56 protein-coding genes (2 of these 56 only partly in view) are annotated in these 56,692 nt (G+C 68.7%); 42 read left to right on the forward strand and 14 right to left on the reverse strand.

Annotation, left to right across the window (positions count from 1 at the left end):
• Positions 1-1,546, reverse strand: the 5' portion of a protein-coding gene (locus DBV35_RS04415; RefSeq protein WP_108659005.1) for an acetyl-CoA carboxylase biotin carboxylase subunit. The gene continues 437 nt to the left of window position 1, outside the view; the window shows 1,546 of its 1,983 coding nt (coding positions 1-1,546); its start codon is at positions 1,544-1,546; its stop codon lies off the left edge, out of view.
• A gap of 78 nt (positions 1,547-1,624) precedes the next feature.
• Between DBV35_RS04415 and DBV35_RS04420 the strand changes: the two genes are divergently transcribed.
• Together DBV35_RS04420 and DBV35_RS04425 are read left to right on the forward strand one after the other, a co-directional pair.
• Positions 1,625-1,963, forward strand: coding sequence for a CidA/LrgA family protein (locus tag DBV35_RS04420; protein WP_108659006.1), 339 nt, complete (start codon positions 1,625-1,627; stop codon positions 1,961-1,963).
• Complete coding sequence (locus DBV35_RS04425) at positions 1,960-2,676, forward strand: LrgB family protein (protein ID WP_108659007.1); 717 nt, start codon at positions 1,960-1,962, stop codon at positions 2,674-2,676. Before DBV35_RS04420 ends, DBV35_RS04425 begins: the two co-directional genes overlap by 4 nt.
• Positions 2,677-2,715: 39 nt before the next feature.
• Here the strand turns inward: DBV35_RS04425 and DBV35_RS04430 are convergent, their stop codons facing one another.
• The 4 genes from DBV35_RS04430 to DBV35_RS04445 all read right to left on the reverse strand — a co-directional run bounded on the left by DBV35_RS04430 (position 2,716) and on the right by DBV35_RS04445 (position 7,586).
• Positions 2,716-4,356, reverse strand: a complete 1,641-nt coding sequence (locus DBV35_RS04430; protein WP_170134871.1) for a GGDEF domain-containing protein — start codon at positions 4,354-4,356, stop codon at positions 2,716-2,718.
• A 189-nt stretch (positions 4,357-4,545) separates the two neighbouring features.
• Positions 4,546-6,078, reverse strand: coding sequence for an acyl-CoA carboxylase subunit beta (locus DBV35_RS04435; protein WP_108659009.1), 1,533 nt, complete (start codon positions 6,076-6,078; stop codon positions 4,546-4,548).
• A 112-nt stretch (positions 6,079-6,190) separates the two neighbouring features.
• Positions 6,191-6,919, reverse strand: coding sequence for an ATP12 family protein (locus DBV35_RS04440; RefSeq protein ID WP_108659010.1), 729 nt, complete (start codon positions 6,917-6,919; stop codon positions 6,191-6,193).
• Positions 6,912-7,586: an HAD-IA family hydrolase gene (locus DBV35_RS04445; protein WP_108659011.1), complete on the reverse strand. Its 675-nt coding sequence runs from the start codon at positions 7,584-7,586 to the stop codon at positions 6,912-6,914. Before DBV35_RS04445 ends, DBV35_RS04440 begins: the two co-directional genes overlap by 8 nt.
• Before the next feature lie 289 nt (positions 7,587-7,875).
• On the opposite strand from DBV35_RS04445, the gene DBV35_RS04450 reads away from it, so the two are divergent.
• The 3 genes from DBV35_RS04450 to DBV35_RS04460 all read left to right on the forward strand — a co-directional run bounded on the left by DBV35_RS04450 (position 7,876) and on the right by DBV35_RS04460 (position 9,581).
• A complete protein-coding gene (locus DBV35_RS04450) occupies positions 7,876-8,235 on the forward strand; it encodes a hypothetical protein (RefSeq protein ID WP_108659012.1) in 360 nt (119 codons plus the stop codon).
• A 320-nt stretch (positions 8,236-8,555) separates the two neighbouring features.
• Positions 8,556-8,912, forward strand: a complete 357-nt coding sequence (locus tag DBV35_RS04455) for a hypothetical protein (RefSeq protein ID WP_108659013.1) — start codon at positions 8,556-8,558, stop codon at positions 8,910-8,912.
• Positions 8,913-9,224: 312 nt separating this feature from the next.
• A complete protein-coding gene (locus DBV35_RS04460) occupies positions 9,225-9,581 on the forward strand; it encodes a hypothetical protein (RefSeq protein ID WP_108659014.1) in 357 nt (118 codons plus the stop codon).
• Positions 9,582-10,007: 426 nt separating this feature from the next.
• On the opposite strand, the gene paaK is transcribed toward DBV35_RS04460, so the two are convergent.
• From paaK to paaG, 3 genes are read right to left on the reverse strand one after another with little or no spacing between them, the layout of a single operon-like run.
• Entirely contained in the window at positions 10,008-11,318 is a 1,311-nt protein-coding gene (gene paaK, locus DBV35_RS04465) for a phenylacetate--CoA ligase PaaK (protein WP_108659015.1), read from the reverse strand.
• Positions 11,319-11,323: 5 nt separating this feature from the next.
• Complete coding sequence (paaI, locus tag DBV35_RS04470; protein ID WP_205648464.1) at positions 11,324-11,764, reverse strand: hydroxyphenylacetyl-CoA thioesterase PaaI; 441 nt, start codon at positions 11,762-11,764, stop codon at positions 11,324-11,326.
• Between the two features lie 4 nt (positions 11,765-11,768).
• The gene (gene paaG, locus DBV35_RS04475; protein ID WP_108659016.1) at positions 11,769-12,557 is read right to left on the reverse strand and encodes a 2-(1,2-epoxy-1,2-dihydrophenyl)acetyl-CoA isomerase PaaG; all 789 of its coding nucleotides are present in this window, start codon (positions 12,555-12,557) and stop codon (positions 11,769-11,771) included.
• 220 nt (positions 12,558-12,777) lie between these two features.
• Here paaG and paaN point away from each other — a divergent pair, with 220 nt between their 5' ends.
• The 13 genes from paaN to DBV35_RS04540 all read left to right on the forward strand — a co-directional run bounded on the left by paaN (position 12,778) and on the right by DBV35_RS04540 (position 26,774).
• A complete protein-coding gene (gene paaN, locus DBV35_RS04480; protein ID WP_108659017.1) occupies positions 12,778-14,439 on the forward strand; it encodes a phenylacetic acid degradation protein PaaN in 1,662 nt (553 codons plus the stop codon).
• 67 nt (positions 14,440-14,506) lie between these two features.
• Positions 14,507-15,649, forward strand: a complete 1,143-nt coding sequence (locus DBV35_RS04485) for an ABC transporter substrate-binding protein (protein ID WP_108659018.1) — start codon at positions 14,507-14,509, stop codon at positions 15,647-15,649.
• A 27-nt stretch (positions 15,650-15,676) separates the two neighbouring features.
• Positions 15,677-16,603 (forward strand): ketopantoate reductase family protein, encoded by a 927-nt coding sequence (locus DBV35_RS04490; protein ID WP_108659019.1) that lies wholly within the window; start codon positions 15,677-15,679, stop codon positions 16,601-16,603.
• The gene (locus DBV35_RS04495; RefSeq protein WP_108659020.1) at positions 16,603-17,475 is read left to right on the forward strand and encodes a branched-chain amino acid ABC transporter permease; all 873 of its coding nucleotides are present in this window, start codon (positions 16,603-16,605) and stop codon (positions 17,473-17,475) included. The genes DBV35_RS04490 and DBV35_RS04495 overlap by 1 nt, the downstream gene beginning before the upstream one ends.
• A 2-nt stretch (positions 17,476-17,477) precedes the next feature.
• Entirely contained in the window at positions 17,478-18,419 is a 942-nt protein-coding gene (locus DBV35_RS04500) for a branched-chain amino acid ABC transporter permease (protein ID WP_108659021.1), read from the forward strand.
• Positions 18,416-19,177, forward strand: a complete 762-nt coding sequence (locus DBV35_RS04505) for an ABC transporter ATP-binding protein (protein WP_108659022.1) — start codon at positions 18,416-18,418, stop codon at positions 19,175-19,177. Before DBV35_RS04500 ends, DBV35_RS04505 begins: the two co-directional genes overlap by 4 nt.
• Complete coding sequence (locus tag DBV35_RS04510; RefSeq protein WP_108659023.1) at positions 19,177-19,878, forward strand: ABC transporter ATP-binding protein; 702 nt, start codon at positions 19,177-19,179, stop codon at positions 19,876-19,878. The genes DBV35_RS04505 and DBV35_RS04510 overlap by 1 nt, the downstream gene beginning before the upstream one ends.
• Before the next feature lie 90 nt (positions 19,879-19,968).
• Positions 19,969-20,826, forward strand: a complete 858-nt coding sequence (locus tag DBV35_RS04515) for an ATP-binding cassette domain-containing protein (RefSeq protein WP_108659024.1) — start codon at positions 19,969-19,971, stop codon at positions 20,824-20,826.
• Positions 20,827-20,832: 6 nt separating this feature from the next.
• On the forward strand, positions 20,833-22,167 hold the full coding sequence (locus tag DBV35_RS04520) for a KpsE/RkpR family capsule polysaccharide export protein (protein WP_170134872.1): 1,335 nt from the start codon (positions 20,833-20,835) through the stop codon (positions 22,165-22,167).
• A 592-nt stretch (positions 22,168-22,759) separates the two neighbouring features.
• Positions 22,760-23,764 (forward strand): polysaccharide biosynthesis/export family protein, encoded by a 1,005-nt coding sequence (locus DBV35_RS04525; protein ID WP_157961581.1) that lies wholly within the window; start codon positions 22,760-22,762, stop codon positions 23,762-23,764.
• 130 nt (positions 23,765-23,894) lie between these two features.
• Positions 23,895-24,848 (forward strand): MBL fold metallo-hydrolase, encoded by a 954-nt coding sequence (locus DBV35_RS04530; RefSeq protein WP_108659027.1) that lies wholly within the window; start codon positions 23,895-23,897, stop codon positions 24,846-24,848.
• Positions 24,849-24,912: 64 nt separating this feature from the next.
• Positions 24,913-26,565 carry an FAD-dependent oxidoreductase gene (locus DBV35_RS04535; RefSeq protein ID WP_108659028.1) on the forward strand — a complete coding sequence of 551 codons (1,653 nt, stop codon included), beginning with the start codon at positions 24,913-24,915 and terminating at the stop codon, positions 26,563-26,565.
• The gene (locus DBV35_RS04540) at positions 26,562-26,774 is read left to right on the forward strand and encodes a DUF2783 domain-containing protein (RefSeq protein WP_108659029.1); all 213 of its coding nucleotides are present in this window, start codon (positions 26,562-26,564) and stop codon (positions 26,772-26,774) included. Before DBV35_RS04535 ends, DBV35_RS04540 begins: the two co-directional genes overlap by 4 nt.
• On the opposite strand, the gene DBV35_RS04545 is transcribed toward DBV35_RS04540, so the two are convergent.
• Positions 26,766-27,413 (reverse strand): uracil-DNA glycosylase, encoded by a 648-nt coding sequence (locus tag DBV35_RS04545; protein ID WP_108659030.1) that lies wholly within the window; start codon positions 27,411-27,413, stop codon positions 26,766-26,768. The two genes, DBV35_RS04540 and DBV35_RS04545, sit on opposite strands and share 9 nt — an antisense overlap.
• Positions 27,414-27,532: 119 nt before the next feature.
• On the reverse strand, positions 27,533-28,126 hold the full coding sequence (locus tag DBV35_RS04550) for a LabA-like NYN domain-containing protein (protein WP_108659031.1): 594 nt from the start codon (positions 28,124-28,126) through the stop codon (positions 27,533-27,535).
• Positions 28,127-28,333: 207 nt separating this feature from the next.
• Here DBV35_RS04550 and rpoZ point away from each other — a divergent pair, with 207 nt between their 5' ends.
• From rpoZ to parC, 9 genes are all read left to right on the forward strand, one after another.
• Positions 28,334-28,711 carry a DNA-directed RNA polymerase subunit omega gene (gene rpoZ / locus DBV35_RS04555; RefSeq protein WP_108660548.1) on the forward strand — a complete coding sequence of 126 codons (378 nt, stop codon included), beginning with the start codon at positions 28,334-28,336 and terminating at the stop codon, positions 28,709-28,711.
• A 26-nt stretch (positions 28,712-28,737) separates the two neighbouring features.
• Entirely contained in the window at positions 28,738-30,990 is a 2,253-nt protein-coding gene (locus DBV35_RS04560) for a RelA/SpoT family protein (RefSeq protein WP_245943835.1), read from the forward strand.
• A 96-nt stretch (positions 30,991-31,086) separates the two neighbouring features.
• Positions 31,087-31,677: a DUF2062 domain-containing protein gene (locus DBV35_RS04565; protein ID WP_108659032.1), complete on the forward strand. Its 591-nt coding sequence runs from the start codon at positions 31,087-31,089 to the stop codon at positions 31,675-31,677.
• Positions 31,678-31,682: 5 nt separating this feature from the next.
• Positions 31,683-32,120, forward strand: coding sequence for a holo-ACP synthase (gene acpS / locus DBV35_RS04570; RefSeq protein ID WP_108659033.1), 438 nt, complete (start codon positions 31,683-31,685; stop codon positions 32,118-32,120).
• Between the two features lie 84 nt (positions 32,121-32,204).
• Positions 32,205-32,960 carry a signal peptidase I gene (gene lepB, locus DBV35_RS04575; RefSeq protein ID WP_108660550.1) on the forward strand — a complete coding sequence of 252 codons (756 nt, stop codon included), beginning with the start codon at positions 32,205-32,207 and terminating at the stop codon, positions 32,958-32,960.
• Positions 32,961-32,994: 34 nt separating this feature from the next.
• Complete coding sequence (gene rnc / locus DBV35_RS04580; RefSeq protein WP_342752347.1) at positions 32,995-33,657, forward strand: ribonuclease III; 663 nt, start codon at positions 32,995-32,997, stop codon at positions 33,655-33,657.
• Positions 33,658-33,718: 61 nt separating this feature from the next.
• Positions 33,719-34,612, forward strand: coding sequence for a GTPase Era (gene era / locus DBV35_RS04585; RefSeq protein ID WP_108660551.1), 894 nt, complete (start codon positions 33,719-33,721; stop codon positions 34,610-34,612).
• A 3-nt stretch (positions 34,613-34,615) separates the two neighbouring features.
• A complete protein-coding gene (gene recO, locus DBV35_RS04590; protein WP_108659035.1) occupies positions 34,616-35,392 on the forward strand; it encodes a DNA repair protein RecO in 777 nt (258 codons plus the stop codon).
• A gap of 71 nt (positions 35,393-35,463) precedes the next feature.
• Complete coding sequence (gene parC / locus DBV35_RS04595; RefSeq protein WP_108659036.1) at positions 35,464-37,722, forward strand: DNA topoisomerase IV subunit A; 2,259 nt, start codon at positions 35,464-35,466, stop codon at positions 37,720-37,722.
• A gap of 49 nt (positions 37,723-37,771) precedes the next feature.
• Here parC and DBV35_RS04600 read toward each other — a convergent pair whose 3' ends face one another.
• The 4 genes from DBV35_RS04600 to hemB all read right to left on the reverse strand — a co-directional run bounded on the left by DBV35_RS04600 (position 37,772) and on the right by hemB (position 42,887).
• The gene (locus DBV35_RS04600) at positions 37,772-38,632 is read right to left on the reverse strand and encodes an arginyltransferase (protein WP_108659037.1); all 861 of its coding nucleotides are present in this window, start codon (positions 38,630-38,632) and stop codon (positions 37,772-37,774) included.
• Positions 38,633-38,710: 78 nt separating this feature from the next.
• A complete protein-coding gene (locus DBV35_RS04605) occupies positions 38,711-40,516 on the reverse strand; it encodes an SLC13 family permease (RefSeq protein ID WP_245943836.1) in 1,806 nt (601 codons plus the stop codon).
• Between the two features lie 75 nt (positions 40,517-40,591).
• Entirely contained in the window at positions 40,592-41,839 is a 1,248-nt protein-coding gene (locus DBV35_RS04610) for a threonine ammonia-lyase (protein WP_108659038.1), read from the reverse strand.
• A 19-nt stretch (positions 41,840-41,858) separates the two neighbouring features.
• Positions 41,859-42,887, reverse strand: coding sequence for a porphobilinogen synthase (gene hemB / locus DBV35_RS04615; RefSeq protein WP_245943837.1), 1,029 nt, complete (start codon positions 42,885-42,887; stop codon positions 41,859-41,861).
• A 180-nt stretch (positions 42,888-43,067) separates the two neighbouring features.
• Here hemB and DBV35_RS04620 point away from each other — a divergent pair, with 180 nt between their 5' ends.
• The 15 genes from DBV35_RS04620 to DBV35_RS04690 form a co-directional block, all read left to right on the forward strand.
• Positions 43,068-44,018: a DMT family transporter gene (locus DBV35_RS04620; protein ID WP_108659039.1), complete on the forward strand. Its 951-nt coding sequence runs from the start codon at positions 43,068-43,070 to the stop codon at positions 44,016-44,018.
• Positions 44,019-44,066: 48 nt separating this feature from the next.
• Entirely contained in the window at positions 44,067-45,212 is a 1,146-nt protein-coding gene (locus DBV35_RS04625; protein WP_108659040.1) for an acyl-CoA dehydrogenase family protein, read from the forward strand.
• The gene (locus tag DBV35_RS04630) at positions 45,212-46,243 is read left to right on the forward strand and encodes an enoyl-CoA hydratase/isomerase family protein (protein ID WP_108659041.1); all 1,032 of its coding nucleotides are present in this window, start codon (positions 45,212-45,214) and stop codon (positions 46,241-46,243) included. The genes DBV35_RS04625 and DBV35_RS04630 overlap by 1 nt, the downstream gene beginning before the upstream one ends.
• Positions 46,240-47,406 (forward strand): DUF6163 family protein, encoded by a 1,167-nt coding sequence (locus tag DBV35_RS04635; protein WP_108659042.1) that lies wholly within the window; start codon positions 46,240-46,242, stop codon positions 47,404-47,406. The genes DBV35_RS04630 and DBV35_RS04635 overlap by 4 nt, the downstream gene beginning before the upstream one ends.
• Positions 47,407-47,451: 45 nt before the next feature.
• Entirely contained in the window at positions 47,452-48,342 is an 891-nt protein-coding gene (gene mmsB / locus DBV35_RS04640; protein WP_108659043.1) for a 3-hydroxyisobutyrate dehydrogenase, read from the forward strand.
• Between the two features lie 270 nt (positions 48,343-48,612).
• A complete protein-coding gene (locus DBV35_RS04645; RefSeq protein ID WP_245943838.1) occupies positions 48,613-48,990 on the forward strand; it encodes a winged helix DNA-binding protein in 378 nt (125 codons plus the stop codon).
• A gap of 198 nt (positions 48,991-49,188) precedes the next feature.
• Positions 49,189-50,439, forward strand: a complete 1,251-nt coding sequence (locus DBV35_RS04650) for a L,D-transpeptidase family protein (RefSeq protein ID WP_108659045.1) — start codon at positions 49,189-49,191, stop codon at positions 50,437-50,439.
• Between the two features lie 138 nt (positions 50,440-50,577).
• On the forward strand, positions 50,578-51,873 hold the full coding sequence (glyA, locus tag DBV35_RS04655) for a serine hydroxymethyltransferase (protein WP_108659046.1): 1,296 nt from the start codon (positions 50,578-50,580) through the stop codon (positions 51,871-51,873).
• Positions 51,874-51,876: 3 nt separating this feature from the next.
• Positions 51,877-52,422, forward strand: a complete 546-nt coding sequence (gene nrdR / locus DBV35_RS04660; protein ID WP_108659047.1) for a transcriptional regulator NrdR — start codon at positions 51,877-51,879, stop codon at positions 52,420-52,422.
• Positions 52,419-53,543 (forward strand): bifunctional diaminohydroxyphosphoribosylaminopyrimidine deaminase/5-amino-6-(5-phosphoribosylamino)uracil reductase RibD, encoded by a 1,125-nt coding sequence (gene ribD, locus DBV35_RS04665; protein WP_205648466.1) that lies wholly within the window; start codon positions 52,419-52,421, stop codon positions 53,541-53,543. Before nrdR ends, ribD begins: the two co-directional genes overlap by 4 nt.
• On the forward strand, positions 53,525-54,136 hold the full coding sequence (locus DBV35_RS04670; protein ID WP_108659049.1) for a riboflavin synthase: 612 nt from the start codon (positions 53,525-53,527) through the stop codon (positions 54,134-54,136). The genes ribD and DBV35_RS04670 overlap by 19 nt, the downstream gene beginning before the upstream one ends.
• A gap of 62 nt (positions 54,137-54,198) precedes the next feature.
• Entirely contained in the window at positions 54,199-54,645 is a 447-nt protein-coding gene (locus DBV35_RS04675) for a 6,7-dimethyl-8-ribityllumazine synthase (RefSeq protein WP_108659050.1), read from the forward strand.
• Between the two features lie 8 nt (positions 54,646-54,653).
• A complete protein-coding gene (gene nusB / locus DBV35_RS04680) occupies positions 54,654-55,157 on the forward strand; it encodes a transcription antitermination factor NusB (protein WP_245943839.1) in 504 nt (167 codons plus the stop codon).
• Between the two features lie 49 nt (positions 55,158-55,206).
• Positions 55,207-56,178: a thiamine-phosphate kinase gene (thiL, locus tag DBV35_RS04685; protein WP_108659052.1), complete on the forward strand. Its 972-nt coding sequence runs from the start codon at positions 55,207-55,209 to the stop codon at positions 56,176-56,178.
• A 71-nt stretch (positions 56,179-56,249) separates the two neighbouring features.
• A protein-coding gene (locus DBV35_RS04690; protein ID WP_108659053.1) for an MFS transporter crosses the window boundary here: on the forward strand, positions 56,250-56,692 show its 5' portion. It continues 775 nt past the right edge of the window; 443 of the gene's 1,218 nt are visible here — the first part of the coding sequence; it begins with the start codon at positions 56,250-56,252; its stop codon lies beyond the right edge, outside the window.

Here is a 56,692-nt window from a genome sequence, read left to right on the forward strand (position 1 = left end):
TCCAGCCCTCTTCCGACTTGGCGACATGGCCGTCGATGCGCGTCCCGTCGTCGAAGATCGCGGCGAGGGCGTGCGGGCGGGGCGAGGGGTGCTGGCCGATCCCGGTGCGGCGGGCGGCCTCGCGCGCCTCCTGCGCGAGGGCGACGGCGGCCATGATGATGCGCGCATCGTCGGAGAGCGGACGCACGGCGCTGTCGGAGAATTCCTCGGCGATGAAGCCGGTCGACAGGTTCCCCTCGCGCCAGCGCGGATGGGTCATCAGCGCCGAGAGGAAGGTCGCGTTGTGGCGGATGCCCTCGATCGAGACGCGGTCGAGCGCCTTCGCCATCTCGTCGATCGCGGCGTGGCGGTTCGGCCCGTGGGTGATCACCTTGGCGATCATCGGGTCGTAGAAGCGGGAGATCTCCGAGCCCTCGGTGACGCCGGTGTCGACGCGGACCGTCGTGTGGCCGCCGTGCTCGGCCGGCATCGCGAAGCGCTTCAGGCGGCCGATCGAGGGCAGGAATTTGCGGTCCGGATCCTCGGCATAGAGGCGGCTCTCGATCGCCCAGCCGTTCGGGACGATGTCGCTCTGCTTGTGGCGCAGCGTCTCGCCGGCGGCGACGCGGATCATCTCCTCGACGAGGTCGAGACCGGTGACGAGCTCGGTCACCGGGTGCTCCACCTGGAGGCGCGTGTTCATCTCGAGGAAGTAGAAGTCGGCGTTCTGGCTCGCGACGAACTCCACGGTGCCGGCCGAATCATAGTTCACCGCCTTCGCGAGGGCGACGGCCTGGGCGCCCATGGCCGCCCGCGTCTCCTCGTCGAGAAGCGGGGAGGGCGCCTCCTCGATGACCTTCTGGTTGCGCCGCTGGATCGAGCACTCGCGCTCCAGGAGGTGGATGACGTTGCCGTGCTTGTCGCCGAGCACCTGGATCTCGATGTGGCGCGGGTCGACGATGAATTTCTCGACGAAGACGCGCTCGTCACCGAAGGAGGAGGCCGCCTCGGAGCGGGCGCGGTCGAAGCCCTCGCGGACCTCGGCGGCGGAGTGGGCGATGCGCATGCCCTTGCCGCCGCCGCCGGCCGAGGCCTTGATCATCACCGGGAAGCCGATCTCCTCGGCGATCGCGATCGCCGCGGCGACGCTCTCCACCGCGCCGGCGCCGCCGGGCACGGTCGACACGCCCGCCGCCTCGGCGCGGCGCTTCGATTCGATCTTGTCGCCCATCGCGTTGATCGCGCCGGGATTGGGACCGATGAAGACGATCCCCGCCGCCTCGAGCGCCTCAGGGAAGGCGGCCCGCTCGGACAGGAAGCCGTAGCCGGGGTGGACCGCCTGCGCGCCCGTCTGGCGGCACGCGGCGACGATCGCCTCGATATCGAGATAGGATTGGGCCGCGGGCGGGGGGCCGATCCGCACCGCCTCGTCGGCCATTTCGACGTGCGGGGCGTGGCGGTCGGCGTCGGAATAGACCGCGACGGTGGAAATCTTCAGGCGGCGGCATGTCTTCATCACGCGGCAGGCGATCTCGCCACGGTTTGCTACCAGGATCTTCTCGAACATGTCCCGTCCTTCGGCCGTCTTGAGCCTACGCTTTTAGGGGAGCGGCCATAGCGAAGTCCAACCGAAAGAGGCTCGATCGTGATCAACGCACTCGTCGTCCTGCTCGGACTGCAACTGATGGGAGAGGTTGTCGTGAACATCACCCACCTGCCGATCCCGGGGCCCGTTCTCGGCGGCGGCGCGCTCGCGGCCTTTCTCGTGGTGCGCGGTAGGGTGGGCGCGGAGCTCTCCTCCACCGCGCACGTCATCCTGCGCAATCTGTCGCTCCTCTTCGTGCCGGCGGCGGTCGGCGTCATCGAATATCGGGACGTGTTCGTCGCCTACGGGCTGCCTTTGGTCGTCACGATCCTGCTCTCGACCATGATGTCGATGGCGGCCGCGGCGCTCGTCTTCCGCTGGGTGCGGGGGCGCGCATGACCGGCGAGGTCTCGCTTCTGTGGGTCTACCTCTCCGAGCGCCCGCTCACCTGGCTCACCGTCACCGTTGCCGCCTATGCGCTGGCGGACTGGGTGGCGCGGGGGATGAAGCGCCATCCGCTCTTCAACCCCGTCGTCCTCGCCGCCCTCATCGTGATGGCGATCCTCACCGTCACGGCAACGCCCTTCGCGGTCTATTTCGAGGGCGCGCAGTTCGTCCACTTCATGCTCGGCCCGGCGACGGTCTCGCTCGCGATCCCGCTCGCGGAGAATTGGGGCACGGTGCGGCGGGCGGCAAAACCCATCGCGGCGGCGCTGGTTGCGGCCTCGCTGACGGCGGTGGGCTCGGCGCTCGCGATCGGCTGGGCGTTCGGCCTGCCGCATGACGTCCTCGTCTCGCTCGCGCCGAAATCGGTGACGACGCCGATCGCCATGGGCATCTCGAGCGCGCTCGGCGGCATACCGGCGCTGACGGCCGTGCTCGTCATCATGACGGGTGTCATCGGCGCGATGACGGTGACGCCGCTCATGAACGCGCTCGGCATGAAGGACATGGCCGCGCGCGGCTTCGCGGCGGGCGTCGCGGCGCACGGAATAGGCACGGCGCGCGCCTTCCAGGTCGATCCGCTGGCCGGCGCGTTCGCGGGGATCGGCATGGCGCTGAACGGCGCCTTCACCGCGCTCCTCGTGCCGCTGCTGCTGATGCTGATGTAGGCGGCGCCCGGTCAGGCGCGCCGGCGCGCGCGGGAGGCCTCAGGCGGCGCGGTTGAGGGCGGCGGCCGCCTTGCAGGCGTCGCGATAATGCTCGGTGAAGACCGGGCCCTGGACGGCGGCGACGCCGATATCGAAGAGGTGGGGCGCGAAGGCGGCGTTCGACACGTTGCGGGCGTGGACCGCGATCCCCTCCTCGCGCAGCGCGGCGATGGAGGCGCGCCAGACGGTGCGCAGGCGGATGTGGCCGATCAGCGTCATCGTCGCCTCGGCGTCGATCGTGACGGTGGAGAAGGCGCCGGACTGGACGCGCTGGTGGGCGGCGATGCCCGGATCCCAATCGCCGAGCGCGACAGGCACGCCGGCGTGGCCGATCGTGTCGGCGAGGGCGCGGACGTTGGACCGGCCGAAGGCGGCGAGCGGGATCTCGAACGACACGCCGTGGCTGGGGAGGGAGGCGGCCGCCATCGCCCCGAGGACACGCGTCGCGGCCTCCGGCACCTCGGCCGTGCCATGCGGCATCCGGATGCGCACGAAGGTACCGCATTCGCGCAGCCGTGCAGCCGCCTCGCAAAGCTGGCGCAGGATGATGGTGAGGAGATCCTCGCCGAGATTGAAGCGCATCGCGGTGCCGAGCATCCGCTCGAAGCTCTGCCCGCCCGCGATGATCTCGTGCCCGATGAGCTTCAGCTTGTCGTCGATGATCGGTTCGGCCCGCAGCGGGAGCGGGCTGTCGCCGAGGAGGGCCTTCACGATGACGAGGTCGTCATGGTCGAGAAGGCTCGGCGAGGCGGAGGTGTGGACCATCGCCGAGCCGCGCGCCACCGACTTCGCGCTGTGGAGCGCCATGTCGGCCTGGCGGTAGACGCGGCCCGGATCGTCGCCCGCCTTGCCGAGCGCGATGCCCGCCGTCAGCCGGGCCTGCAGGTCGACCTCGCCGAGATCGAGGCGCGTCGTGAAGGTGTTGAGGATGCGGTTCGTCGCGTCCTGCGCGGACTGGATCGTGTCCACCCCGTAGAGGATGATGGCGAATTCGTCCCCCGCGAGGCGGCTCACGAAATCGGTCTCGCGGGTGACGCGGTGGAGCTTGTTGCCGACCGCCTTGAGCAGCCGGTCCCCGATCGCGTGACCGAGCGCGTCGTTCACGTCCTTGAAATGGTCCATATCGAGGAGGCAGAGCGCGAAGCCGCCGCTGATCGAGGCGGCCGCGAGTTCGGCGTCGAAGGCGCGCCGGTTGGGAAGGCCGGTCAACGTGTCGTTGAGGGCGAGCGCCAGCGCCTCGTCCCGCGTCACGGACTCGTTCTGTTGCAGTTCGCGAAGCTGGCGGTGGGTGCGGCGCAGCGCGTCCCGCAGCGCCTCCTCGGTCGTCGCGTCCTGCATCGCGACGGCGACGCGCGGGGTCTCGCCCTGGATGGGCATGGTGCGCAGGAGGACCTGCCGGACGCCGCCCTTGCAGGCGACCTCCACCACCTTGTCCATCCCCTCTTCCCCCTGGCGCACCGTGGCGTTGAGGAAGTCGACCGCCGTCGGCTCGATATCGTCCGCGCGGCAGGAGAGGGACGCGCAGAGGCGCTCCAGCGTGACGGGGTTTTCGCTGGCGGGCTCGACGATCCACAGATCGAGGCCCGGTGACGCGTGCTGTCTGGTGAAGCCGACCTCGCCCCTGTCCGCCCTTGAACCCAACGACGCGTCGTCACCAAACATGTGCTACCTCAGCGTGCAGTCGCGGAAGACATCCAAACGAAGCGAGGTCGGAAAATCAACTAGAAATTGTTCTTGCGCCAATTGCGGCGCAATTCAGTCCTCAATCTTACTGTGTCGAAATTATGGCGGAAGTAAACCCGAATGGTGTTCAAATTATGGCAAATTGCCTTAAAGCGGGATCGTATTGTGCTTGCGCCAAGGGTTCTCCAGCGTTTTGCCCTCGAGGAGGCGAAGCGCGCGGGCAATTCTGCGGCGAGTCGAATGAGGCAGGATGACCTCGTCGATGAACCCGCGCTCCGCCGCGACGAAGGGATTTGCAAAACGGCGTTCATATTCCGAGATGCGCTCGGCGAGGCGCGCCGGGTCGTCGCGGTCCGCGCGATAGAGGATCTCCGCCGCCCCCTTCGGGCCCATGACGGCGATCTCGGCTGTCGGCCAGGCATAGTTCACGTCGCCTCTGAGGTGCTTCGATGCCATGACATCGTAGGCGCCGCCGTAGGCCTTGCGTGTGATCAGCGTCACTTTCGGGACGGTTGCCTCGGCATAGGCGAAGAGGAGTTTCGCGCCGTGCTTGATGAGGCCGCCATATTCCTGCGCCGTCCCCGGCAGGAAGCCCGGCACGTCGACGAAGGTGACGAGGGGGATGCCGAACGCGTCGCAGAAGCGCACGAACCGGGCCGCCTTGCGGGAGGCGTCGGAATCGAGGACGCCGGCGAGGGTGAGGGGCTGGTTGGCGACGAAGCCCACCGTCTTCCCCTCGATGCGGCCGAAGGCGGTGATGATGTTCTTCGCGTAGGCGGCCTGGATCTCGAAGAGCTCGCCATCGTCGGCGACCTTTTCGAGCAGCTCCATCATGTCGTAGGGCGCGGTCGCGCTGTCGGGGATCAGCGTGTCGAGGGAGGGCTCGACCCGGTCCCAGGGATCGTCGGTCGGGATCACCGGCGGGGCGGCGACGTTCGATTCGGGCAGGAGGTCGACGAGGCGGCGCACGTCCATGAGGGCGGTGATGTCGTCGTCATACGCGCCGTCGGCGACGCTCGAGCGCGTCGTGTGGACGTCCGCGCCGCCGAGCTCTTCCGAGGTGACGGTCTCGTTCGTCACCGTCTTCACGACGTCGGGGCCGGTCACGAACATGTAGCTCGTCCCGCGCACCATGAAGATGAAGTCGGTCATCGCCGGCGAATAGACGTCGCCGCCTGCGCACGGGCCCATGATGACGGAGATCTGCGGGATGACGCCTGAGGACAGGACGTTGCGCTGGAAGACCTCGCCATAACCGCCGAGCGCGGCGACGCCTTCCTGGATGCGCGCGCCGCCCGCGTCGAAGAGGCCGATGATCGGCGCGCGGTTGCGCAGCGCCATGTCCTGGACCTTCATGATCTTCTCGGCATGGGTCCAGGAGAGCGAGCCGCCGAAGACCGTGAAGTCCTTGGCGAAGACGAAGACGGTGCGCCCGTTGATGGTGCCCCACCCGGTGACGACGCCGTCGCCCGGATATTTCTGCTTCTCCATCCCGAAATCGGTGCAGCGATGCTCGACGAACATGTCGAACTCTTCGAACGAGCCCTCGTCGAGGAGGACGTCGATCCGCTCGCGCGCGGTCAGCTTGCCCCGCTCGTGCTGCGCCTGGATGCGTCGTTCACCGCCGCCGGCGCGCGCTTCTTCACGGCGGCGCTCGAGTTCGATCAGGACGTCCTTCATGGGGGCCTCGCGACTGTTCTCTATTGGCCATGCGTTCTAGAGCAAGGCCGCTGGAACTGTACACTGCCGCGAGGCGTGCGCGCCCTTTTCCTTGCAGGGCGTCGCGTCCGGTCTAGGCCCTGGTGGTGAGCACGAAGGCGGCGGCGGCGGCGTCCCGCTTGCGCGCGGCGCGCCGGGCGGCGGCCTCCGCGTCCTCGCCCCACTCCCTGATGTTCCAGTCCTCGTCGACGTGGGCGGCCGTCCAGGCGTCGTCGAAGGCGAGCTCTCCGGCCGCGATCGCGAGGGCGAGGAGGGCCGAGCCCGTCAGCGTGGTGAGCTGGTGGAGGGCGGCGAGGGGGGCGGGCGCGTCGGGGAGGGACGCGCGCACGGCGTCGGTGAGGCGCTGATCCTGGTTCACCGGCATGATCCCCTCGGCGAGGATGATGCGCACGCCGAAGCGCCGCTCCGCCCCCGCCACGACCGGATCCCAATGGGTGCGCTGGTTCGCGACGAGGCCCGCCGGCGAATCGGCGCGGTAGTAGACGAGGTCGTTGCCGGCGACGGCGACGATGTCCTCCTTCACGGGCCCGGCCGCCTGCGAGACGCCGTCGATCGCGGTGTTGAGGAGGCGCGTCAGCGGCATCGACATCGGCTGGATGGTGTCGCCCTGCGCGTTCCACTCCGCCGCGATCGCCTCGGCGATGGCCGGATGCGCGGCGAGGTGGGCGCGGGCCGGGGTGCGCACGGCGCGCCCGTCGAGGAGGATCCGGGCGCTGCCGTCGGCCGTCAGCTCGGCGCGCGCCTCGCGATAGAAGCGCTTCAGCGGCTCGGGCGGGGCGGGGTTGGCGGAAGGGTCAGACATCGGGGACGAGAGCCTTGATCAGCATCGGAAGGTCGGACATGGCGCGCGCGATCGCCTGGGCGCCTGCCTCCTCGAGGCTCGCCTCCGCGTGATAGCCCCAGGCGACGCCGATCGCTGCGGCCCCGGCGGCGCGCGCCATTTCCATGTCGTAGCTCGTGTCGCCGATGACAACGGTGCGCGGCGCGTCGATCCCCGTCGCCGACAGCGCATGCTGCACCATCACGGGCGAGGGCTTCGAGGGGGCGTCGTCGGCCGTCATCGTCACGCTGAAATGGCCGGAGAGGCCGTGCGCGGCGAGGACGCGGTTGAGGCCGCGGCGCGACTTGCCCGTGACGACGCCAAGGATCGTCGCGGGCTCCGCGCGCAGCAGGTCCAGCGTCTCGTGGGTGCCGGGGAAGGTCGGCTCGTGCTCGGCGTCCTGTGTCGCGGTGTCGCGGTAGGAATCCTTGTAGGCGGTGACGAGCGCGTCGACGGGGGCCTCGGGATGGCGCGCGGCCAGCGTCGCGACGGCGCGCGGCAGCGACAGGCCGATGATGGCGCGCACCTCGGCGTCGCTCGGCGGGGCGAGGGTGTGCGCCACGAACGCGGCCTTCATGGCGGCGACGATGATGGCGGCACTGTCGACGAGCGTGCCGTCGCAGTCGAAGAGGACGAGGCGTGGTTCCATGGGTCTCAGCGGCGCGGCGGGCCGGTGCGCCCGCGCGCGGACGCTGGCGCGCCCGGCCGCCCGCGTCAACCGCGCCCAGCCGCGCGCCCGGCACGCGGGGCGGTCGGGCCGGTGAGGGGCGAACTGTGACCGGCGTCACGTTCCGTGCCGTATAAGATAATGAAAGAACAAGAGAATTCCGAAAGACGCGCGTTGTGATCGGGGTCACGTGCGGGTTCCGAGGGCGTCGCCATCTTCGGTGTGTCGGCGGGAGAGCCGAAGCAGACATCAGAGAGCAGGAGAGACGACCATGAAGAACCAGATCATCGCCGCCACCACCGCGCTCACGATCGCGATGGCCGCCCTCGTCCCGAACGCCGCCTCCGCGGCCCCCTTCAACGGCCTCGCGAAGGCCGAGATCCAGACCGATGCGACCGGCATCGAGCCCGTCGGCAATCGCGGCCGCAACGCGGCGGGCGCCGCCATCATCGGCCTCGGCGCCTTCGCGCTGGGCGCAGCGGTCGCCTCCGGCAACAACAACCGCGGCCATCGCGGCCACGGCCACGGTCACCGCCGCGTCTACCAGCGCGACTGCTACATCGAGAAGGTTCGTGTCTGGAACCCGCGCCGCGGCCACTACGTGATGCACAAGGAGAAGGTCTGCTACTGAGCCGGACCCCGCACCGAGGAGAAAGCGAGCCGCCCAACCGGGTGGCTTTCTTCGTTTCAGGCCGGCTGCGGGGCCGAGGCCTTCACGCGGCGCAGCAACACCGACGAGCGAATCGACGCATTGGGTTCGATCCGGGGAGCGGGCGTGGCCGTGGTCGTGGCCGGGAAATGTCACGCAGCGCACACCAAGCACCTGTTTAAGCGGAAGAATTTCAAAACGTGCCCGCTGTGATGGGGGTCACGTGCGGGTTCTGCGGGCGTCGCCATCTTCGGTGTGTCGGCGGGAGAGCCGAAGCAAACATCAGAGAGCAGGAGACGACCATGAAGAACCAGATCATCGCCGCCACCACCGCGCTCACGATCGCGATGGCCGCCCTCGTCCCGAACGCCGCCTCCGCGGCCCCCTTCAACGGCCTCGCCAAGGCCGAGATCCAGACCGAGGCGACCGGAATCGAAACCGTCGGCAATCGCGGCCGCAACGCAGCGGGCGCCGCCATCATCGGCCTCGGCGCCTTCGCGCTGGGCGCGGCGGTCGCCTCCGGCAACAACAACCGCGGCTACTACGGCGGCCACGGCCACCGCCGCGTTCGTCAGCGCGACTGCTACATCGAGAAGGTTCGTGTCTGGAACCCGCGCCGTGGTCACTACGTGATGCACAAGGAGAAGGTCTGCTACTGAGCCGACCCCGCACCGATGAGAAAGCGAGCCGCCCCACCGGGCGGCTTTCTTCATTTCAGGCCGGCTGCTGGGCCGAGGCCTCGCGCGGCGCAGCGACACCGACGAGCGGATCGAGGCACTGGGTTCGATCCAGCAAGCTTGTGTCGCCGCGGCCGGGAAATGTGATGTGGAGCACATCAAGCGGCTGTTTAAGCAGGAGAATTTCAGAACGCGTCCGTTGTGATGGGGGTCACGTGCGGGTTCTGCGGGCGTCGCCATCTTCGGTGTGTCGGCGGGAGAGCCGAAGCAAGCATCAGAGAGCAGGAGACGACCATGAAGAACCAGATCATCGCCGCCACCACCGCGCTCACGATCGCGATGGCCGCCCTCGTCCCGAACGCCGCCTCCGCAGCCCCCTTCAACGGCCTCGCGAAGGCCGAGATCCAGACCGACGCCACCGGTATCGAGACCGTCGGCAATCGCGGCCGCAACGCAGCGGGCGCCGCCATCATCGGCCTCGGCGCCTTTGCGCTGGGCGCAGCAGTCGCCTCCGGCAACAACCGCGGCTATCGCGGCCACGGCCACGGTCACCGCCGCGTCTACCAGCGCGACTGCTACATCGAGAAGGTTCGCGTCTGGAACCCGCGTCGCGGCCACTACGTGATGCACAAGGAGAAGGTCTGCTACTGAGCCGACCGCACCGATGAGAAAGCGAGCCGCCCCACCGGGCGGCTTTCTTCGTTTCGGTCGGAGCGCCGAGCCTGGCGCGTCATCTCATGGCGGGATGGACCGACGCGATCGCCAGACAAGAGACGAAAGCCTGGCGTTTCCGCGAGGACATGACAGGCTTTAGGCTCCGGCCCCAATCAGGACAGAGCCTGCGCGCCGCCTCGGCTTGCTGTCGCAAGGCGCGTGGCCGCAGGAAACCCAGCCGGTTTTCAAGGCCGCGCAACGCTGCGACGGTAAGCCGAGGTGGCGCCCGAAGGGTTGGTCAGAACCGGCCGATCCGCGGGCGTAAGCCTCGTCGAATATGCCTGGCATGTCCTTCCTCGCCTTCCGCAGCGCGTCTCGACCGGTTCTGACCAACGTAGGCCCTGTCCTGGTTGGGGCCGGAGCCTAATCGCGCGGCCGGTGGTCGATGACGCGCTTTGCCTTGCCGACGGACCGTTCGATCGCGCCGGGGTCGACGACGCGGGTGACGATCGAGATGCCGACCGTGTTCTTCACCGCCGCGCAGAGCCGGTGCGCCGCCGCCTCGCGCGCGCCCGCGTCGAAGAGGTCGGCGCGGCACTCGACATGGACGGTCATCGTGTCGAGCCGGCCCTCGCGGTGCAGCTCGATGAGATAGTGCGGGGCGAGGGCCTCGAGGCGCAGGATCTGCTCTTCGATCTGCGTCGGGAACACGTTCACCCCGCGCAGGATGATCATGTCGTCCGAGCGCCCGGTCACCTTCTCCATGCGCCGCATGGAGCGCGCGGTGCCCGGCATCAGGCGGGTGAGGTCGCCGGTGCGGTAGCGCACGACCGGGAACGCCTCCTTGGTGAGGCTCGTGAAGACGAGCTCGCCGAGCTCCCCGTCGGGAAGGGGCGTGCCCGTCACCGGGTCCACGATCTCGGGATAGAAATGATCCTCCCAGATGTGGAGCCCGTCCTTCGTCTCGACGCACTCGTTCGCGACGCCGGGGCCCATCACCTCGGAGAGGCCGTAGATGTCGACCGCGTGCATGTCGAAGGCGGCCTCGATCTCGCGCCGCATCGCGTTCGTCCACGGCTCGGCGCCGAAGATGCCGACCTTCAGCGAGGTTTCGCGCGGGTCGATGCCGGAGCCGCGAAAATGGTCGAGGATCGCGAGCATGTAGGACGGCGTCACCATGATGATGTCGGGCCGGAAGTCCTGGATGAGCTGGACCTGCCGGTCCGTCATCCCGCCCGAGACGGGGACGACCGTGCAGCCGAGCGCCTCCGCGCCATAGTGCGCGCCGAGCCCGCCGGTGAAGAGGCCGTACCCGTAGGCGATGTGGGCCATGTCGCCCGGCCGCCCGCCCGAGGCGCGGATCGAGCGCGCCATCACGCTCGCCCAGTTGGCGATGTCGGCCTTGGTGTAGCCGACGACGGTCGGCCGCCCCGTCGTGCCCGATGAGGCGTGGATGCGCGCGACCTTCTCGCGCGGCACCGCGAAGAGGCCGAACGGGTAGTTGTCGCGCAGGTCGCTCTTACGGGTGAAGGGGAATCTGGCGAGGTCGTCGAGCGAGGTGAGATCGTCCGGATGGACGCCCGCCGCCTCGAAGCGCGCGCGATAGTGGGGCACGTTCGCGTAGGCGTGGGCGAGGCTCCACTTCAGGCGTTCGACCTGAAGGGCGGCGATCTCGTCCCGGCTCGCGATCTCGATGGGGTCGAGGGTCGAAGGATCGGGGGTGAGGTCCAGCATACGGGTCACGCGTTGGTTGGGTTCGAGGGCTCGTCGAAGAGGGAGCCTGGAATGGTGCGCGAGTGGCCGCGGAACTTGGCGATCACGGTGCCGTCTTGGGTGGTCACCGTGACGTCGGTGATCCCCTGCCGGCCCTCGCGATAATGCTCGATCGCCTCGGCGGTCAGGCGGTCGCCGAGCTTCGCGGGTTTCAGGTAGGTGATGTGGCACTGGTTCGCGACGGCGCGCTGCCCCGTGGAGTTGCAGGCGAAGGCGAAGGCCGAATCGGCGAGGGCGAAGATGAAGCCGCCATGGGCGATGCCGTGCCCGTTCGTCATGTCCTCGCGCAAATTCATGGCGAGGCGGGCGTAGGAATCGCCGACGGACTCGATTTCGATGCCGAGCCCCTGGCTCGCGCGATCCTCGGCCCACATGATTTCGGCGGCGCGGTGGGCGATGTCGCTCATGGCTCTATCCGCGCCCGATGAAGCGCGGCTTGCGCTTCTCGACGAAGGCGGCGACGCCCTCCTGATAGTCCGGATGCTGGCCGGCCTCGCGCTGGAGGTCGCGCTCGTGGTCGAGCTGGGCGTCGAGCGTCGCGCTCTCGCCGAGCGCGAAGGCGCGCTTCATGAGGGAGAGGCCGACGGTGGGGAGCGCGGCGAGGCGTTCGGCGATCTTCATCGCCTCGCCCATCAGTTCGTCGTCGTCATAGACGCGGTAGAGGAGACCCCAGCGCTCGGCGGTGTCCGCGTCGACCTTCTCGGCGAGCATTGCCATCGCGCGCGCCTTGGCGCTGCCGACGAGGCGGGGGAGGGTGAAGGTGCCGCCCGCGTCCGGCACGAGGCCGAGATTGGCGAAGGGTTCGAGGAAGATGGCCGAACGGCCCGCGATCACGATGTCGCATGCGAGGGCGACGTTGAGCCCCGCGCCTGCCGCAACGCCGTTGATCGCGACCACCACCGGCACGGGCAACGCCCGCAGGCGCCGCACCAGCGGATTGTAGAAGCGGTTCAGCGTGTCGCCGAGGTCGAGCTCGAAGGCGCCGCCGGGATTGTGCCGGGCCGAGAGATCCTGGCCGGCGCTGAAGGCGCGCCCGGCGCCGGTGAGGATCATCGCGCGCACGGAGGTGTCGGATTCGGCAAGGCCGATCGCCTCGGCGAGCGCGTGGTGCATGTCCTCGTTGAAGGAATTCAGCTTGTCGGGCCGGTTGAGCGTGACGAGAAGGACCGCGCCACGACGCTCGGTCAGAACAGTGTCCATTTGCCTCCCCAAAAGGCCCCGGATTCTGTGCCGGTTGCCGCTATTTCACGCCCGCTCGCCTGCCCGATATGTGACAGATACCCTTGACGCGTATCGTTTTCCGTAACTTATTGAGGCCACAAACGCGTTGTCAACGCGGTCGGCTCCGCCCGCGTCCGGCGACCAAGCATCGCTTCTAGCGGAGCGAAATGACAAGCGGCCGAAACGGCCGGGAGGGGACGTGAGCGCGCTGTTCGACAAGCATCGCGAGATCCTGGATCGCGCCGTGACGGAGATCCGTGCGCGCGGCTACTGGTCCGCCTATCCTGAGGTTCCGTCGGGCCGCGTCTATGGCGAGACCGCCAAGGACGACGGCGAGAAGGGCTTCCAGGCGCTGCTGAACCGGCCCTTCGAGCTCGACCAGCCGGTCGACGGCGCGCCCGTCGGCAAGGAGGCGAGCCCCTACGGCTTCGATCTCGGCATCACCTATCCGACCGCCTCGCCGACGCGCCTCATCGAGGCGGCGAAGACGGCGGGCCATGCCTGGGCGCGTGTCCCGGTCGAGGAGCGCGTCGGGGTGTGCCTCGAGACGCTCGCCCGCCTCAATGGCGAGAGCTTCCTGATGGCCAACGCCGTCATGAACACGACCGGCCAGTCCTTCATGATGGCCTTCCAGGCCGGCGGCCCGCACGCGCAGGATCGCGGCCTCGAGGCCGTCGCCTACGCCTATGACGCGATGGCGGCGATCCCCGGCGTCGCCGTGCGTTGGGAGAAGCCGCAGGGCAAGAACCCGCCGATCGTCGTCGACAAGACCTTCCGCATCATGCCGCGCGGCGTCGGCCTCGTGATCGGCTGCGCGACCTTCCCGACCTGGAACTCCTATTCGGCGCTGTTCGCGAACCTTGCCACCGGCAACGCGACCATCGTGAAGCCGCACCCGATGGCGATCCTGCCGCTCGCGATCACCGTCAAGATCCTGCGCCAGGTCCTCTCGGAGGCGGGGCACGACCCGAACGTCGTCGTCCTCGCCGCGGACGAGCCGGACCATCCCGTCACGATGGACTATCTGACGAGCGAGGGGATCGACCTCATCGACTTCACGGGATCGGCGGCCTTCGGCGCGGTGGTGCGCAGCCACGCGCGCGGCCGCCCGGTCTTCACCGAAGAGGCCGGCGTCAATCCGGTCGTCGTTACCGGCACGGATTCCTTCCGAGGCCTCACCGGCAATGTCGCCATGAGCCTCTCGCTCTATTCGGGCCAGATGTGCACCGCGCCGCAGTCGATCTTCGTGCCCGCCGAGGGCATCGAAACCGATGACGGCCGCAAGAGCCCCGACGATGTCGCCGCCGGCATCGCGAAGGCGCTCGACAAGATCCTCGGCGACCACGACCGCGCGATGGCGATCCTCGGCGCCGTGCAGAACCCGGCGACGCTGACGCGCGTCGCGGAGGCGGCCAAGCACGGGCGCCTCGTTCGGGCGAGCACGCCCGTCGAGGGGGAGACGGTCGCGCGCACCGCGACGCCCGCCGTGATCGCGGTCGACGCCGCGGACGAGGTGTGGCGCGAGGAGTGCTTCGGCCCCATCGCCTTCGTCGTCACGGTGAAGGACGCGCACGAGGCGATCCGCCTCGCCGCGAGCACGGTCGCCGAGAAGGGGGCGATCACCGCCTCCCTCTACGCCACCGACGAGGCGCTGATCGACGAGGCGGCCGACGCGTTCGGCCGCGCCGGGGCGCCGCTCTCGGTCAACCTGACGGGCCAGCTTCTCGTCAACCAGTCCGCCGCCTTCTCGGACTATCACGTCACCGGGCTGAACCCGTCCGGGACGGCGACGCTTGCCGACGCCGCTTTCGTCGCAAACCGCTTTTCGGTCGCGACCGTGCGCCGGCCGGTGGCGGCATGACATGACATAATCAAATTCGTGGGGTGAGCCGCGCCAAGACGGCCCCCCTTTTTTCGGGAGGAAATCGATGAAACACCTCGTGCTCACGGCCTTGGCCGCGATCGGCTTCGCGCTCCCTGCGGCGGCGCAGTCGGGCGATCCGATCAAGATCGGCGCGGTCCTGTCCGTCTCCGGCCCCGCCTCCTTCCTCGGCGACCCCGAGAAGAAGACGCTCGAAATCTATGTCGACCAGATCAACGAGGCGGGCGGCGTGCTCGGCCGCCCGCTTGAGCTCGTCGTCTACGACTCGGCCGGCGACGCCAACCAGGCGCGCACCTTCGCGACCCGCCTCGTGGAGGATGACGAGATCGTCGCACTCGTCGGCGGCTCGACCACCGGCACCACCATGGCGATGGCGCCGATCTTCGACGAGTACGAGATCCCCTTCATCTCGCTCGCCGGCGCGGTGGTGATCATCGACCCGGTGCAGCCCTTCCTCTTCAAGACCCCGCACACCGACAAGATGGCGTGCGAGAAGATCTTCGAGGACATCCAGAAGCGCGGCATGTCGAAGGTCGGCATGATCTCGGGCACCGGCGGCTTCGGCAAGTCGATGCGCGAGCAGTGCCTCGCCGTCGCTGGCAATTACGGGATCGAGATCGTGGCCGACGAGAGCTACGGGCCGAAGGATTCCGACATGACGCCCCAGCTCACCAACATCAAGAACACGGCGGGCCTCGAGGCGATCGTCAATCCGGGCTTCGGCCAGGGGCCGGCGATCGTGACGCGCAACGTCAAGCAGCTCGGCATCGAGGTGCCCTTCTATCAGAGCCACGGCGTCGCCTCGAAGTCGTTCATCGAGCTCGCGGGGGATGCGGCCGAGGGCGTGCGCCTGCCGGCCTCCGCCCTCCTCGTCGCCGAGCGCCTGCCGGACGACGACCCGCAGAAGGAGGTCGTGGTGAACTACAAATCGACCTACGAGGAATCGACGGGCGAGCCGGTCTCCACCTTCGGCGGCCATGCCTATGATGGGCTGATGCTGGTGGTCGACGCGATCAAGCGGGCAAACTCCGCCGAGCCCGTGGCGATCCGCGACGCGCTCGAGCAGACGAAGGACTTCATGGGCACGGCCGGCGTCGTGAACATGAGCGCGGAAGACCACATGGGTCTCGACCTCAGCGCGTTCCGTATGCTGGAAATCCGTAACGGCGACTGGACGCTCGTCGAATAACGGAACCGGCACCGGGAGGGGGTCTCGATGAAGATCATGATCATGGGCGCGGGAGCGGTCGGCGGCTATTTCGGCGCGCGCCTCGCGGCCTCGGGCGAGGATGTGACCTTCATCGCCCGCGGCGCCCACCTCGACGCGATGCGCACCAACGGGCTCCGTATCGAGAGCCCGAACGGTGACCTCACGGTTCCGGTCAAGGCGACCGACGACCCGGCCGAGGCCGGCACCGCCGACCTCATCCTCTTCCTGGTGAAGCTCTACGATACCGACATCGGGATCGAGGCGATCCGGCCCGCCGTCGGCGAGCACACCGTCGTCGCCTCCTTCCAGAACGGCGTCAGCGCGCGCGAGGCGCTGACGGCGGCCTTCGGCGCGCGGCGGACCGCGGGCGGCACCGCCTATATCGCCGCCGACGTGCGCGAGCCGGGCGTCATCCGCCATTCGGCCGCCTTCGCCCGCCTCGTCTTCGGCCCTTACGAGGACACCGACCGGGCGCCCCTCGATGCCTTCGCCAAGGCGATGGAGAAGGCGGGGGCGAGCTACGAGCTCGTCGACGACATCTCCCGGCGCGTCTGGGAGAAGTTCGTCTTCCTGTCGGCCTTCTCCGCGATCACCTCGCTGACGCGCCTGCCGATCGGCCCGATCCTCGCCGACCCGCTCTCGCGCGAGCTCTTCACCGACGCGATCTCCGAGTCGCTCGCGGTCGCGAAGGTGCATGAGCCGACCGTCTCGCAAGACCTCATCGAGGCGAACCTCAACATGGTCTCGAACGCGAGCCCGCGGATGCGCTCCTCGATGCTCGACGACCTGACGCGGGGCAAGCGGCTCGAACTCCCCTTCCTCTCCGGCAAGGTCGTCGAGCTCGGCGCCGCGGCGGGCATCCCGACGCCGGTCCATCGCGCCGCCTATGCCGCGCTCAGCCCCTGGCGGGACGGCCCTCCGAGCATTCCCTGATGGCCGAGCTCCTGCAGTTTGCCTTCTCCGGCCTCACGGTGGGCGCGGTCTACGCGCTCGTCGCGCTCGGCTTCACGCTGATCTACAACGCCTCGGGCGTGATCAATTTCGCGCAGGGCGAGTTCGTGATGCTCGGCGGGATGACGACCGTCTTCCTCGCCGCCCTCGGCGTGCCGCTGCCGCTGGCGGCCGTCGCGGCGATCGCGATCGCGGTCCTCGTCGGCCTGCTCCTCTGGGCGCTCGCCATCGAGCCCGCGCGCGGCGCGACGCCGGTGACGCTCATCATCATCACCATCGGCGCCTCGATCTTCCTGCGCGGCCTCGCCCAGATCGTGTTCGACAAGCAGTTCCACTCGCTGCCGCCGATCTCCGGCGACACGCCGCTGCGCATCGGCGGCGCGGCCGTCCTGCCGCAGACCTTCTGGGTGCTCGGCGGCGGCGTCACGGTGGTGGTGCTCCTGTGGCTCTTTCTGGAGCGCACGCTCCTCGGCAAGGCCGTGCTCGCCACCGCCGCGAACCGCCTCGCCGCACGCCTCGTCGGCATCGACACCGCGCTCGTCGTCGGCCTCTCCTTCGGCGTCTCGGCCGCGATCGGCGCGTTCGCCGGCGTTCTCATCACCCCGATCACGCTGACAAGCTACGATATCGGCACGCTCCTCGCCCTGAAGGGCTTCGCCGCGGCGATGCTCGGCGGGATGGGCAATCCGGTGGGCGCGGTGGTCGGCGGGCTCCTCGTTGGCCTCATCGAGGCGTTCGGGGCGGGCCTCATCTCCTCCGACTACAAGGACGCCTTCGCCTTCATCGTGATCCTCGCCGTCCTCTTCTTCATGCCGGCCGGCCTCTTCGGGCGCCGCGCGGTCGAGCGCGTCTGACGATGGCGCAGCGCTTCGCCACGCCCCTCATCCTGGCGCTCGCGATCATCGCGGTCTGGTTTCTCGCCGACTCGAACTTCGTCCTGCGCGTCGCGACGCTCGTCTTCATCTCCGCCTTCGCGGCGATCGGGCTCAACATTCTCGTCGGCGACGCGGGCCAGGTGAGCCTCGGCCACGCGGGCTTTCTCGGCATCGGCGCCTACGCGGTGGCGGTCGGCCCCGCGAGCCTCGGCCTCCACCCGCTCCTCGCGCTCCTCGCCGGGGTCCTCATCGCCGGGATCCTCGCGATGGCGATCGGGCGGCCGGTCCTGCGCCTGCGCGGTCACGCGCTCGCGGTCGCGACGCTCGGCTTCGGCATCCTCATCGCGATGGTGATCAACAACGAGGCGTGGCTGACGGGCGGGCCGGACGGGATGCGCGTCGCGCGGCTCGAGATCTTCGGCATGCGCGTGCGCGGCAGCGACACCTGGTACTGGATCGCCGCAATCATCCTCCTCCTCGGCGCGATCGTCGCCAAATCGCTGAAGGCGAGCCCGACGGGCCGCGCGCTGCGGGCGGTCCACGATTCCGAGGTCGCCGCGATGGTCGCCGGCATCGACGTCGCGAAATACAAGAACACCGCCTTCGTGATCTCCGCGGTCTATGCCGCGATCGCGGGCGGGCTCCTTGCCCTCTATGACGGCTTCGTCACGCCCGACATGGCGGGCTTCCTCACCTCGATCGAGCTCATCACCATGGTCGTTCTCGGCGGGATGGGCTCCGTGCTCGGCGCAGTCGTCGGCGCGACGATCCTGACGGCGCTCCCCCAGCTTCTCACCGCCTTCGCCGAATATGAGCACATGGCGCTCGGCCTCATCATGATGGTGGTGATGATCGCGCTGCGGGCCGGCATCGTGCCGAGCCTTGCCGCGCTCGCGCGCGGGTTCGGGAGGAAGGCGCGATGACGAGCCTTTCGGTCGACGAGCTCGGCATCGATTTCGGCGGCGTGCGCGCCGTGGACGGCGTGTCCTTCAGCGCGCCGGACGCGGGCGTCACCGCCATCATCGGTCCGAACGGGGCGGGCAAGACGACGCTCTTCAACATGATCTCCGGCATCTATCGCCCGGCGCGCGGCACGGTCCGCCTCTTCGGCGAGGACGTGACCGGGGAGCCGCCCTTCCGCCTCGCCGAGCTCGGCCTCTCGCGCACGTTCCAGAACCTCCAGATCTTCTTCCAGATGACGGCGCTGGAGAATGTGATGGTCGGCAATCATCTCGGCGAAAGCCACAACGTGCTGCGCCATCTCCTGCCGCTGCCATCGGCGTTCCGGGAGGATTGGCGGGCGCGCGAGGCGGCGCGGACCGAACTTGCCCATGTGGGCCTTGAGGGGATCGCGAAGCGCGTCGCGGGCAGCCTCTCCTATGGCGAGTTGAAGCGGCTCGAGATCGCGCGCGCCCTCGCCGCGAAGCCCCGCATCCTCCTCCTCGACGAGCCGGCGGCCGGCTGCAACGCGGTCGAGACGGAGGCGCTCTCCGCCCTCATCCGCCGCCTTGCGGGGGAGGGGCTCTCGATCGTCCTCGTCGAGCACGACATGGCGATGGTGATGAGCCTTGCCGACCGCGTCATCGTCCTCGATCAGGGCCGCCTCATCGCCGACGGGCCGCCCGAGGCGGTGCGCAGCGACCCGTCGGTGCGGGCCGCCTATCTCGGAGCGGAGGTCTGATGCTCGCTGTCGAAGACCTCTCCGCCGCCTATGGCCGCATCGAGGTGCTCCATGGCGTCTCGCTGAAGGTCGATCCGGGCGAGATCGTCGCGATCGTCGGCGCGAACGGGGCTGGCAAGACGACGCTGATGAAGACGATCGCCGGCGTGCACCCCGCCGGCGGCGGCCGCATCCGCCTCGACGGGGAGGACGTGACGCGCCTTCCCGCCCACAAGCGCGTCGGGCGCGGCCTCTCGCTGGTGCCGGAGGGGCGGCAGGTCTTCGCCCCGCTTTCGGTCGCCGACAATCTCGCCCTCGGCGCCTTCCGCTCCGAAGGTGACGTCGCGGCGGACCGCGCGGCGATGGAGGCGCTCTTTCCGATCCTCGCCGAACGGCGCGCGCAGACGGCGGGCGGCCTCTCCGGCGGACAGCAGCAGATGCTGGCCATTGCGCGGGCCATGATGGCCCGTCCGCGCCTCCTCCTTCTCGACGAGCCGTCGATGGGTTTGGCACCGATCGTCATCAAGGATATATTCCGGGCGCTTGCCGAGCGGCATCGCAGCTCAGGGTTGACCGTTCTGATCGTGGAGCAGAATGTTGCAGCCGCGTTGTCGCTGGCGGACCGGGGCTATGTGCTCGAGACGGGCCGCCTGGTCGCGGAGGGCCGATCGGAGGATCTCCTGGCCGACCCGGCGATCCAGCGCGCCTATCTCGGCGGCTAGCACCGGGCTAGGCAAGCGTGGCAGCGTGGTGTAGCGCCTGCCGTCGGGTCTCGCCGGCGGCGGGAAGTTTGATTGGGTACGGGAACGGCGATGAGTGGTGCGCAGATCGTCTCGTTCGAAGATGTCATGCGCGCGCGCGCCGCGGACTCCAGTCACGTCATCGACGAGGCCGAGCTGCGCGCGCGGCAGAAGACGATTCCCCTCAAGGACTGCCACGCCGCCTTTGAAAATCTGACATTCGAGATCCGCACCAAGAAGCGCCGGATCCCCATCTTCCACGACCTGTCGGCCACCTTCCCGAAGGGGCGCAAGATCGTGGTGCTCGGCCACAAAGGCTCGGGCAAGTCGACGCTGTTCACCCTCCTCCTGCAGCAGGCGCCGCCGACGCGGGGCGAGGTGCACGTGAACTCGCGCCTTTCATGGCCCATTCATCTGATGACGTTCATGGAACCGCGTCTATCGGTGCGGCAGAACGCGATTTTCTTCGCGCGCATCCTGGGCGTCGACCCGGCGGGGCTGATCCACTCGATCCAGTCCTTCTGCGGCCTCAGTCACCGCGCCATGGAAGACTCGGTGAAGTCTTTGCCGACGATCATGCGTCGGCGCATGGGTATCATCGTTGCGCTCGCAGCCAATTTCGATTGTCTGTTAATCGATTCGCCCTTCCGGGCATCCGGATTTGGCTTGAAGGGCGATCAAGGTGCGAAGTTTGAAGAGCTGATATTAAGTTACGATTATATCATTTCCGTTTCGTCTGCTAAGCAGATACCGCCTAACGCAGACTTGGCGTATTTGTTGTACAATGGTCATCTGTACCATTTCGACGATGTTGCGTTGGCCGCCTCGGTCTTTGGTTCACTCCCGGTCCCGGTTGGGGCCGACGCCGGACGGCAGCAGCAAGCCGATGATGATGCCGAGGATGACGAGGTTCGCGAAGAGGTTTACTAGCGCGCGATGACTGAAAAGAATCTCGTCCCCGCCGATCCTGATGATCGTCGAGCCGCGGCTCGTCGTGCCCGCATGGAGCGCCGCCAGCGCGCGCTCGCGGAGCGCAGCACCAACGCCGTCAGCGTCGTGGACGAAGTCCAGCAGGTCACCGAGTCCCGGCGCCAGCCGGCGCTCATCAGCGCCGATGCGTTCGTCCTGCCGCCCCGCGCGCAGATGGAGAAGAAATCCTCCCGCTTCAGCCGCTTCCTGTCGCTGACCTTCTTCCTCTTCGTCCTCCTGCCGACGATCCTCGCCGGCCTCTTCTACGCCTTCGTCGCGAGCGACCAGTTCGCCACGTCGAGCTCCTTCGCCGTGCGCGGGAACTCGTCCTCATCCGCCGGGATGGACCTTGGCGGCCTCTTTTCCATGGGCATGGGCTCGGTCGATCCTGAATCGTCCGACAGCTACATCCTGCAGGAGTTCGTCCAGTCCCGCGAAATGGTCGAGGCGCTGATCGCCGAGGCGAATTTCCTGGAGATTTACAGCCGGCCCGCAGCCGATGCCTATTATCGCCTCGATCCGAACATGAGCATCGAGGACATCGTCGAATATTGGCAGATGATGAGCGCGGTCGACTTCGACATCGACACCGGCATCATCTCGCTGACCGTGCGCGCCTTCCGCCCGTCGGATGCGGAGACGATCACGGCGAAGGTCATCGAGAAGGCGGAAATCCTCGTCAACGACCTCTCCCAGCGCGCCCGTACCGACAGCGTGAAGACCGCCGAGCGTGAGGTCCGCATCGCCGAATCCCGCTACTCGGAGGCGCGCAAGAGCGTCGCCGCCTATCGCGGCGAGGAGCAGGAAATCGACCCGACCGCGACCGCCACCGCGCGCCAGACGGTCGTCTCCACGCTGGAAGGCGAGGTCGCCCAGCGCGAGATGGAGCTCGGCGCGCTGCTCACCACGATGAGCGAGAACGCGCCGCGCGTCGTCTATGTCCGCAACCAACTGGAGGCGCTGCGGCGGCAGATCATTGCCGAGCGGGAGCGCGTCGCGATCGCCGACGCCGCGGCCGAGCAGCCCGCCCTCACCGAGCGCCTATCGCGCTATGAGGAGCTGCTCGCCGAACGCGAATTTGCCGAAAAGGCCTATATCTCGACCCTCGCGACCCTCGAGGCCGCCCGCGTCGAGGCGCTGAAGCAACAGCGCTATCTCGCGGTCTTCGTCCGCGGCACCGCGCCTGAATCGTCCCAGTTCCCGGAAGGGATCCGCTGGACGCTGATCCTCTTCGGCTCGCTCCTGATGATCTGGGGCCTCATCGCCCTCATCTCCGCGGCGGTGCGCGACCGCGTCGTCTGATCCCGTGCCGAGGCGTGGCCGCCGGGCTCCGGCGGCTGCGCCGACGTGGCGGAGATGTCGCAGTCGCCGAATTCCATGCCGTTTCCGGCCGCGGGCCGGTGCAATCCATACAATTTGGGGTAGCCAAGTCGGGCCGCGCCGGCAATTCTGCTGGGGCTCGCGGCCGCATCGCGCACCAAATCCATGTGCGCCCGCGGCTGCCGAAGGGTGTGTTGTAGTCTAACTTTCGGGCGTGAAGATTTCGGCCGCAATATCTAGGCGGCTAATGCAATGTTGCGCGAATCAGTTGCGTTGTCGCGCAGCATAAATCTCTTAAAATTCTCCGAATCTACCCTTGTGCTTGTGTCCTAAATGCAACGTTCCTGCCGTTACACACATTTTCCAGCCATTTTTTCGTGCAACGCGCGAAGGCCCGGTGTTATGCGGGGCATGTATCGCGTTTTGGTTTGGGAAGTTCGGGATGTGGAATAAGGGATTGGCAGCAGCGCTCGCCTTGACCCTCGCCGGGTGCGGGGGCGGATTGCCGGCGGCTGGCCCGTCCTCCAGTGCGATCATCCAGGCCGAGCGCGCTGATCCGAAACCGCCTTATATCGTGGTGAAAATCAGCGAGCATGTGACGAACGTCACCGGCCAGTACCGCGCGCCCAGCTTCTCGTCCTTCTTCAAGGTGTCCGACGTCAAACCGCAGATCCTGCTGGAAGTCGGCGACAAGATCACCATCAACATCTTCGAGGCCGGCGGCGACGGCCTGTTCTCCACCACCGACGCCAAGGCCACCAGCATCGATGCTGTGATCGACGCCAGCGGCCGCGTGTTCGTGCCCTATGTCGGCGCCGTGCAGGCCTCCAATCGCAGCGTCGACAGCGTGCGCGAGTCGATCGAGGTCGCGCTCGAGGACAAGGCGATCCAGCCGCAGGTCCAGGTCCTCGTCGCCCAGAGCCTCGCGAACTCCGTCACCGTGCTCGGCGACGTGAACTCGCCCGGCATCGTCCCTGTCGCGGTCGCGGGCCTTCGGATCCTCGACCTCATCGCCTCCGCCGGCGGCGCCACCGGCAGCACCTACCAGACGCGCGTGATCCTGCGCCGCGGCCACACCGTCGCCACCGCCGATCTGGAAGACCTTTTCGACAATCCGAAGGAAAATGTCTCGATCCTGCCGGGCGACACGATCCTCGTCAGCAACGAGCCGCGCACCTTCACCGTCCTCGGCGCGACCTCGCAACGCTCCGAATACAAGTTCGAATCCCGCCGCGTGACGCTCGCCGAGGCGCTCGGCCGCGCCGGCGGCCTCAGCGACACCCTCGCCGACGCGAAGGGCGTCTTCCTCTTCCGCTTCGAGCCGGATTCGATCGCCCGCCAGATCAGCGAGCGCGCCGACACCGTGCCGAGCGGGGCGATGGTCCCGGTGATCTACCGCCTCGATTTCGCCGACCCGAAGAGCCTCTTCCTCTCCCAGCTTTTCGAGCTGCGCAACGAGGACATGCTCTACGTCGCGACCCACCCGTCCGCCCAGCTCGGCAAGTTCCTGGCGATCGTCGGGCCGGCCGTCAGCACGGCGACCACGGTGGCGACCCTCACCAACCGCTTCGGCAACTAGTCCGGTCCGGCCGGCGCTCGACGCGCCGGTCGCCACGGCTTTCCGTTTATTGTATGCCGCGAGGGCGGTGCCGGTTCGGCGCCGCCAATGCGGTGTCGAAAAGGCGCCGCGCCATGATGGGAGCGGCCCCTTGAGCACACCAGCGTTCGCCTCGTCCGCCGATCTTTCGGAAAAGACGATCTCCTTCACCGAGATCGGGCGCGACCTCTACGCCTTCACCGCCGAGGGGGATCCGAACACCGGCGTCATCATCGGCGACGATTGCGTCATGATCGTCGACGCGCAGGCGACCCCGCGCCTTGCCGACATGGTGATCGAGCGGGTGCGCACCGTCACCGACAAGCCGATCCGCCATGTGGTGCTCTCCCACTACCACGCCGTGCGTGTGCTCGGCGCGTCCGCCTACAAGGCCGAGACCGTCACCATGAGCGAGATGGCCCGCGCCATGGTGGTCGAGCGGGGGCAGGAGGACTGGGATTCGGAGTTCGGCCGCTTCCCCCGCCTCTTCGCGGGGCACGAGAGCATCCCCGGCCTCACCTGGCCGACCCACACCTTCTCGGAGCGGATGACGGTCTATCTCGGCAAGCGCCGCGTCGACCTCATGCACCTCGGCCGCGCCCACACCGCCGGCGACATCGTCGCCTATGTGCCGGACGAGAACGTCATGTTCACCGGCGATATCGTCGAATATCGCTCGGCCTGCTATTGCGGCGACGCGCATTTCAACGACTGGCCGGGCACGCTCGACGCGATCCGAGCCTGGAACGTCGATGCCATTGCGCCGGGTCGGGGTGACGCGCTGACGGGGAAAGGGGCGGTCGAGACCGCGCTCGATTCCACCGAGCATTTCCTGCGCTCCACCTTCGAGCCGGTCGCCCGCATCGCCTCGCGCGGCGGCTCCCTCAAGGAGGCGTTCGAGGCGAGCCGCGCGGTGTGCGACCCGCTCTTCAAGGACTACGCCATCTACGAGCATTGCCTGCCCTTCAACGTCGCCCGCGCCTATGACGAGGCGCGTGGCGTCGACACGCCCCGCATCTGGACGGCGGAGCGTGATCGCGAGGTCTGGGCCGCGCTCCAGGGGTGAAGCATCCCGCGCGTTCGGGCGCGGATAAGACGATCGAACTCGTTGCGCCGCTGAGGGATCGAGGATGACGCGCTACGCCTACCGCCGCTTCCCGTTCGTGACCCCGCCCGAGCTCGCGGGCGGCGCGGGCGCGGGGCGCTACCCGGTCGCGATCGTCGGCGCCGGGCCGATCGGCCTCGCCCTCGCGATCGACCTCGCCCTCCATGGCGTGCGCTCTGTGGTGCTCGACGACAATGACGTCGTCTCGGTCGGCAGCCGGGCGATCTGCTGGGCGAAGCGCTCGCTGGAGATCTTCGACCGGCTGGGCGTCGGCGAGCGGATGGTCGAGAAGGGCGTAACCTGGCGTGTCGGCCGCCTCTTCAACGGCGACAAGGAGCTCTACCGCTTCGATCTTCTTCCCGAAGCGGGGCACAAGATGCCCGCCTTCATCAACCTCCAGCAATATTATGTCGAAGAATATTTGGTCGACCGGTGCCACGACTTTCCGGACCTCATCGATCTACGCTGGAAGAACGCGGTCATCGATCATGAGGCGCGCGCGGACGCCGTGCGCGTCGAGGTCGCGACGCCGGACGGCCGTTATTCGCTGATGGCCGACTGGCTGGTCGCGGCCGACGGCTCCCATTCCACGACGCGCAGCCGCATGGGCCTCCCCTTCGAGGGGGAGACCTTCCACGAGCAGTTCCTGATCGTCGATGTGGAGATGGAGGAGGACCCGTTCGGCGCCGACGGCGTGCCGGAGCGCTGGTTCTGGTTCCACCCGCCCTTCCACCCCGGACAGTCGGCGCTCCTCCACCGCCAGCCGGACAACATCTACCGCATCGACCTCCAGCTCGGCCCCGACGCGGACGCCGACGTGGAGAAGGATCCCGAGCGCGTGCTGCCGCGGATCCGGGCGATCGTCGGCGACCGGCCCTTCGAGATCGATTGGCTGAGCGTCTACCGCTTCCGATGCGCCCGCCTCGACCGCTTCGTCCACGGGCGGGTGATCTTCGCGGGCGATTCGGCCCACCTCGTCTCGCCCTTCGGTGCGCGCGGGGGCAATGGCGGCATTCAGGACGTCGACAATCTCGGCTGGAAGCTCGCCGCGGTGGTGAAGGGGGAGGTGAACTCCACCCTCCTCGAGACCTATGACGAGGAGCGCTCGATCGCGGCGGACGAGAACATCCTGAACTCCACCCGCGCGACGCGCTTCATGACGCCGAAATCGGCGACGGAGATGACCTTCCGCGATGCCGTTCTGGCGCTCGCGGGGAGTGCCCCCTTCGCGCGGCGCCTCGTCAATTCGGGCCGCCTCTCGCTGCCGGCGAACCTCGCCGGATGCCGCCTCCAGGGCGCGGAGGGGGAGGGGGCTGGCCTTGCGCCGGGCTCGGTCTGCCTCGACGCGCCGGTCGCCGAAGCGGGGGCGGACGGGGCGCAGGGGTGGCTCCTCGACCATCTCGGCGGCCGATTCATGCTGCTCACTATCGGCGAGGGTGCGCGCGCGATGGCGCTGCCGCGCCTTGCCCGTCTTCACGTTGCGCTGGAGGGTGAGGCGGCGGCGCCCGGCGATCTCGTCGACCGCGGCTTCGTCGCCGCCCGCTACGGGCGCGACGTCGCCTATCTCGTGCGGCCGGACCAGCACGTCGTCGCCCGCTTCGGCGCGGACGAGGCGCCGGCGCTGTCGGGGATCCTCGGCGGCGCGGTGGCTGCGGCCGGGAAAGGGGTGCCGGCATGATCGACCCGATCCTCGAAGACCATCTCGGCGGGCATGGCGACGACATCTACGCCGCCCTGCTCGCGGCCCATGAAGGTTTGACGGATGCTGAGAGCAATGCGCTCAACGCGCGGCTGATCCTCATCCTGATCAACGCTGTGGGCGACAGGCAGCGCGTTCTCGCCGCGATCGAGGCGGCGCGGGCGGCCGGGCTCCCGGCTTCAGGCTGAGGGGGCAGCGGTGATCCGGGCGCGGATCGCCGCGATCACGGCGTCGAACATCGCCGCGTCGAGGACGCCCGTGTTCACGTTGTAGCGGGACGGATGGTAGCTGTCGGCGATCATCGGCGCGCTCTCGATCGCGTGGATCGCCCCATGCCGGAACGGATAGGCCGAGAGCCGCGCCCCATAGGCCCGCAGCACCGCGTCGTGCGCGATCCGCCCGAGCGCCAGCACCACCGACAGGCTGGGCATCGCCGCGATCGTCGCCGACAGGAAGGGCGCGCAGGACTTGATCTCCTGCCCGGTCGGCTTGTTCTGCGGCGGGACGCAGCGGACCGCGTTGGTGACCGCGGCATAGTGGAGCACGAGCCCGTCGTCCGGCCGCGCGTCGAAGGCGCTGTTGGCGAAGCCGCGCGCGGAGAGCGTGTCGTAGAGGAGGGTGCCGGCATAGTCGCCGGTGAAGGGACGCCCGGTCCGGTTCGCGCCCTGGAGTCCCGGCGCGAGGCCGACGATCAGGAGGCGCGCATTCTGGATGTCGCCGAAGGTGGGGACGGGGGCGTTGTGCCAATCGGGATGGGCGCGGCGCTGCGCCTCGCGGAAGTCGACGAGGCGGGGGCAGCGCGGGCAGTCGCGGTCAGGATTGAGCACGGCGGATCAGCGTGGAAGGAGGCGGCGGCCCGGCTTTGCGCGAGGCCGTCGCCCGGTCGAGAGGGGGGACTCGGCGTGGGCCGGGTCCCGATGGGCGCGTCTCAGTCTCCGACGGAGCGTCAGAGGTTGTTGTGCGCGGGCGTGCGCTCGGTCGCCGGGGTCCGCTCGGCACGCACCGGGCGCTCGGACGGGTCGCGCCCGATCTGCGCCTGAAGTTCGGCGAGCTCGATGAAATTGTCGGCCTGGCGGCGCAGATCGTCGGCGATCATCGGCGGCTGCGTCTGCAGCGTCGACACGACGCTGACGCGGCGGCCCTTGCGCTGCAACGCCTCGACGAGGCGGCGGAAATCACCGTCACCCGAGAAGATGACGATATGATCAACCTGCTCGGCGATCTCCATGGCATCGATCACGAGCTCGATGTCCATGTTCCCTTTGACCTTGCGGCGGCCGCTTTGATCATAGAATTCTTTGAGCGGCTTCGTTACGACCGAATAGCCGTTGTAGTCGAGCCAATCGATCAGCGGGCGGAGCGTTGAAAATTCCTGATCTTCCGCGAGGGCCGTATAATAATAAGCCCGAAGAAGATAACCCTTCTGCCCGAATACGGCGAGGAGACGCTTGTAGTCGATGTCAAAACCGAGAGACCGCGCGGCGCTGTAGAGATTTGCGCCGTCAATAAATAATGCGATCTTCTCTCTAGGGTCGAACATGCTTGATCTTTCTTAAGGTTGCGCTCAGTCGATCAACGCCGCCGCAACACCCCGCAATTGCAATTGGCGACGTCCACCCTAAATAGCTTCACCGCGGCATGAATGATAGGTTCAGCTATCTTGCAAATGTGCAATTACACTTGCGCTAGGATAGCCTGCTTGGTATCTGAAGCGCTTCATGTCAACTGAAATCGTTTGGAGAAGGCCATGGCGCGCGTCACGGTCGAAGATTGCGTCGACAAGGTTGAGAACCGGTTCGAACTGGTTCTTCTGGCCAGCCATCGGGCTCGAATGATCTCTAGCGGCTCGCCCATCCAGGTCGACCGCGACAAGGACAAGAACCCTGTCGTCGCTCTTCGCGAAATTGCGGATCAGTCGATCCACCCGGAGGATCTGAAGGAAGACCTCATCCATTCGCTGCAGAAGCGGGTCGAGGTCGACGAGCCGGAGGCGGAGCCCGCGGCCGTCAGCATGAGCCAGTCCGGCGAGGATGCCATTGACGCGACGTTCGATTCGATGTCCGAAGAGGATCTGTTGCGCGCGATGGAGACTCTCGTTCCGCCGGAGCGTACTGAAGAAGTGTGACCAATAGCGATGGGGTCGGCGACACCATGTTGCGCTCATCGGCCGACCCTGTCGACCCGATCAAATTGAACAAGCCGGCCACGATCGGCGCCACCTCCACTCCGAAGCCGAAAGCGGCTCCGGCTGAAATGGAGGTGCCGCCGAGCCGCCCCATGATGCGCCAGTACGAGCTCGTCGAGCGCGTGGCGCAATATAATCCCAACGTCGATGAGGCGCTGCTCAATCGCGCCTACGTGTATTCGATGAAGAAGCACGGCGACCAGAAGCGTGCGTCGGGGGATCCGTACTTCTCCCACCCGCTCGAAGTTGCCGGCATCCTGACGCGAATGCGTCTCGATGACGCAACCATCGCGACCGCCCTCCTGCACGACACGATCGAGGACACGGACGCCACCCGCGCCGAGATCGACCAGCTTTTCGGCGAAGAGATCGGCAAGCTCGTCGAGGGGCTGACGAAGATCGGCCGCCTCCACCTCGTCTCGCAGGAGGACAAGCAGGGCGAGAACCTGCGCAAGCTCCTCCTCGCCGTCGCGGACGACGTGCGCGTCCTCCTCGTCAAGCTCGCCGACCGGCTCCACAACATGCGCACCCTCTACTGGGTGCCGCCCGAGAAGCGCCATCGGATCGCCGAGGAGACGATGGACGTCTATGCCCCGCTCGCGGGCAAGATGGGCATCCACTGGATGCGCGAGGAGCTGGAGCATCTCGCCTTCGGCGTGCTCTATCCGGACGACGCGGCGATGATCGAACGCCGCCTCGCCGAGCGCCGCACCGCGGTCGGCTCGATGCTGGCCGACATCGAGGCCGACCTCTCCGAGCATCTCGCCTCCAACAACATCCGCGCGACCGTCACCGGGCGCGAGAAGAAGGCGTACTCCATCTTCCTCAAGATGAAGCGCAAGCACATCAACTTCGACAATCTGTCGGACATCTACGGCTTCCGCATCATCGTCCAGTCGATCTCGGAGTGTTACGCGGCGCTCGGCGTGATCCACACGATCTGGCAGTCCGTTCCGGGCCGCTTCAAGGACTACATCTCGACGCCGAAGCAGAACGACTATCGCTCGATCCACACGACGGTGGTCGGGCCGCGCAAGCAGCGCGTCGAACTGCAGATCCGCACCGAGGAGATGCACCGCGTTGCCGAGTTCGGCATCGCCGCGCACGGCATCTACAAGGACAATGCGCCGCGCTCGCAGAACGAGCTGGCGCACGATTCGCGCGCCTATGCCTGGCTGCGCCACACGATCGAGCTGCTTTCGGACGGGGGGAGCTCCGCCGAATTCCTGGAGAACACCAAGCTCGAGCTCTTCCAGGACCGGCTCTTCTGCTTCACCCCGCGCGGCAAGCTGATCGCGCTGCCGCCGGGCGCGACGCCGATCGACTTCGCCTACCAGGTCCACACCGACATCGGGAACACCTGCACGGGCTGCAAGATCAACGGCCACGTGCGCCCGCTGGTGACCCCGCTCCAGAGCGGCGACGAGGTGGAGATCCTGTGTGAGGCCGGGGCCTCGCCGCCCTCCGCCTGGAACGCGCTCGCCGTCACCGGCAAGGCGCGCGCCGCGATCCGGCGCGCGAACCGCGAGGCGGACCGGCGCAAATTCGTCCGCCTCGGCCGCCAGCTCATCGGGAGCGAGGTCTCCCGCTGGCACGTGCGCGACGAGCCGGACCTCACGATCGCGGCCGACCGCATGGGCTATCCGGACGGCGAGGCGCTCGCCTACGCCGTCGGCCAGGGCAGGGTCGTCGCGAGCGCGGTCCTGTCCACGCTCGGCTATGACGAGCCCGCCGGGGCCGCCGCCAACGGGGCGAAGCCCGCGACGCCGCTGCCGATCCGCGGCGTCGGGGACGACCTGCCGGTCCATTTCGCGCCGCAATTCTACGCGATCCCCGGCGACAAGATCGTCGGCATCCTCGATCCGGGCCGCGGCGTGACGGTCTATCCGGCGAGCGCGGGCGAGGCGCTCAGCGCCTTCGCGGACGAGCCGCAGCGCTGGCTCGACCTCTCCTGGGACCCGCGCGGGGCGCGCGACACCCTCTTCCCCGTGCCCGTCAAATTGGTCGCGGCCAACGCGTGTGGAGCGCTGGCCGAGATTGCTGGTATCATCGCCGCGGAGGGCGGCAACATCGACGAACTGACGATGACGCAGAAGACCCCTCAATTTCGCGATATGAACCTCCATATCGAGGTGCGTGACCGCAACCACCTCACGCGCATCCTCGACCGGCTGAAGAGCCTGTCGACCGTCGCCGAGGCGGAACGAATCGTAAGCTGAGACCGGTGCGTCCCGCGCGCCTCCGGTGCCGAGTTTGTAGGGGATGAGGAGCAGATGCTGTTTTCCCGCCGCGACCGTCCATCCGTAAGCCAGCGGATGCGCGTGGCCCTGTGGCCGCGTCGGTCGTTCGGACGCTCGTTCAGCTACTACAAGCACCGTGTTCTGCGTCTCCAGGCCTCGCCGCACGCAATCGCGGCCGGGGTGGCGGCGGGCGTCTTCGCCTCCTTCACCCCGTTCGTCGGGCTCCACTTCCTCCTCTCCTTCGCGGTCGCATGGGTGATCGGCGGGTCGATGATCGCGGCCGCCTTCGGCACGGCGGTCGGCAATCCCCTGACCTTCCCGTTCATCTGGCTCTCCTCCTTCCAGCTCGGCGAACTGGTTTTGGGCGCCGGCGACGTCCCGTCCCCGCTCCATTTCGAGTTGTCGTTCGACCTCCTGTGGAACTCCTTCTCCACGCTCTGGCCGACGCTGAAGCTGATGCTGATCGGGGGCACCCTCATCGGGCTCGTGGTCGGCGGGATCTTCTATTTCGTGGTCCGCTCCGCCGTCCTCATGTCGCGCGCGCTGCGCAGCGCGCGGCTGCAGGCGGCGATGCAGAACATCCAGCAGGCGCGGGCGGACGCGGCGGCCCGCTCCGCCGAGGCGCTCGACGGCGGACCGGTGCTGAACTCCAAGGACCCTGCGTAAGCCTCATGATCGTCGGCATCGGCAGCGACCTCATCGACATCCGTCGCATCGAGAAGACGTTGGAGCGCTTCGGCGAGCGCTTCACGATGCGCGTCTTCACCGAGATCGAGCGCACCAAGTCGGACCGGCGGGCGATGCGCGCGGCCTCCTACGCCAAGCGCTTCGCGGCCAAGGAGGCCTGCTCGAAGGCGCTCGGCTCCGGCATCCGCATGGGCGTCGCCTGGCGCGAGATGGGCGTCGTGAACCTGCGCTCGGGCCAGCCGACGATGCATTTGTCGGGCGGCGCGCGGGCGCGGCTTGATGCGCTCATCCCGGCGGGTTACGCCGCGTCGATCCACCTGACGATGACGGACGATCACCCGCTGGCACAGGCCTTCGTCGTGATCGAGGCCGTCCCGGAAGAGGTCCAGCGAGAGCACCAGGCGGCCCTCGTTGCGCGGTAAGCCATCAAGGTCTATGTCAGCGTGTCCGCGCCGAGCGGTCCGCAGCCGGCGCGCGTTGTGTTCCGCGCCATCAAAGGGGTGACGATGAGCGTGGCGAAAAACAAGACAGCGGAGCGCGAGGGCGGTCTGTTCGAAACGATCAAAGTTATCCTTCAGGCTCTGCTGATTGCGTTCGTAATCCGCACTTTCCTGTTCCAGCCCTTCAACATTCCCTCCGCCTCGATGGTGGAAACGCTACTGGTTGGCGATTACCTCTTCGTGTCGAAATATTCTTACGGTTACAGCCGCTATTCGTTCCCGTTCGGCTTCGTTCCGATCCCGGGCCGCATTCTGGCGTCCGAGCCGCAGCGCGGTGACGTCGCCGTCTTCAAGCTCCCGAAGGACAATTCGACCGACTACATCAAGCGCGTGATCGGCCTTCCGGGTGACCGCATCCAGGTGAAGGGCGGCGTCGTCTACATCAACGACGAGCCGGTCCCGCGCGAGCGAATCTCCGACTATGTCGATGTCGGCTCCAACGGGCGCGAGTTCCGCGCCGAGCGCTACCGCGAGACGCTGCCGAACGGCGTCTCCTACGACGTGCTGGATTCGGACCCGAACGGCCTCTTCGACAACACCGACGTCTATGTCGTCCCGCCGAACCACTATTTCATGATGGGCGACAACCGCGACAATTCCACCGACAGCCGCGCCCAGATGTTCGTCGGCTACGTGCCGTTCGAGAATTTTGTTGGCCGGGCCGAGGTGATCTTCTTCTCCATCAAGGAAGACACCCCCATTTGGCAGGTGTGGAATTGGCCATGGGCGGTCCGTTGGGATCGCATTTTCAGCACCTTGTGACATGACACGGCGTCAGGACGATCCTCTGGAGAAATTGGAGGCCGCTCTCGGATATCGCTTCGCGAACCGGAAGCTGCTTGTTCAGGCGCTGACCCATGCGAGCGTCCACGATGACGGGCGCGGCGAGAGCTATCAGCGGCTCGAATTCCTGGGCGACCGGGTGCTCGGCCTCGCCATCTCGCACCAGCTCTATGCGCGTCACCCGCACGGCGACGAGGGCGAGCTCGCGCGCCGCCTCAACGCGCTCGTGCGGCGCGAGGCGTGCGCCGACCGGGCGCGCGCGCTCGGCATCGACCAGGCGCTCCGCCTCGGCACCGCCGAAGCGCTGACGGGCGGACGCAACAAGGCCGCGATCCTCGCCGACGCGTGCGAGGCGGTGCTCGCCGCGATCTTCCTCGATGCCGGGTTCGACACGGCGGCCGAGGTGATCGCGCGCGTGTGGTCGCCGCTCCTCGACCAGTCGGGCGCGTTCGAGCGCGACCCGAAGACGGCCCTCCAGGAACGCCTCCAGGCGACCGGCGCACCGCCGCCGACCTATCGCCTGAAGGAGCGCCGGGGGCCGGACCACAAGCCGCACTTCGTCATCGAGGTCGTGAGCGAGGACCGCGTCCTCGCGCTCGGCGAGGGCGGATCGAAGCGCGAAGCGGAACAGAACGCGGCGCGCGCCGCACTCACCGGTCTGACCGAGGAGGCCTGACGTGACCGAGGATGACACGCCAGACACGCCGGCGACGCCAGAAGAGGCGGCCGCCCCCGAAATGACGACGCGCTGCGGCTTCGTCGCGCTGATCGGCGCGCCCAACGCGGGCAAATCGACCCTCGTCAACGCGCTCGTCGGCGCGAAGGTCTCGATTGTCACCCACAAGGTGCAGACGACGCGCGCGATCATGCGCGGCATCGTGCTCGAAGACGACGCGCAGATCGTGCTCGTCGACACGCCGGGCATCTTCGCCCCCCGCCGCCGGCTCGACCGCGCGATGGTGCGGACGGCCTGGTCGCACGCCTATGACGCGGACCTCGTGTGCCTCCTCATCGACGCGCGGCGCGGGCTCGACGAGGCGAACGAGAAGATCCTCGAAGAGCTGACGCAGGTGCGCATCCCGAAGGTGCTGCTCCTCACCAAGGTCGATCTCGTCGATCCGCCGACGCTGCTGGCGCTCGCCGAGAAGGCCAACACGGCGACGAAATTCGACTCCACCTTCATGATCTCCGCCAAGACCGGCGACGGGATCGACGATGTGCGCCGCCATCTCGCGACGGCGATGCCGAAGGGGCCCTGGCTCTATCCCGAGGACCAGATCTCCGACATCCCGATGCGCCAGCTCGCCGCCGAGATCACGCGCGAGCAGCTCACCCTGCGCCTCCACGACGAATTGCCCTATTCGGCCACCGTCGAGACGGAGACGTGGAAGAATCTGCGCGACGGCTCGGTCCGCATCGAGCAGGCGATCTTCGTCGAGCGCGAGGGGCAGAAGAAGATCGTGCTCGGCGAGAAGGGCCGCACGATCCGCGCCATCTCGATGGCCGCGCGCGACGATATCGGCAAGATGACCGGCACGGCCGTCCATCTCTTCCTGTTCGTGAAAGTGCGGCCGCGCTGGACCGACGACCCGGAGCGCTATCGCGAGATGGGTCTCGACTATTCGCGCTGACCGATGGAGTGGCGTGGCGAAGCGCTCATCCTGTCGGCCCGCCCGCTCGGCGAGAATTCCAAGATCGTCGAGCTTCTGAGCCCTGACCAGGGGCGCACCGTCGGCCTCGTGCGCGGCGCGCGCTCCAAGGGGATGCGGGCGCTTCTCCAGCCCGGCAATGTCGTCAACGCCACCTGGCGCGCGCGGCTCGACGACCAGCTCGGCACGCTCGCCTTGGAGCTTGCCGAGGCGCGGGCCGGTCTCGTGATGGAGACGCCCTGGGGCGCCTACGGGCTCGGCTCGATGGCCTCGCTCCTCGCTTTCCTCCCCGAACGCGACCCGCATCCGCGCCTCTACGCGGCGGCGAACGCGCTGATCTCGGCCTTCGCGCTTCCTCCGGCGGCGGGGGAGGCGGGGGTGCGGTTCGAGCTGATCCTCCTCGAGGAGTTCGGCTTCGGGCTCGACCTCTCCATGTGCGCGGCGACCGGGACGCGCGAGGATCTCGTCTACGTCTCGCCCCGCACCGGGCGGGCCGTCAGCCGGGCGGCCGGCGCGCCCTACAAGGAACGCCTGCTGCCGCTGCCGGCCTTCATGCTGGACCACGCGGCGGTGGCGGATTCCGAAAGCGTCGCGGCCGCCTTCCGCACCACCGGCCATTTCCTGTCGACCCAGATCGCTGCCCTCGTGAACAAGCACCTGCCGGAGCCGCGCGAGCGCTTCGTGCGGGCCGTTGTGAAGGCGATCGCGCGGGAGGAGGAGGCCGGATCTGTCCACAGACCGGGCCCCACCGTGGACGGATAGCGGCTCTTCGCGCCGCGGCAGTTGCCAACGACACCGCTCCGGCCGTAGCTCAAGATTGAACGGAGGCGCACTTGGCCGATTCCCTCATTCCTGATGATGACGACGCGATCGACCTGAAGGCGGCGCTGGAAGAGCGCTACCTCGCCTATGCTCTCTCAACGATCATGCACCGCGCGCTGCCGGACGTGCGCGACGGGCTGAAGCCGGTCCACCGTCGGCTCCTCTTCGCCATGCGCCAGCTCCGCCTGGAGCCGGGCGCGGCGTTCAAGAAGTCGGCCCGCGTCGTCGGCGACGTGATCGGTAAATTCCACCCGCACGGCGACGTCGCGGTCTACGAGGCGCTCGTCCGCCTCGCCCAGGATTTCGCGGTCCGCTACCCGCTCGTCGACGGGCAGGGCAATTTCGGCACCGTCGACGGCGACGGCGCGGCGGCCATGCGCTACACCGAGGCGCGCCTCACCGAGGTCGCGCGCCTCCTCCTCGACGGGCTCGACGAGGACGCGGTCGATTTCCGCGAGACCTATGACGGCTCCGAGCGGGAGCCGGTGGTGCTGCCGGGCGGCTTCCCGAACCTCCTCGCGAACGGTGCCGCCGGCATCGCGGTCGGCATGGCGACGAGCGTCCCGCCGCACAACGCGGCCGAGATCGCAGACGCGGCGCTCCACCTCATCAAGCATCCGAACGCGCGGCTTGAAACCATCTTCGACCCGGTGAAGGGCCCGATCCGCGGGCCGGACTTCCCGACGGGCGGCGTCATCATCGAATCGGCCGATTCCATGATGGAGGCCTACCGGACCGGACGCGGCGGCTTCCGCACGCGCGCCCGCTGGTTCAAGGAGGAGGGATCGCGCGGGCTCTGGCAGATCGTCGTCACCGAGATCCCCTACCAGGTGCAGAAAAGCCGGCTGATCGAGCGGATCGCCGAGCTTCTCGACCAGAAGAAGCTCCCGCTCCTCGGCGACGTGCGCGACGAAAGCGCGGAGGACATCCGCGTCGTGCTGGAGCCGCGGGCGCGCAATGTCGACCCCGTCCTCTTGATGGAGAGCCTCTTCCGCCTCACCGACCTCGAGTCCCGCATCCCGCTCAACATGAACGTCCTGATGGGCGGGCAGGTGCCGCGGGTCGTCGGTGTCGTGGAGGTGATCCGCGCCTGGCTCGACCACCTGAAGGAGGTCGCGGTCCGCCGGGCGGGGCACCGTCTCGAAAAGGTCATCCATCGCCTGGAAGTCCTCGACGGCTTCCTCGTCGTCTATCTCGACCTCGACCGCGTGATCCACATCATCCGCTACGAGGACGACCCGAAGGCGGAGCTGATCAAGGTCTTCACGCTGACCGACGTGCAGGCCGAAGCCATCCTCAACATGCGCCTGCGGTCCTTGCGGCGCCTGGAGGAGATGGAGATCCGGCGCGAGCACGAGCGGTTGACCGCCGAGCGGGCCGAGCTCGAAGCCCTCCTCGCCGACGAGGGGCTGCAGTGGGACCGCGTCGCCGCCTCCGTGCGCGGCGTGCGCGACACGTTCGGGCCGAAGACCGATCTCGGCCGCCGCCGCTCCACCTTCGAGGCGGCCCCCGCCGCCAATCTCGACGATGTGGCCGAGGCGATGATCGAGCGCGAGCCGGTCACGGTCGTCCTGTCCCAGAAGGGGTGGATCCGCGCCCTCAAGGGCCACGTGAAGGATTTCGAGGGCCTCCAGTTCCGCCAGGACGACGCGCTCGGCATGTGGCTCCACGCCGAGACGACGGACAAGCTCCTCGTCCTCGCGACCGACGGGCGCGTCTATACGCTCGGCGCCGATCGCCTGCCGGGCGGGCGCGGCCACGGCGAGCCGCTGCGGCTCATCCTGGAGCTCGATGGCGGCGTCGAGATCGCGGCGATGGTGAAGTACCAGCCGGAGACCACCTGGCTCATCGCTTCCCGCATCGGGCGCGGCTTCCTCATCGCGGCCGAGGACCTCATCGGCACGACGAAGCGCGGCCGGCAAGCGATGTCGCCGGCCGATGGCGACGTCGCCTTCCGCCTGGTGCCGGCCGATGGGGACCGCGTCGCCGTGCTCGGCGAGAACCGCAAGCTCCTCGTCTTCCCGATCGAGCAGGTGCCGACGCTCGCCAAGGGCCGCGGCGTGCGCCTGCAGCGCTACAAGGATGGCGGGCTTTCGGACGTGTGCACCTTCCCCTCCGATGTCGGGCTGGTGCTCGTCGCGCGGACGGGACGGGAGACGGTCTACGGCCTCGACCAGCTCACCGAGTGGCTGGGCGAGCGGGCGGCGAGCGGCCGCCAGACGCCGCGCGGTGCGGTGATGATCCGCTCCAAGCGGACGACGAACGAATAAGGGAAAGGCCCCGCCGCCTGCGGGGCCAGAGCGTGTCGCGCGCCGCGCCTCAGCGGGTGCGGACCCAGCCCTTGGGGCCGAGATGCTCCTGCGGCTGGAAGCGGGTCTTGTAGGCCATCTTCTCGGACCCCGCGACCCAGTAGCCGAGATAGACGTAGGGTAGGCCGAGCTCGGCCGCGCGGACGATATGATCGAGGATCATGTACGTCCCGACGCTGTTCGCCGCCTCGTCCGGCTCGAAGAAGGAATAGACCATCGACAGGCCGTCGCCGAGAATGTCGGTCAGCGCGCAGCCGATGAGGGGGCCGCGCGTGCGCCCGCTGCCGGTGACGCGATATTCGAAGAGGCGTGTGTCGACGTGCGTGTCCTCGACCATCATCGCGTAGTCGAGGACGGTCATGTCGGCCATGCCGCCTTCGGCGTGGCGCGCGTCGAGATAGCCGCGGAAGACCGAATATTGTTCGGAGGAGGGGAGCGCCGGGCGCTCGCGCCGCTCCAGCTTGCGATTGTCCTTCATCACCCGCTTCATCGAGCGCGTCCATTCGAACTCGTCCACCACGACGCGGACGGAGACGCAGGCCCGGCATCCCTCGCAGGCGGGGCGGTAGGCGATGTTCTGGCTGCGACGGAAGCCGCCCTGGGTGAGGAGATCGTTCAGCGGCTCGGCGCGCTCGCCGACGAGGTGGGTGAACACCTTCCGCTCCTGCCGGTGCGGCAGGTAGGGGCAGGGGGACGGGGCAGTCAGGTAGAATTGCGGGTGCTCGGTGAGGCGGCGGATGGTGACGCGTCGCCGCTGTCGCGGAGGCGCCTGTGCGGCCGTGGCCTCGGCGATTTGTGGTGCGGGTTCGCCCGCCGGCTTTTCCGCGCGGACCGTCTCGTTGTCGTCGAAGCGGTCGTTCGACTTCACCATGAGCCTAAGCCGGCCTCCCTTGAGCGGACGCCTCCGTTGGGCGACCCCACAACGCCGGGACGAGCATAGATCCGACCATTAAATACCGTACCACCATGGGCCGACGATCGAGAACGTCCCCCATAGTAGCAGAACGAGTGGTCCGCCTGCGATGAGAAAGTCGCGATAGCGATAATGGCCGGGCCCCATGACGAGGAGGTTGGTCTGATAGGCGACCGGCGTCGCAAACGACGCGTTGGCCGCCAGGATCACTGTGACGACGAAGGGTTCCGCAGGCAAGTTTAGATGTGCGGCAAGCCCGACGGCAATGGGGGTGAAGAGAACGGCTGCCGCGTTGTTTGTCAGAATGTTCGTCGTCAGCGCGATGATCATGAAAAGCGCGGACATCACGACGCCCGGCGGCGCGTCGACGAGAACGCTGAGGAGCCCGTTCGCCAGGATTTGCGCGCCTCCTGTCGCCTCGAGCGCCGTCGCGGAGGCGATGGCGGAGGCAACGAGGAGGATGATCCGCCCGTCGACCACGCGCGCGGCCTGTCGCGTGTTCAGGCAACGCGTCGCCAACATCGCAAAAGCCCCGAGCAAGGATGCAGCGACAATGGGCATCAGCGAGGTGCCGGCGGAGACGATGACGCAGCCGAAAATGGCGAGCGCGATCGGCGCGCGGCCCCGCGTCGGCACGTCCGCCGCCGTCCAGTCGATGAGGAGGACGTCGCGGTTGCCGCGCAATTCCTCGATCGCCTTGCGCGGGCCGGCGAAGAGGAGGACGTCACCGGCCTCCATGCGGATGTCGGCCATCGGCATGCGCGGCATGCGGCTGCGCCGCTCGATCGCGAGCACCACGCAGCCCACCTCGCCGCGGAAGCCCGACTGGGCGACCGTGCGGCCGATGAGGCGCGAGCCCGGTGCGACGATGGCCTCGGCGAGGGTGACGACGCCGGGCGGGCGCTCCTCCTCGGAGTCGCGGATCACGTTCGACTTCGTCGCGAGCGCCCGCTCCAGCGCCTGGCGCGTGGCGGCGACGATGACGATGTCGCCCGGCTGGAGCGTCACGTTCTCGAACGGCGGCAGATGCGGGCGCTCGCCGCGCTGGACGAGGCGGACCGTCATGTCCTTCAGCTGGGGGAACATGCCCTGCGTCGAGGTCGCGCCGACGAGTGGATGGCCCGCGCGGATCGCGATCTCGGCGATGAACTGCTTGCCGCCGCCGCCCGCGCGCATCGCGTCCGCCATCGACCGGCGGTTCTGCAGGAGGAGCGGCATCACGCCGAGGACGTAGGGGAGGCCGACGCCGGCAACCATCAGCGCGACCGGCGTGAAGGAGAAAAAGGAGAGGTCGACCGCGCCCGAGGCGCGCGCGACGTTGGCCGCGAGGAGGTTCGTCGAAGAGCCGATCAGCGTCGTCATGCCGCCGAGGATCGTCACGAACGACAGCGACATCATATAGCGCGAGGTCGGCATCTTCAGCGCCGCCGCGAGCGCGCTGATGATCGGGATGAACATCACCACGACCGGCGTGTTGTTGAGGAACGCCGACAGCGTCGCGATGCCGATGAAGGACAGCGTGATGCCGGAGCGGTGGTCCTTCGCCACCCATTTGACGAGCGCCTGGGCGGGCCGCTCCAGCGCGTCGGTGTGGAAGAGGCCCTGTCCGACCACGAGGAGCGCCATGATCGTGATGAGGCCGGGGTTCGAGAAACCGGAGAGGAGGTCGCCCGCCGTGAGCGCCTTGTCGCCCGCCGGCAGGCCGATCACCACGAAGATCGTCACATAAGCCGCGAGCACGCCGAGGCTGATCGCCTCGATCGAGTAGCGCTCCGTCGCGTAGAGGAAAGTGGACACGGCGATGACGAGCAGCGTCGCCACCATCGCGATTTCGGCTTCCATTATGCGCGCGCTCTGTCCACTGGCGTCAGTCTCCTCGCGTGGGGCTGGCCGTTTTCGCGCACCAGATCATTGGGGTCAAAACTTCCCGTCCACATCTTCGGCCATTCGGACCGTGAGGCCGGTCGCCTGAAGCGCGGCGACAACAGCCTCGGTGTGGCGGTCGTCGCGCGTCTCGATGGTGAGGCGGACCGACGTCTCGCGCGCGAGATGGGTGAGACCGAGCCGATTATGGGTGACCTCCAGGATGTTGCCGCCGGCCGTGCCGATCGCGGTCGTCAGGCGCGCGAGGACGCCCGGCTCGTCCGGAAAATCGGCTTCGATGGTGATGATCCGCCCGTCGCGGGCGAGCTCGCGCATCATGATGGTGGCGAGGATGCGCGGGTCGATATTGCCGCCGCACAGGACGAGGCCGACATTGCGGCCCTTGAACGGGGCGGGGTCGGTCAGCATCGCGGCGAGGCCGGCCGCACCCGCGCCCTCCGCCATCGTCTTCTGCAGCGTGATGTAGGCGTTGACCGCGCGCTCCAGCGCCGGCTCGTCGACGAGGACGATCCGCTCCACCAGCGCCTTGATGACGGGAAGCGTCAGCCGGCCCACCGCCTTCACGGCGATGCCTTCGGCGAGTGTCGCCCCGCCGCAATGGGCCTCCTCGCCCCGCACGGCCGCGTAGGCCGAGGGGTAGAGCGCCGCCTCGACGCCGACGATGGCGATGTCGGGCTTCACGTCCCGCGCGGCGATCGCGATGCCGGCGATGAGACCGCCGCCGCCGATCGGCACGACCAGCGTGTCGAGCTCGGGCACCTCGGCGAGCATTTCGTAGCCGATCGTGCCCTGGCCCGCGATGATGCGCGCATCGTCATAGGGGTGGATGAGGATCCGCCCCTCGCGCTCCACGATCTCGGCGCAGGCGATCGCGCTCTCGGCGAGCGTCTCGCCGGCGAGGACCACGGTCGCCCCGTGCGCCTCGGTCGCCGAGACCTTCACGAAGGGGGTGCGCTCCGGCATCACGATCGTCGCCGAGATGCCGAGCTTGGCGGCGTGGTAGGCGACCGCCTGGGCGTGGTTGCCGGCCGACATGGCGACGACCCCCGCCGCCCGTTCCGCGGGCGTGAGGGAGGACAGCTTCATGTAGGCGCCGCGTTCCTTGAACGCGCCGACCGGCTGGAGATTCTCGTATTTCACCCACACGTTCGCGCCGGTGAGGCGCGACAGGCGCGGCGCCGGCAGGCACGGCGTGCGCAGGACGACGCCGTCGAGCGCGCGCGCGGCGGCGCGGATCTCGTCCGGCTGAACTGGCAGAAGGTCGGTCGGCGCGGGCGCCATCGGATGGGGCAATCTGGGGTCAGCCGGCGGCGAGGCGCCGGGCGATGCGGGGGGCGTGGTAGGTCAAAATACCATCCGCGCCGGCACGCTTAAAGGCCATGTGCGCCTCCATCATCACGCGCTCCCCGTCGACCCAGCCGTTCGCCGCCGCCGCCTCGATCATCGCGTATTCTCCGGACACCATGTAAGCGTAGGTCGGCGCGCCGAAGCGCTCCTTCACCCGGTAGACTATGTCGAGATAGGGAAGGCCCGGCTTGACCATGATCATGTCGGCCGCCTCGGCGAGGTCGAGTTCCACCTCGCGCAGCGCCTCCAGCGCGTTCGCCGGGTCGAGCTGATAGGTCCGCTTGTCGCCCTTGAGGGCGGCGGTGGCGCCGACCGCGTCGCGGAAGGGGCCGTAGAAGGCTGAGGCGAATTTCGCGGCGTACGCCATGATCTGGACGTGCGCGTAGCCCGCTTCGTCGAGCGCGGCGCGGATCGCGCCGATGCGCCCGTCCATCATGTCGGACGGGGCGATGATGTGGCAGCCGGCCTCGGCCTGGACGACCGACTGGTGGATCAGCGCGGCGATCGTCTCGTCGTTCACGATCTCCTCGCCCACCATCAGCCCGTCATGGCCATGGCTCGTATAGGGGTCGAGGGCGACGTCGGTCATGATGCCGATCGAGGGGACGCGTCGCGCGATCTCGCGGCAGGCCTGGCAGACGAGATTGCCGGAATTGAAGGCCTCGCTGCCCTCCGCGTCGCGCTTGTCGGGCCCGGTATAGGGGAAGAGGGCGATCGCGGGGATCTTCAGCGCGGCGGCCTCCTCGGCGGCCGCACCCACCTCGTCGATCGACAGGCGGAAGACGCCGGGCATCGAGGGGACGGGATCGCGCCGGCCGGTGCCCTCGGTCAGGAAGACCGGCCAGATCAGATCGTCGACGGTGAGCGTGTTCTCGCGAATGAGGCGGCGCGACCAGTCGGTCCGCCGGTTGCGACGCATCCGGCGGCCTTTCAGGATCTCATCCATGTTCGGGGCGAACGGGCGCCGGCGCTCAAGATCCATCGTGCTTCGCTCTCCTTGCGGGGGCGGACGTTAGAACAAAGCGGGGCGACCCGTCCACGAAAGATCCGTTCGCGGCCCGGCCGTCCCCGTTCGCGGGGTGAAGGGTGGACAGGCGGCCCATCATGGCCGAGTGGAGACCGGGAGCCGACGCGCTCCCGCCGACAGGAGCCCCTCCCGCCTATGAACGCCCGCCACCCGGCCGCCATCGAATATGTGCTGCTCGGGGTCCTCGCGCTCCTGTGGGGCTCGGCCTACCTCTTCGTGAAGGTCGCGCTCAGCGAGATTCCGCCACTCTCGCTGGTCATGATCCGCGTCGTGGTCGCGGCGCTCTTCCTCGCCGTCATCATGCAGATCCGGGGCGAGCGGCTGCCGCGCGACCCGCACGTGTGGCGCATGCTCTTCACCCAGTCCTGGTTCAACGCGATCGGGGCGTGGATCCTCGTCGCCTACGGCCAGCAGCGGGTCGATGCGGGGCTTGCGAGCGTCCTCAACTCCACCTCGCCCATCTTCGTCGTCCTCATCACCGTCCTCGTCCTGCGGACCGCCCCGCCGCGCCCGCTCCAGCTCGCGGGCGTCGCGGTGGGGCTGTGCGGGGTCGTGCTCATCGTGGGGCCGGACGCGCTCCTGGGGCTCGGCGACCAGGTGGCGGGCCAGCTCGCCTGTCTCGGCGGGGCGGCGCTCTATGCGTGCTCGGCGATCTACGGGCGCCGCTTCGTCATGATCAGCCCCGCCGCCACCGCGCTCGGCACGCTGATCTGCGGCTCGGCCGTGCTCGTCCCGCTCGCCTTCCTCGCCGAGGCGCCGTGGACGCTGCGCCCCTCCGCGACCGCGCTCGGCGCCGCGCTGATGCTTGCGATCGGCTCCACCGGGATCGCGCTCCTCATCTATTTCCGCCTCGTGCGCTCGCTCGGCTCGATGGGGGTCGCGAGCCAGGCCTATCTACGGGCGGGGCTCGGCGTCCTCCTCGGGGTGGTCGTCCTCGGGGAATCGGTGGATGCGCGCGTCGGGATCGGCCTTGCCGCGGCGGTCCTCGGCGTCATCCTCATCAACTGGCGCGGCGGGGGTGCTTCGGGCCCAGGCGAACCGGGCCTTGCGGCGCCCGCCAGCGACGCCCCGTCGCGCAAGGATTGACGGCGGGGCGAGGCGCGTGGAGTTTCACCAGCGCCGAGGAGGACGGCCATGGACTTCGAACTCAGCGAAGAGCAGCGCGCATTCCAGGCGATGGCGGCCGACTTCGCGCGCGAGCGGATCGCCCCGCATGCCGCCGAATGGGACCGTGACGACATCTTCCCCGTCGACGTGCTGCGCGAGGCGGCCGCGCTCGGCTTCGCCGGAATCGTGGTCGGCGAGGCGCATGGCGGGTCCGGCCTCACGCGGCTCGATTCGGCCCTGATCTTCGAGGCGCTCGCCGCCGCCTGCCCGTCGACCGCGGCGTACCTGTCGATCCACAACATGGTCGCCGGGATGATCGACCGCTTCGGCTCGGACGCGCAGCGCGCCGAACACCTGCCGAAGCTCTGCACGATGGAGCATTTCGCGAGCTACTGCCTCACCGAGCCGGGCGCAGGCTCGGACGCGGCGAGCCTCTCGACGCGGGCGCGGCTGGACGGCGACCACTATGTTCTCGACGGCGCGAAGGCCTTCATCTCGGGCGGCGGGGCGGCGGATCTCTATCTCGTCATGGCCCGCACCGGCGGGGAGGGGGCGCGCGGGGTGAGCGCGATCGCCGTCCCGAAGGGGACGCCCGGCCTCTCCTTCGGCGCGCAGGAGGAAAAGCTCGGTTGGCACTCCCAGCCCACCGCCGCCGTGATCTTCGACGGCGTGCGCGTCCCGGTGGAGAACCGGATCGGGGCGGAGGGGGAGGGCTTCAAGATCGCCATGGCGGGGCTCGATGGCGGGCGCCTCAATATCGGCGCGTGCTCGCTCGGCGCGGCGGGGGAGGCGCTGCGGCTCGCCCGCGCCCACGTCAAGGAGCGCCGCCAGTTCGGCAAGCCGCTCGAAGCCTTTCAGGCCCTGCAATTCAAGCTCGCCGACATGGCGACGAGCCTCGAGGCCGCGCGCCTCCTCCTCCACAAGGCCGCGATCGCGGTGGAGACGCGCGCGCCCGACGGAACCGCCCTCGCGGCGATGGCGAAGCGGCTTGCGACCGACACCGGATTTGATGTCGTGAACCAGGCGCTCCAGATCCATGGCGGCTACGGCTATCTTCGCGACTATCCGCTGGAGCGCTATTTGCGCGACCTGCGGGTCCACCAGATCCTGGAAGGCACCAACGAGATCATGCGCGTGATCATTGCCCGCCACATCCTCAGTGCTGAGAGCTGATGAGCGACATTCAATTCGAGACGGTCGGCCGCGCCGGCATCGTGACCTTGAACCGGGTGAAGGCGCTGAACGCGCTGACCGAGCCCATGGTGCGCGAACTCGGCGAGGCGCTTCGCGAATGGGCGCGGGACGATCGCGTCGAGCGCGTCGCGATCCGCGCCGAGGGCAAGGCCTTCTGCGCCGGCGGAGATCTGCGTGACATCTACACGCGGCGGAGCGAGGCCGTGCCCTTCTTCGGCGCGGAGTACCAGACCAACTACCGGCTCGGCATCTACGAAAAGCCGGTCCTCTCCCTGATCGACGGCGTCTGCATGGGCGGCGGGGTCGGCATCTCGGCGCACGGCTCGCACCGGATCGCGACGGAGAATCTCGTCTTCGCGATGCCCGAGACCGCGATCGGCCTCTTCCCCGACGTCGGGGCGAGCCATCTCCTGTCCGGCATGGACGGTGAGGCGGGGCTCTATCTCGGCCTCACCGGCGCCCGGCTCGGGCGGGACGGGGCGACGGCGGTGGGGTTCGTGACGCACCCGACCGAGGCGGGCCGCCTCGGCGACGCGCTCGACCGGATCGCCCACGCCCGCGCCCTGGAGGCCGGCCTCGACGAGCTTGTGGTCGACACCGAGCCGCGCGACGCGGAGGAGGCCGCCTTCATCGACAAGGTGTTCGGGGCGGACAGCGTGCTCGCCATCCTGGAGCGGCTCGACGATGAGGGGAATGATTTCGCGGCGGAGACGGCCGCGACGATCCGCAAGATGTCGCCGACGAGCCTCGAGGTGACCTTCCGCGAGATCCGCCGCGCGGAGGGCAAGTCGCTCGGCGAGTGCCTCACCACCGAGTTCCGCATTCTCAACCAGATCCTCGAAGGGCACGACCTCTATGAGGGGATCCGGGCGGTCCTCATCGACAAGGACCGCAATCCGAAATGGTCGCCCGCGACGCTCGAGGGCGTCGACGCGGAGGAGATCGAGGCGCACTTCCGCAAGCCGCACGACGGTGACCTGCGCCTTCCCTCCGGACCGGCGGCGCCATGACGGCCGACGAGAAGGACGGCGGGACGCCGGAGGGCGCCGCCGGGCCAGCCGAGACGCCCGCGCCGACGCAGTCCCAGTCGCAGGCGCCGAAGGCCCCGCCCCAGGGCGCCGCGCCCGACCCCGCCGCGCCGCCGAAGCCGCGCCCGGCGACGACGCCGATCGACCCGGAGGCGCTCGCCCGCGCGGCCGCGCGCCGCCAGCGGGCGGCCGAGTCGGCGGGTGGCGAGGCCCAGCCCGCCGCCGCCCCCGCACCGGGCGCATCGCCCGAGGCCCCGCCCGCGCCGCCTGACCTGCCCGCGCCGCCGCCTCCGGCACGGCCCGCGGCGGAAACGGCCCCGGCCGCGCCCGCCCGCCCACCCGCGTCCCCGTCGCAGCCGCCCTCCGCGCCGCCCGCGGCCGCGATGGCCGCCGCCAAGATGCCCGCGCGCACGCCGCCGAAGGGCCGCCCGGCCGTCCCGCCGCGCAATGCGCCGGCGCAGCCTCCCGCCGCGCGCCCTGCGCCGCCACCCCCTTCCTCGCCTCCGGCGGCCGCCGCGGCCGCGCCGCGCGAGACCGGCAAGGCCGTCGCGCGCACCACCGGCACCGCCGTCGCGACGCGCACGACCACCGAGCCCGTCGCCCCGGCCGAGGAGAGGCCCGCCAAGACGCCGCCCGCGCGCCGTCCGCCGACGCCCGCCGCGCTCCCCGCGCCGACCACCACGCTCGACACCAACTCGCGCCGCGCGCCGATCTCGCTGGAGGCGCTGAAGGCCCCGAAATCGGGGAGCGAGCGGCGCGACGGCCTCTGGATCGCCATCGCCTCACTCCTGCGCCTCGCCGCGATCGCCTGGCTCGCCGGGACGGTGATCATCTGGGCGCGCCTCATCGGCTACCTGCCGTCCGACCTCACCACGCTCTGGCACGCGCCGGACGGCCCGTGGATCTCCACGATGACCGCCGCGCTCATCTTCCCGGTCGCGGGCGTGGGGCTGTGGCTGCTCGCCCATTGGGGCATCGTGGTCTGGGGGGCGGCGATCGTCGTCGACGCCCTCCTCTTCGCCTTCGCCCCGGCGCTGATGCCCTTCGGCATCATCGCGCTCGGCGCGAACGCCGCGCTCGCCGTCATCGTCGCGGCCCTCGCGGCCGTCCGTGCGCGGCGCAAGGCGAAGGACGAGGGCATCTGACACGCGCGCGCCACCGGCGACGCGCCAACAAGAAGGGGGAGGAATATGGCCAAGGTGGCATTCATCGGGCTCGGCAATATGGGCGCGCCGATGGCGCGGAACCTCGCCAGCGCAGGACACGTCGTGATGGGCTATGACGTGTTCGAGGGCGCGCGCACGGCCTTCGCCGAGACCGGCGGCACGGTCGCCGCGAACCTCGCGGCGGCGGTGGTCGACGCGGACATCATCGTCACCATGCTCCCCTCCGGGGCGGACGTGCGGACCGTCGTCACCGGGCCGGGCGGGATCCTCGAAAGCGCCACCCCCGGCGCGCTCCTCATCGACTGCTCCACGATCGACGTCGCGAGCGCGCGCGACGTCGCGGCGGCGGCGACCGCGAAGGGCTTCCGCATGATCGACGCCCCCGTCTCGGGAGGCGTCGCGGGCGCGGCGGCCGGGACGCTCACCTTCATGGTCGGCGGGCCGGCGGAGGCGTTCGCGCTCGCTGATCCGCTCCTCCAGATCATGGGGCGCACGATCGTCCATGCCGGGGATTCCGGCGCGGGCCAGGCGGCGAAGATCTGCAACAACATGATCCTCGGCATCTCGATGATCGCGGTGAGCGAGGCCTTCAACCTCGCCGACGGTCTCGGCCTCGACCGGCAGAAGCTCTTCGACATCGCGAGCACCGCGTCCGGACAGTGCTGGTCGCTGACGACCTACTGCCCGGTGCCCGGCCCCGTGCCGACCTCGCCCGCCAACCGGGACTATCAACCCGGCTTCACCGCCAAGATGATGCTGAAAGACCTCAAGCTCGCCGCGGACGCCGCCAAAGCTTCCGATGTCAAAACCCCGCTCGGCAGTGCCGCGGGCGAGATCTACGAGCATTTTTGCGACGAAGGCGGCGCGGCGACTGACTTTTCCGGCGTTGTCAGATACTTGCGTGGGGCGGGTTAATTTGTGACGCAAATATCACGTCGACGCCGTTAACCGCTGATTCACTCTAGCACTTAAGCACCGCTTTATCGCGGTCTCGCACCGTTCGGGAAAAAGCGTCCGAAGAGGGCCAGACCGAGAGGCAGATCGATGAATTTGGCGGTGCGACAGGCGGAACGGGACGAGGCGGAAGATCCTTCCGCCGCGGCGAAGGCACGGGAGGCCTATGTTGAGACGATCCGTCTCATCGAAAGGGCCCACCGGCGCTTTCTGGACGTTGTGAAAGACGAGTTGGAACGGCTCGGGCGTGAAGAGATCAACAACGTCCAGGCCGTGCTCCTGCACAATCTCGGCTGCGAGGAATTGACTCCGAGCGAGTTGAAGTCGCGCGGCTATTATCTGGGCTCGAACGTCTCCTACAACCTCAAGAAGCTAGGCGAACTGGGCTATCTGGCGCAGCGCAAGTCCACGCGCGACCGCCGCACGGTGCGCATCACCGTGACCGAGAAGGGGGCCGAGATCGCCGCGATCGTGGAAGGCCTCATCGACAGGCACATGCAGTCGCTGGGGGCGATCGGCGGCGTCGACGAGGATGGGCTCGACGGGGCCTCGCAGACCCTGCGCCGTCTCGACCGGTTCTGGAAGGACCAGGTCCTCTACCGGCTCTGAGGCCGGTTGACGGCACGACGCGACGGGAACAGCCGGGCGGTCCGAGAGGGCCGCGCCGTCGTCCCACTCTGTTGTGATCGATCGCTCGTTGTTCATTTACCATCGTCGTGTTACCCGCATCATCATAGTCTCGTATGTGTGGGGGTTCGCGTGTCTCAGACGACCCGAACGAAGTCGTCGGTTGCCGGCGGCGCTGGCATGAAACGGCCGGCACTGTTGGCACTCGCTCTTTCGGCTCTGATCGCCTTTTTGCCAAACCCGGCATCGGCACAGAATGAGAGCCCACTCGAAGCGCTGAGAAGCTTCAAGCGCCAGGCCGAGTGGACGGACCGGTTCGACGCGACGCTGCCCGAGATCCACGCCGTCAACTCGTCCCAGCCGACGCTGTCGCCCGAAGCTCTCGGCCGCATGCAGATCGCGATCGAGCGGTATCGCACCTTGGCCGCCTCCGGCGGCTGGCCGCTCGTTCCCGCCACGCAGAAGGCCATGCAGCTCGGCGTCCGCGACAAGGCGGTCGTCGTCCTGCGCCAGCGTCTCGCCGCCTCGGGCGATCTCGTCCAGATCGGCGGCCGGGAGGACATCTTCGATTCCTACGTCGCCGCCGGCGTGCGCCGCTTCCAGCTCCGCCACGGCCTGCGCGGGGACGGGATCGTCGACCAGTCGACGCTCGACGCGCTGAACGTGCCGGTCCAGGTGCGCCTGCGCCAGCTCGAGACCAATCTCGGCCGCATCGCCGAGCGCGCGAACGACCTCTCCGACCGCTACGTGCTCGTGAACATCCCCGCCGCCGAGATCGAGGCGGTGGAGAACGGGCGCGTGCGCTCGCGTCACACCGGCGTCGTCGGCAAGGTCGACCGGCAGAGCCCGATCCTCGTGTCGAAGGTGCACGAGATCAACTTCAACCCGTACTGGACCGTCCCGGTCTCGATCGTGCGGCGCGACCTCATCCCGAAGATGAAGGCGAACCCGGAATATCTCGCCCAGCAGAAGATCAAGATCTATCGCTGGGGCGACGAGACCCGCGAGTACGACTATCGCGAGATCGACTGGAACACCGACGAGGCGACGCAATACATGTTCCGCCAGGAGCCGGGCGAACTGAACTCGCTCGGCACGGTGAAGATCAACTTCCACAACGTGCATCAGGTCTACCTGCACGACACGCCGCAGAAGAGCCTCTTCGGCGAGGACGCCCGCTTCCACTCCTCGGGCTGCGTGCGCGTTCAGAATGTGCGCGAGCTGATCACCTGGCTCCTGCAGCCGAACGGCTGGGACCGCGGCAAGGTCGACGCGACGATCCGCTCCGGCGAGCGGGTCGACGTGAAGCTCGACCGTCCGACCCAGATCATGTTCGCCTACATCACCGCCTGGGTGAACGCGGACGGCGTCGTCCATTTCCGCGACGACATCTACGCCAAGGACGGTGTGGAGACGCTCGCCCTGCGCTGATCGCACGGCGGGGCGCCGACCCCGCGCGGGGACGCGCGGGCCGGGTCCACAATTTGGAAACAACGAGAGCCGGTGCAAGCCATTGCACCGGCTATGTGCCGTCTCTAAGTTCGGCGCGAATTCTAAGGGAGACAGTCTATGAGCCTGCGTGACGCGGTCGAGACCCGTCCGTTCTTCGAGCACGCGCTCGCGGAAAGCGATCCTGAGATCGCCCGCGCCGTCGCGCTCGAGCTGGAGCGCCAGCAGAAGGACATCGAGCTGATCGCTTCGGAGAATATCGTCTCGCGCGCCGTTCTGGAGGCGCAGGGCACGGTTCTCACGAACAAGTACGCGGAAGGCTATCCCGGCAAGCGCTATTATGGCGGTTGCCAGTTCGTCGACATCGCCGAGGAGCTCGCGATCGAGCGCCTGACGCGCCTCTTCGGCGTGCCCTACGCCAACGTCCAGGCGAACTCGGGCAGCCAGGCGAACCAGTCGGTCCTTCTCGCCCTCGCCAAGCCGGGCGACACGCTCCTCGGCCTCAGCCTCGACGCGGGCGGCCACCTCACCCACGGCGCGAAGCCGAACCTCTCCGGCAAGTGGTTCAATGCCGTTGCCTATGGCGTCGACCCGGAAACCGGCCTCATCGACTATGACGAGGTCGCCCGTCTCGCCGAAGAGCACAAGCCGCGCATCATCATCGCCGGCGGCTCGGCCTATTCGCGCCTCATCGACTTCGCCCGCTTCCGCGAGATCGCCGACAGCGTCGGCGCGATCTTCCACGTCGACATGGCCCACTTCGCCGGCCTCGTCGCGGGCGGCGCGATCCCGAGCCCGTTCCCCCACGCCCACGTCGTCACCTCGACGACGCACAAGACGCTGCGCGGCCCGCGCGGCGGCGTGGTGCTGACCGAGGACGCGGACATCGCCAAGAAGATCAACTCGGCGATCTTCCCCGGCCTCCAGGGCGGCCCGCTGATGCACGTCATCGCGGCGAAGGCCGTCGCTTTCGGCGAAGCGCTCCAGCCGTCCTTCAAGGTCTATGCCCGCAATGTCGTGGAGAATTCCAAGGCGTTCGCCTCGGCGCTGAAGGGGCACGGCTTCGAGATCGTCTCGGGCGGCACTGACACCCATGTCGCGCTCGTCGACCTGCGGCCGAAGAACGTGACCGGGCGGGACGTCGAGAAGGCGCTCGGCCTTGCCGGCATCACCTGCAACAAGAACGGCGTGCCGAACGACCCGCAGAAGCCGATGGTGACCTCGGGCGTGCGCGTCGGGACCCCGGCCTGCACCACGCGCGGCTTCGGCGTGAAGGAATTCCAGGACGTCGCGAAGATGATCGCGACCGTCGTCGATTCCATGAACGCCGAGGGTCAGCCGGACGAGGCGGTGGTGTCGAGCGTGAAGGCCGAGGCGTACGCGCTCACCGGACGCTTCCCGATCTACGCCGAGTAGAATGTGAGATGCCCCTACTGCGCCGCTGAGAACACGCAAGTCAAAGACTCACGGCCGACCGAGGATGGGGTTGCGATCCGCCGCCGCAGAAATTGCATCGTCTGCGGCGGCCGTTTCACCACGTTCGAGCGCGTGCAATTGCGCGAGCTCGTCGTGGTCAAGCGCTCGGGCAAGCGCGAGCCGTTCGACCGGGACAAGCTCTTCCGCTCCGTCGCCATCGCGACGCGCAAGCGCGCGGTCGACGAGGAGGTGCTCGACCGGATGATCTCCGGCATCGTGCGCCAGCTCGAGAGCGCGGGCGAGAGCGAGGTGAGCGCCGCCCATATCGGCGACCTCGTGATGGACGCGCTCCGGGCGATCGACGATGTCGCCTATGTCCGCTTCGCCTCCGTCTACAAGAACTTCTCCGAAGCGCGTGACTTCGAGGCCTTCGTCGCCGACCTCGCCCAGGCGGTGAGCGAGCGCACGAACACGCACGACCGGTCCGCCCCCTCCGGCGAGGACGGGGACGACCTGCCGGCCGAACCCGAGGGGCGCGCCGAAGCGTGAGTGCGGCGGACGATCGACGCTTCATGGCGGCCGCGCTCGCCATCGGCCGACAGGGGCTCGGGCGCACCTCGCCCAACCCCTCCGTCGGCGCGGTGGTCGTCGCGCCGGGGACGGACGGCCCCGTCATCGTCGGCCTCGCCCGCACTGCCGACGGGGGCCGGCCCCACGCCGAGCCCATTGCGCTCGACGCGGCGGGGGCGCGGGCGGCCGGGGCGACCATGTACGTCACGCTCGAACCCTGCTCCCATCACGGCAAGACGCCGCCCTGCGCGGACGCGGCGATCCGCGCCGGCATCCGCCGCGCGGTGGTCGCCATCGAGGATCCGAACCCGCTCGTCGCGGGCGTCGGCGTCGCGCGCCTGCTGGAGGCCGGGATCGAAGTCGATGTCGGCCTCGGCGCGGCCGAGGCGCGGCGCGACCTTGCCGGCCACATCAGCCGCATGACGCGCGGCCGGCCGCACATGTGCCTGAAGCTCGCCGTCTCGGCCGACGGGGCGATCGGGCGGCGCGGGGAGGGGCAGATCGCGATCTCCGGCCCCGCCTCGCGCGCAAGGGCCCATCTCCTGCGCGCCGAATGCGACGCGATCGCCGTCGGCGTCGGCACGATCCTCGCCGACGATCCGGCGCTCACCTGCCGCCTTCCCGGCATGACGGCATGCTCGCCGCTGCGCGTCGTGTTCGACAGCGCCGCCCGCACCCCGCCGACCGCCCGCCTCTTCGCCGACATCGCCACCGTGCCGGTCCTCGTCGTGGTCGGGGAGGGGGCCGACAGCGCGCGCACGGCCGCCCTCGCGGCCGCCGGGGCCGACATTCTCGTCGTGCCGCGCGACGGGGCGCACGTCGACCTCTCGGCAGCGCTCGTTGCGCTCGCCCAGCGCGGGATCACCCGCGTCCTCGTCGAGGGTGGGGCGGGGCTTGCGGATGCGATGGTGGCGGCCGATCTCATCGACGAGGTGCAATGGATCGACGCGCCGACGCGGATCGGGCCGGGTGGGACGCTGCCCATCGCCGGGCGGGGGCTCGCCGCACTTGCAGAGCGCTTCGAGATCATCCAGGTGGAGACGATCGGCGACGACCGATGGACCCACCTCTGGCGGCGCGAATGTTCACAGGCATCATAACCGACGTCGGCACCCTGGCCGGCAAGACCCCGTTCGGCGATGGTGCGCGCCTCCTGATCGACTGCCAGTACGAGGCGGCCGGCATCGATATTGGCGCGTCCATCGCGTGCGCCGGCGTCTGCCTCACCGTGACGGCGATCGAAAAGGCGGGGAACCGCACCCGCTTCGCCGTCGACGTCTCAGGCGAGACGATGGACAAGACGACCGTCGGAACCTGGCAGGTGGGCGACCCGATCAACCTCGAGCGCCCGCTGAAGGCCGGCGACGAGCTTGGCGGGCACATCGTCTCCGGCCACGTGGACGGGGTCGCCGAAATCGTCGCGCGTGACGATCACGAAGACATGACCGTTTTTCGCCTATCCCCGCCGGCCGACCTTCTGCCACTCATTGCGGCCAAGGGATCGGTCGCGCTCGACGGCACGTCGCTGACTGTCATCGACGCCGACGACACCTTCACGATCATGACCATTCCGCACACCATGGCCGCCACCACCTGGGGAGAGCGTCGGGTCGGCGATATGGTCAATATTGAAGTCGACACCATCGCCCGCTACGTCGCCCGCCTGGTCGCGGTGCGCGCGCCCGGGTCGTGACCCGCACATTCCGACTGCCGGATTGATCCGGTATGCTCCGCCAGACTCTGAGGAAAGACCGAATGGCCGCACGTGCCCTCATCATCGAGGCCCGCTTCTACGAGGAGATCGCCGACATGCTCCTCGCCGGGGCAGGGGCGGAGTTCAAGAAGCGGCGCATCGACTATGATGTCCTGTCGGTTCCGGGCGTGCTCGAGATTCCGATCGCGCTCGGCATGGCGCTCGACGCCGCGCGCCGGCGCGACCATACCTTCTACGACCTCTTCGTCGTGCTCGGCACGGTGATCCGCGGCGAAACCGGCCACTACGATGTCGTGGCGGGCGAGGGGAACCGCGCGGTGATGGACCTTGCGCTCAGCAACCGCCTCGCGATCGGCAACGGGATCCTGACGGTGGAGGACGGGGAGCAGGCGCGCGTGCGGGCCGATCCGGCACGCAAGGACAAGGGCGGGGGCGCCGCGGCCGCCGCCATCGCCCTCTTTGACCTCCGCCAATCGCTTCCCCGATGAAACCGACCATGAAACACGCCAGCCGCACGAAACCCGCCAACAAACGTGCGGTGGCCCGCCTCGCGGCGGTCCAGGCGCTCTACCAGATGGACGTCACCGGCTCCGGTGCGCGCGACATCGTCAAGGAATTCGAGCTGTTTCGCCTCAGCCAGGATGTCGAGGGGCAGACGCTGCGCGCGATCGACCTCAACTGGTTCGACGGGATCGTCACGGGCGTCGTCGCGCACCAGCGCGACATTGACGGCTCGATCGACCGCGCCCTCAAGGAGGGCTGGCCGCTCCGGCGCATCGACCTCACGCTCCGCGCCGCGCTCCGCGCAGGCGTATTCGAGCTGATGCACCGCGAAGAGGTGCCGGTGCGCGTCGTCATCACCGAATATGTCGAGGTGGCGAAGGCCTTCTTCAGCGAGGACGAGCCACGCCTCGTCAACGGCGTGCTCGACAAGATCGCCCGCGCCGTCCGCCCGAAGGAGTTCGCCGGCGAGACCGATGCCGGCAACGGCGATGGCTGACAGGCTGGGACCCGCGACGGGTCCGGTGCCGCCGCGCCGCTGAGCCGCGATGGCGATCGACGAAGACACCCTGATCGCGAAGGTCTTCGCGCCGCTCGCCCGTGACGCGGGCGCGGACGCGCTCGGCGACGACGCCGCGACCTTCGCGCCGGGCGACGGCGACATCGTCGTCACCTGCGACGGGCTCGCGGCCGGGGTGCATTTCTTTCCGGACGATCCCGCCGCCGCGATCGCGGCGAAGGCGCTGCGCGTCAACCTCTCCGACCTCGCCGCGAAGGGGGCCGAGCCGTTCGGCTACCTCCTCGCGCTCGCCCTCGGGACGGGCTGGACCGAGGAATGGGCGAGCGACTTCGCCGAAGGGCTCGGCGCGGACCAGGCGCGCTATGGCGTGACCCTCCTCGGCGGCGACACGCTGCGGGCCGCGGGCGGCACCACGATCGCCGTCACCGCGTTCGGGCGCGTCCCGGCGGGCGGGGTCGTGCGCCGCCGCACCGCGCGCGCCGGCGACCTCGTGACCGTCACGGGCACCATCGGCGACGCCGCGCTTGGCCTCGCCTGCCGGCTCGGACGCGCACCCGCCGCGCTCGCCCCCGCCGACCGCGCCGCGCTGGAGCGCGCCTATCTGTGGCCCGACCCGCCGGTCGCCGGGTGGCGGGCGGTGCGGGCGCACGCGCGCGCGGCGATGGACGTCTCGGACGGGCTCGTCGGTGATCTCGCCAAGATGATCGGGGTCGCGGGCGTCGGCGCGCGGCTCGATATCGCCCGCGTGCCGTTCTCGCCGGCGGTCGCGGCGGCCATCGCGGCCGACCCCGACGCGCGCGACATCGCCCTCACCGGCGGCGACGACTACCAGATCCTCGCGACCGTCGCGCCGGACAGCCTCGCGGCCTACGAGGCGGCGCTCGCGGCGGAGGGGATTGCCGTTGCCGTCATCGGCGAGGTGACCGCCGGGCCCGGATTGACCCTCCTGCGCGACGGCGCTCCGGTGGCGCTGAAGGACGGCCGCTTCCAGCATTTCTGAAACGCATTTTCGCGATCACGATTTGCAACAATGACTGGCCCGCGCGACGGGGGAGGTCTAAGAGCCTGTCCATGCCCGCCGCCAACGATCGTCTCGCCCGCAGCAACGCCCTCATTCTCGCCCTCGCCCAGGCCATGGGCGGGTCGCTGATGTCGATCACGATCTCGCTCGGCGGCCTCGTCGGCGTCTATCTCCTCAACGAGACGAGCGAGCTCGCGACGCTGCCGGTCTCCACGATGATCATCGGCACGGCGTCGGGCACGATCCCGGCGGCGCTGATTCTGAGCCGTCTCGGCCGCCGCCCCGGCTTCATGCTGGGCGCGATGCTCGCGGGAACGGGCGGCATCATCGCCTTCGCCGCGATCCATATGACGAGCTTCCCGCTCTACTGCATCGGCACCTTCATCGGCGGCATCTCGGCGGCCTTCGTGCAGCAATATCGCTTCGCGGCGGCCGAGGGGGCGAGCGACACCTTCCGCCCCAAGGCGATCTCCTACGTCCTCGCGGGCGGCAT

This window comes from Acuticoccus kandeliae (assembly GCF_003073115.1).

Bases quoted from the DNA above. Each gene is read 5' to 3' on its own strand.
- DBV35_RS04625 (WP_108659040.1), top strand. From the start codon at position 44,067: ATGGACTTCGAACTCAGCGAAGAGCAGCGCGCATTCCAGGCGATGGCG.
- DBV35_RS04435 (WP_108659009.1), bottom strand. From the start codon at position 6,078: ATGAAGGACGTCCTGATCGAACTCGAGCGCCGCCGTGAAGAAGCGCGC.
- DBV35_RS04635 (WP_108659042.1), top strand. From the start codon at position 46,240: ATGACGGCCGACGAGAAGGACGGCGGGACGCCGGAGGGCGCCGCCGGG.
- DBV35_RS04630 (WP_108659041.1), top strand. From the start codon at position 45,212: ATGAGCGACATTCAATTCGAGACGGTCGGCCGCGCCGGCATCGTGACC.
- DBV35_RS04600 (WP_108659037.1), bottom strand. From the start codon at position 38,632: ATGGTGAAGTCGAACGACCGCTTCGACGACAACGAGACGGTCCGCGCG.
- DBV35_RS04540 (WP_108659029.1), top strand. From the start codon at position 26,562: ATGATCGACCCGATCCTCGAAGACCATCTCGGCGGGCATGGCGACGAC.
- paaK (WP_108659015.1), bottom strand. From the start codon at position 11,318: ATGCTGGACCTCACCCCCGATCCTTCGACCCTCGACCCCATCGAGATC.
- DBV35_RS04460 (WP_108659014.1), top strand. From the start codon at position 9,225: ATGAAGAACCAGATCATCGCCGCCACCACCGCGCTCACGATCGCGATG.
- DBV35_RS04520 (WP_170134872.1), top strand. From the start codon at position 20,833: ATGACTGAAAAGAATCTCGTCCCCGCCGATCCTGATGATCGTCGAGCC.
- hemB (WP_245943837.1), bottom strand. From the start codon at position 42,887: ATGGATCTTGAGCGCCGGCGCCCGTTCGCCCCGAACATGGATGAGATC.
- DBV35_RS04455 (WP_108659013.1), top strand. From the start codon at position 8,556: ATGAAGAACCAGATCATCGCCGCCACCACCGCGCTCACGATCGCGATG.
- DBV35_RS04675 (WP_108659050.1), top strand. From the start codon at position 54,199: ATGGCCGCACGTGCCCTCATCATCGAGGCCCGCTTCTACGAGGAGATC.
- DBV35_RS04605 (WP_245943836.1), bottom strand. From the start codon at position 40,516: ATGGAAGCCGAAATCGCGATGGTGGCGACGCTGCTCGTCATCGCCGTG.
- nusB (WP_245943839.1), top strand. From the start codon at position 54,654: ATGAAACACGCCAGCCGCACGAAACCCGCCAACAAACGTGCGGTGGCC.
- DBV35_RS04565 (WP_108659032.1), top strand. From the start codon at position 31,087: ATGCGCGTGGCCCTGTGGCCGCGTCGGTCGTTCGGACGCTCGTTCAGC.
- DBV35_RS04650 (WP_108659045.1), top strand. From the start codon at position 49,189: ATGAAACGGCCGGCACTGTTGGCACTCGCTCTTTCGGCTCTGATCGCC.
- DBV35_RS04485 (WP_108659018.1), top strand. From the start codon at position 14,507: ATGAAACACCTCGTGCTCACGGCCTTGGCCGCGATCGGCTTCGCGCTC.
- mmsB (WP_108659043.1), top strand. From the start codon at position 47,452: ATGGCCAAGGTGGCATTCATCGGGCTCGGCAATATGGGCGCGCCGATG.
- DBV35_RS04535 (WP_108659028.1), top strand. From the start codon at position 24,913: ATGACGCGCTACGCCTACCGCCGCTTCCCGTTCGTGACCCCGCCCGAG.
- thiL (WP_108659052.1), top strand. From the start codon at position 55,207: ATGGCGATCGACGAAGACACCCTGATCGCGAAGGTCTTCGCGCCGCTC.
- paaG (WP_108659016.1), bottom strand. From the start codon at position 12,557: ATGGACACTGTTCTGACCGAGCGTCGTGGCGCGGTCCTTCTCGTCACG.
- DBV35_RS04445 (WP_108659011.1), bottom strand. From the start codon at position 7,586: ATGGAACCACGCCTCGTCCTCTTCGACTGCGACGGCACGCTCGTCGAC.
- DBV35_RS04670 (WP_108659049.1), top strand. From the start codon at position 53,525: ATGTTCACAGGCATCATAACCGACGTCGGCACCCTGGCCGGCAAGACC.
- DBV35_RS04610 (WP_108659038.1), bottom strand. From the start codon at position 41,839: ATGGCGCCCGCGCCGACCGACCTTCTGCCAGTTCAGCCGGACGAGATC.
- acpS (WP_108659033.1), top strand. From the start codon at position 31,683: ATGATCGTCGGCATCGGCAGCGACCTCATCGACATCCGTCGCATCGAG.
- DBV35_RS04510 (WP_108659023.1), top strand. From the start codon at position 19,177: ATGCTCGCTGTCGAAGACCTCTCCGCCGCCTATGGCCGCATCGAGGTG.
- rpoZ (WP_108660548.1), top strand. From the start codon at position 28,334: ATGGCGCGCGTCACGGTCGAAGATTGCGTCGACAAGGTTGAGAACCGG.
- DBV35_RS04505 (WP_108659022.1), top strand. From the start codon at position 18,416: ATGACGAGCCTTTCGGTCGACGAGCTCGGCATCGATTTCGGCGGCGTG.
- glyA (WP_108659046.1), top strand. From the start codon at position 50,578: ATGAGCCTGCGTGACGCGGTCGAGACCCGTCCGTTCTTCGAGCACGCG.
- DBV35_RS04450 (WP_108659012.1), top strand. From the start codon at position 7,876: ATGAAGAACCAGATCATCGCCGCCACCACCGCGCTCACGATCGCGATG.
- DBV35_RS04490 (WP_108659019.1), top strand. From the start codon at position 15,677: ATGAAGATCATGATCATGGGCGCGGGAGCGGTCGGCGGCTATTTCGGC.
- DBV35_RS04495 (WP_108659020.1), top strand. From the start codon at position 16,603: ATGGCCGAGCTCCTGCAGTTTGCCTTCTCCGGCCTCACGGTGGGCGCG.
- lepB (WP_108660550.1), top strand. From the start codon at position 32,205: ATGAGCGTGGCGAAAAACAAGACAGCGGAGCGCGAGGGCGGTCTGTTC.
- DBV35_RS04550 (WP_108659031.1), bottom strand. From the start codon at position 28,126: ATGTTCGACCCTAGAGAGAAGATCGCATTATTTATTGACGGCGCAAAT.
- DBV35_RS04620 (WP_108659039.1), top strand. From the start codon at position 43,068: ATGAACGCCCGCCACCCGGCCGCCATCGAATATGTGCTGCTCGGGGTC.
- DBV35_RS04500 (WP_108659021.1), top strand. From the start codon at position 17,478: ATGGCGCAGCGCTTCGCCACGCCCCTCATCCTGGCGCTCGCGATCATC.
- DBV35_RS04560 (WP_245943835.1), top strand. From the start codon at position 28,738: ATGTTGCGCTCATCGGCCGACCCTGTCGACCCGATCAAATTGAACAAG.
- DBV35_RS04425 (WP_108659007.1), top strand. From the start codon at position 1,960: ATGACCGGCGAGGTCTCGCTTCTGTGGGTCTACCTCTCCGAGCGCCCG.
- DBV35_RS04515 (WP_108659024.1), top strand. From the start codon at position 19,969: ATGAGTGGTGCGCAGATCGTCTCGTTCGAAGATGTCATGCGCGCGCGC.
- DBV35_RS04440 (WP_108659010.1), bottom strand. From the start codon at position 6,919: ATGTCTGACCCTTCCGCCAACCCCGCCCCGCCCGAGCCGCTGAAGCGC.
- recO (WP_108659035.1), top strand. From the start codon at position 34,616: ATGGAGTGGCGTGGCGAAGCGCTCATCCTGTCGGCCCGCCCGCTCGGC.
- paaI (WP_205648464.1), bottom strand. From the start codon at position 11,764: ATGAGCGACATCGCCCACCGCGCCGCCGAAATCATGTGGGCCGAGGAT.
- era (WP_108660551.1), top strand. From the start codon at position 33,719: ATGACGACGCGCTGCGGCTTCGTCGCGCTGATCGGCGCGCCCAACGCG.